This is a genomic window from Curtobacterium sp. PhB137, from assembly GCF_003814955.1.
Taxonomy (GTDB): domain Bacteria; phylum Actinomycetota; class Actinomycetes; order Actinomycetales; family Microbacteriaceae; genus Curtobacterium.
Genome location: NZ_RKQO01000007.1, coordinates 221690 through 277562 on the forward strand (window position 1 = coordinate 221690; position 55873 = coordinate 277562).

The 55873-nt window shown below is 70.6% G+C and carries 56 protein-coding genes and 4 tRNA genes (1 of these 60 only partly in view); 43 read left to right on the plus strand and 17 right to left on the minus strand.

Annotated elements, in window-relative coordinates:
* The first annotated feature begins 196 nt into the window (after positions 1-196).
* A complete protein-coding gene (locus EDF28_RS13180) occupies positions 197-421 on the plus strand; it encodes a hypothetical protein (protein ID WP_123938606.1) in 225 nt (74 codons plus the stop codon).
* Here EDF28_RS13180 and EDF28_RS13185 read toward each other — a convergent pair.
* Entirely contained in the window at positions 398-772 is a 375-nt protein-coding gene (locus EDF28_RS13185) for a MerR family transcriptional regulator (protein ID WP_111084475.1), read from the minus strand. The genes EDF28_RS13180 and EDF28_RS13185 overlap by 24 nt on opposite strands.
* A 69-nt stretch (positions 773-841) precedes the next feature.
* On the opposite strand from EDF28_RS13185, the gene EDF28_RS13190 reads away from it, so the two are divergent.
* From EDF28_RS13190 to ccsB, 6 genes are all read left to right on the plus strand, one after another.
* Positions 842-2332, plus strand: a complete 1491-nt coding sequence (locus EDF28_RS13190; RefSeq protein ID WP_123938607.1) for a SulP family inorganic anion transporter — start codon at positions 842-844, stop codon at positions 2330-2332.
* A gap of 68 nt (positions 2333-2400) precedes the next feature.
* Positions 2401-3057 (plus strand): histidine phosphatase family protein, encoded by a 657-nt coding sequence (locus EDF28_RS13195; protein ID WP_123938608.1) that lies wholly within the window; start codon positions 2401-2403, stop codon positions 3055-3057.
* A complete protein-coding gene (locus EDF28_RS13200) occupies positions 3054-3674 on the plus strand; it encodes a TlpA disulfide reductase family protein (RefSeq protein WP_123339052.1) in 621 nt (206 codons plus the stop codon). The genes EDF28_RS13195 and EDF28_RS13200 overlap by 4 nt, the downstream gene beginning before the upstream one ends.
* Before the next feature lie 45 nt (positions 3675-3719).
* Positions 3720-4418 (plus strand): cytochrome c biogenesis CcdA family protein, encoded by a 699-nt coding sequence (locus EDF28_RS13205; protein ID WP_123292336.1) that lies wholly within the window; start codon positions 3720-3722, stop codon positions 4416-4418.
* Positions 4402-6111, plus strand: a complete 1710-nt coding sequence (locus EDF28_RS13210; protein WP_260154964.1) for a cytochrome c biogenesis protein ResB — start codon at positions 4402-4404, stop codon at positions 6109-6111. Before EDF28_RS13205 ends, EDF28_RS13210 begins: the two co-directional genes overlap by 17 nt.
* Before the next feature lie 5 nt (positions 6112-6116).
* A complete protein-coding gene (gene ccsB / locus EDF28_RS13215; RefSeq protein ID WP_123938775.1) occupies positions 6117-7145 on the plus strand; it encodes a c-type cytochrome biogenesis protein CcsB in 1029 nt (342 codons plus the stop codon).
* Positions 7146-7264: 119 nt separating this feature from the next.
* On the opposite strand, the gene EDF28_RS13220 is transcribed toward ccsB, so the two are convergent.
* Entirely contained in the window at positions 7265-8254 is a 990-nt protein-coding gene (locus EDF28_RS13220) for an o-succinylbenzoate synthase (RefSeq protein ID WP_123938609.1), read from the minus strand.
* Positions 8255-8387: 133 nt separating this feature from the next.
* Between EDF28_RS13220 and EDF28_RS13225 the strand changes: the two genes are divergently transcribed.
* From EDF28_RS13225 to EDF28_RS13240, 4 genes are read left to right on the plus strand one after another with little or no spacing between them, the layout of a single operon-like run.
* Positions 8388-8798: a hypothetical protein gene (locus EDF28_RS13225; protein WP_123292094.1), complete on the plus strand. Its 411-nt coding sequence runs from the start codon at positions 8388-8390 to the stop codon at positions 8796-8798.
* A gap of 22 nt (positions 8799-8820) precedes the next feature.
* Positions 8821-9750 (plus strand): 1,4-dihydroxy-2-naphthoyl-CoA synthase, encoded by a 930-nt coding sequence (locus tag EDF28_RS13230; protein WP_111084280.1) that lies wholly within the window; start codon positions 8821-8823, stop codon positions 9748-9750.
* 16 nt (positions 9751-9766) lie between these two features.
* Positions 9767-10897, plus strand: a complete 1131-nt coding sequence (locus EDF28_RS13235) for an AMP-binding protein (RefSeq protein WP_123938610.1) — start codon at positions 9767-9769, stop codon at positions 10895-10897.
* 50 nt (positions 10898-10947) lie between these two features.
* Positions 10948-11949: a 1,4-dihydroxy-2-naphthoate polyprenyltransferase gene (locus EDF28_RS13240; protein WP_123938611.1), complete on the plus strand. Its 1002-nt coding sequence runs from the start codon at positions 10948-10950 to the stop codon at positions 11947-11949.
* Between the two features lie 12 nt (positions 11950-11961).
* Here the strand turns inward: EDF28_RS13240 and EDF28_RS13245 are convergent, their stop codons facing one another.
* Positions 11962-12297 (minus strand): DUF4229 domain-containing protein, encoded by a 336-nt coding sequence (locus tag EDF28_RS13245; protein ID WP_123292098.1) that lies wholly within the window; start codon positions 12295-12297, stop codon positions 11962-11964.
* A 64-nt stretch (positions 12298-12361) separates the two neighbouring features.
* Here EDF28_RS13245 and EDF28_RS13250 point away from each other — a divergent pair, with 64 nt between their 5' ends.
* Entirely contained in the window at positions 12362-12718 is a 357-nt protein-coding gene (locus EDF28_RS13250) for a PLD nuclease N-terminal domain-containing protein (protein WP_131921755.1), read from the plus strand.
* Between the two features lie 49 nt (positions 12719-12767).
* A complete protein-coding gene (menD, locus tag EDF28_RS13255) occupies positions 12768-14456 on the plus strand; it encodes a 2-succinyl-5-enolpyruvyl-6-hydroxy-3-cyclohexene-1-carboxylic-acid synthase (protein WP_311394741.1) in 1689 nt (562 codons plus the stop codon).
* A gap of 19 nt (positions 14457-14475) precedes the next feature.
* Here the strand turns inward: menD and EDF28_RS13260 are convergent, their stop codons facing one another.
* Entirely contained in the window at positions 14476-15735 is a 1260-nt protein-coding gene (locus tag EDF28_RS13260) for an isochorismate synthase MenF (RefSeq protein WP_123938612.1), read from the minus strand.
* Positions 15736-15843: 108 nt separating this feature from the next.
* On the opposite strand from EDF28_RS13260, the gene EDF28_RS13265 reads away from it, so the two are divergent.
* The 4 genes from EDF28_RS13265 to EDF28_RS13280 all read left to right on the plus strand — a co-directional run bounded on the left by EDF28_RS13265 (position 15844) and on the right by EDF28_RS13280 (position 20325).
* Positions 15844-16635 (plus strand): demethylmenaquinone methyltransferase, encoded by a 792-nt coding sequence (locus EDF28_RS13265; protein WP_111084274.1) that lies wholly within the window; start codon positions 15844-15846, stop codon positions 16633-16635.
* Positions 16636-16667: 32 nt separating this feature from the next.
* Positions 16668-17744 carry a polyprenyl synthetase family protein gene (locus EDF28_RS13270; protein WP_123938613.1) on the plus strand — a complete coding sequence of 359 codons (1077 nt, stop codon included), beginning with the start codon at positions 16668-16670 and terminating at the stop codon, positions 17742-17744.
* A gap of 86 nt (positions 17745-17830) precedes the next feature.
* Positions 17831-19204, plus strand: a complete 1374-nt coding sequence (locus EDF28_RS13275) for an FAD-dependent oxidoreductase (RefSeq protein ID WP_123938614.1) — start codon at positions 17831-17833, stop codon at positions 19202-19204.
* Positions 19205-19209: 5 nt separating this feature from the next.
* The gene (locus EDF28_RS13280; RefSeq protein WP_123938615.1) at positions 19210-20325 is read left to right on the plus strand and encodes a heparan-alpha-glucosaminide N-acetyltransferase domain-containing protein; all 1116 of its coding nucleotides are present in this window, start codon (positions 19210-19212) and stop codon (positions 20323-20325) included.
* A gap of 40 nt (positions 20326-20365) precedes the next feature.
* On the opposite strand, the gene cls is transcribed toward EDF28_RS13280, so the two are convergent.
* Both cls and EDF28_RS13290 read right to left on the minus strand, forming a co-directional pair.
* A complete protein-coding gene (cls, locus tag EDF28_RS13285; protein ID WP_123338849.1) occupies positions 20366-21826 on the minus strand; it encodes a cardiolipin synthase in 1461 nt (486 codons plus the stop codon).
* 5 nt (positions 21827-21831) lie between these two features.
* Positions 21832-22320 (minus strand): YajQ family cyclic di-GMP-binding protein, encoded by a 489-nt coding sequence (locus EDF28_RS13290; protein ID WP_111084269.1) that lies wholly within the window; start codon positions 22318-22320, stop codon positions 21832-21834.
* Positions 22321-22456: 136 nt separating this feature from the next.
* Between EDF28_RS13290 and EDF28_RS13295 the strand changes: the two genes are divergently transcribed.
* The 5 genes from EDF28_RS13295 (at position 22457) to EDF28_RS13315 (ending at position 25064) form a co-directional block, all read left to right on the plus strand.
* Positions 22457-22541, plus strand: a tRNA-Tyr gene (locus EDF28_RS13295).
* 58 nt (positions 22542-22599) lie between these two features.
* Positions 22600-23421 (plus strand): inositol monophosphatase family protein, encoded by an 822-nt coding sequence (locus EDF28_RS13300; protein ID WP_123938616.1) that lies wholly within the window; start codon positions 22600-22602, stop codon positions 23419-23421.
* Positions 23422-23569: 148 nt separating this feature from the next.
* The gene (locus EDF28_RS13305; RefSeq protein WP_123938617.1) at positions 23570-24793 is read left to right on the plus strand and encodes a M23 family metallopeptidase; all 1224 of its coding nucleotides are present in this window, start codon (positions 23570-23572) and stop codon (positions 24791-24793) included.
* Positions 24794-24886: 93 nt separating this feature from the next.
* A tRNA-Thr gene (locus tag EDF28_RS13310) sits at positions 24887-24958 on the plus strand.
* Positions 24959-24990: 32 nt separating this feature from the next.
* Positions 24991-25064: transfer RNA gene (locus EDF28_RS13315), tRNA-Met, on the plus strand.
* A 186-nt stretch (positions 25065-25250) separates the two neighbouring features.
* On the opposite strand, the gene EDF28_RS13320 is transcribed toward EDF28_RS13315, so the two are convergent.
* Positions 25251-25649, minus strand: a complete 399-nt coding sequence (locus EDF28_RS13320) for a hypothetical protein (RefSeq protein ID WP_123938618.1) — start codon at positions 25647-25649, stop codon at positions 25251-25253.
* A gap of 129 nt (positions 25650-25778) precedes the next feature.
* On the opposite strand from EDF28_RS13320, the gene EDF28_RS13325 reads away from it, so the two are divergent.
* Genes EDF28_RS13325 through EDF28_RS13335 form a run of 3 tightly spaced genes read left to right on the plus strand, consistent with a single transcriptional unit; the run spans position 25779 to position 27681 of the window.
* Positions 25779-26228 (plus strand): MaoC family dehydratase N-terminal domain-containing protein, encoded by a 450-nt coding sequence (locus tag EDF28_RS13325; protein ID WP_123292106.1) that lies wholly within the window; start codon positions 25779-25781, stop codon positions 26226-26228.
* Positions 26225-26650: a MaoC/PaaZ C-terminal domain-containing protein gene (locus tag EDF28_RS13330; RefSeq protein WP_123938619.1), complete on the plus strand. Its 426-nt coding sequence runs from the start codon at positions 26225-26227 to the stop codon at positions 26648-26650. Before EDF28_RS13325 ends, EDF28_RS13330 begins: the two co-directional genes overlap by 4 nt.
* Positions 26651-26664: 14 nt before the next feature.
* Entirely contained in the window at positions 26665-27681 is a 1017-nt protein-coding gene (locus tag EDF28_RS13335) for a UDP-N-acetylmuramate dehydrogenase (RefSeq protein WP_260154970.1), read from the plus strand.
* An 85-nt stretch (positions 27682-27766) separates the two neighbouring features.
* Here the strand turns inward: EDF28_RS13335 and EDF28_RS13340 are convergent, their stop codons facing one another.
* Positions 27767-28948 (minus strand): pyridoxal phosphate-dependent aminotransferase, encoded by a 1182-nt coding sequence (locus tag EDF28_RS13340; protein WP_123938777.1) that lies wholly within the window; start codon positions 28946-28948, stop codon positions 27767-27769.
* 180 nt (positions 28949-29128) lie between these two features.
* Between EDF28_RS13340 and EDF28_RS13345 the strand changes: the two genes are divergently transcribed.
* The 6 genes from EDF28_RS13345 (at position 29129) to EDF28_RS13370 (ending at position 32685) form a co-directional block, all read left to right on the plus strand.
* Positions 29129-29201 (plus strand) — tRNA-Trp (locus tag EDF28_RS13345).
* Positions 29202-29236: 35 nt separating this feature from the next.
* On the plus strand, positions 29237-29500 hold the full coding sequence (secE, locus tag EDF28_RS13350; RefSeq protein WP_228504884.1) for a preprotein translocase subunit SecE: 264 nt from the start codon (positions 29237-29239) through the stop codon (positions 29498-29500).
* A gap of 119 nt (positions 29501-29619) precedes the next feature.
* On the plus strand, positions 29620-30633 hold the full coding sequence (gene nusG / locus EDF28_RS13355; RefSeq protein WP_123938621.1) for a transcription termination/antitermination protein NusG: 1014 nt from the start codon (positions 29620-29622) through the stop codon (positions 30631-30633).
* A gap of 144 nt (positions 30634-30777) precedes the next feature.
* Positions 30778-31209 carry a 50S ribosomal protein L11 gene (gene rplK, locus EDF28_RS13360; RefSeq protein WP_022906459.1) on the plus strand — a complete coding sequence of 144 codons (432 nt, stop codon included), beginning with the start codon at positions 30778-30780 and terminating at the stop codon, positions 31207-31209.
* Between the two features lie 90 nt (positions 31210-31299).
* Complete coding sequence (gene rplA / locus EDF28_RS13365; RefSeq protein ID WP_123292110.1) at positions 31300-31989, plus strand: 50S ribosomal protein L1; 690 nt, start codon at positions 31300-31302, stop codon at positions 31987-31989.
* An 87-nt stretch (positions 31990-32076) separates the two neighbouring features.
* Positions 32077-32685 (plus strand): Pr6Pr family membrane protein, encoded by a 609-nt coding sequence (locus tag EDF28_RS13370; RefSeq protein WP_123938622.1) that lies wholly within the window; start codon positions 32077-32079, stop codon positions 32683-32685.
* Here the strand turns inward: EDF28_RS13370 and EDF28_RS13375 are convergent.
* A complete protein-coding gene (locus tag EDF28_RS13375; RefSeq protein ID WP_123938623.1) occupies positions 32682-33365 on the minus strand; it encodes a YqaJ viral recombinase family protein in 684 nt (227 codons plus the stop codon). The two genes, EDF28_RS13370 and EDF28_RS13375, sit on opposite strands and share 4 nt — an antisense overlap.
* Before the next feature lie 67 nt (positions 33366-33432).
* Entirely contained in the window at positions 33433-34644 is a 1212-nt protein-coding gene (locus EDF28_RS13380; RefSeq protein ID WP_185002799.1) for an ROK family protein, read from the minus strand.
* A 144-nt stretch (positions 34645-34788) separates the two neighbouring features.
* Here EDF28_RS13380 and EDF28_RS13385 point away from each other — a divergent pair, with 144 nt between their 5' ends.
* The 6 genes from EDF28_RS13385 to EDF28_RS13410 all read left to right on the plus strand — a co-directional run bounded on the left by EDF28_RS13385 (position 34789) and on the right by EDF28_RS13410 (position 41199).
* A complete protein-coding gene (locus EDF28_RS13385; protein WP_111084257.1) occupies positions 34789-35535 on the plus strand; it encodes a sugar phosphate isomerase/epimerase in 747 nt (248 codons plus the stop codon).
* A complete protein-coding gene (locus EDF28_RS13390) occupies positions 35532-36677 on the plus strand; it encodes a Gfo/Idh/MocA family protein (RefSeq protein ID WP_123938624.1) in 1146 nt (381 codons plus the stop codon). The genes EDF28_RS13385 and EDF28_RS13390 overlap by 4 nt, the downstream gene beginning before the upstream one ends.
* Positions 36678-36781: 104 nt before the next feature.
* Positions 36782-38083: an ABC transporter substrate-binding protein gene (locus EDF28_RS13395; protein WP_123938625.1), complete on the plus strand. Its 1302-nt coding sequence runs from the start codon at positions 36782-36784 to the stop codon at positions 38081-38083.
* Between the two features lie 225 nt (positions 38084-38308).
* Positions 38309-39304 carry a carbohydrate ABC transporter permease gene (locus EDF28_RS13400; protein WP_111084254.1) on the plus strand — a complete coding sequence of 332 codons (996 nt, stop codon included), beginning with the start codon at positions 38309-38311 and terminating at the stop codon, positions 39302-39304.
* Entirely contained in the window at positions 39297-40136 is an 840-nt protein-coding gene (locus EDF28_RS13405; protein WP_111084253.1) for a carbohydrate ABC transporter permease, read from the plus strand. The genes EDF28_RS13400 and EDF28_RS13405 overlap by 8 nt, the downstream gene beginning before the upstream one ends.
* Positions 40137-40257: 121 nt before the next feature.
* Positions 40258-41199 (plus strand): biopolymer transporter Tol, encoded by a 942-nt coding sequence (locus EDF28_RS13410; RefSeq protein ID WP_123938626.1) that lies wholly within the window; start codon positions 40258-40260, stop codon positions 41197-41199.
* A gap of 60 nt (positions 41200-41259) precedes the next feature.
* Here EDF28_RS13410 and EDF28_RS13415 read toward each other — a convergent pair whose 3' ends face one another.
* The 5 genes from EDF28_RS13415 to EDF28_RS13435 all read right to left on the minus strand — a co-directional run bounded on the left by EDF28_RS13415 (position 41260) and on the right by EDF28_RS13435 (position 46842).
* Positions 41260-41937 (minus strand): ABC transporter ATP-binding protein, encoded by a 678-nt coding sequence (locus tag EDF28_RS13415; protein WP_111084468.1) that lies wholly within the window; start codon positions 41935-41937, stop codon positions 41260-41262.
* Positions 41938-42071: 134 nt separating this feature from the next.
* Complete coding sequence (locus tag EDF28_RS13420; protein WP_123938627.1) at positions 42072-43616, minus strand: ABC transporter permease; 1545 nt, start codon at positions 43614-43616, stop codon at positions 42072-42074.
* Positions 43617-43745: 129 nt separating this feature from the next.
* Entirely contained in the window at positions 43746-44456 is a 711-nt protein-coding gene (locus EDF28_RS13425; RefSeq protein ID WP_185094242.1) for a glycosyltransferase family 2 protein, read from the minus strand.
* Complete coding sequence (locus EDF28_RS13430; protein ID WP_123938629.1) at positions 44453-45811, minus strand: bifunctional PIG-L family deacetylase/class I SAM-dependent methyltransferase; 1359 nt, start codon at positions 45809-45811, stop codon at positions 44453-44455. Before EDF28_RS13430 ends, EDF28_RS13425 begins: the two co-directional genes overlap by 4 nt.
* A complete protein-coding gene (locus EDF28_RS13435; protein WP_123938630.1) occupies positions 45805-46842 on the minus strand; it encodes an acyl-CoA/acyl-ACP dehydrogenase in 1038 nt (345 codons plus the stop codon). The genes EDF28_RS13430 and EDF28_RS13435 overlap by 7 nt, the downstream gene beginning before the upstream one ends.
* A gap of 104 nt (positions 46843-46946) precedes the next feature.
* Between EDF28_RS13435 and EDF28_RS13440 the strand changes: the two genes are divergently transcribed.
* The 4 genes from EDF28_RS13440 (at position 46947) to rplL (ending at position 50408) form a co-directional block, all read left to right on the plus strand.
* Entirely contained in the window at positions 46947-47687 is a 741-nt protein-coding gene (locus EDF28_RS13440; RefSeq protein WP_017888661.1) for a response regulator transcription factor, read from the plus strand.
* Positions 47684-49195, plus strand: a complete 1512-nt coding sequence (locus EDF28_RS13445) for a HAMP domain-containing sensor histidine kinase (protein WP_123938631.1) — start codon at positions 47684-47686, stop codon at positions 49193-49195. The genes EDF28_RS13440 and EDF28_RS13445 overlap by 4 nt, the downstream gene beginning before the upstream one ends.
* Before the next feature lie 265 nt (positions 49196-49460).
* Positions 49461-49976: a 50S ribosomal protein L10 gene (gene rplJ / locus EDF28_RS13450; protein WP_123292121.1), complete on the plus strand. Its 516-nt coding sequence runs from the start codon at positions 49461-49463 to the stop codon at positions 49974-49976.
* Between the two features lie 51 nt (positions 49977-50027).
* Positions 50028-50408 (plus strand): 50S ribosomal protein L7/L12, encoded by a 381-nt coding sequence (gene rplL, locus EDF28_RS13455; RefSeq protein ID WP_123938632.1) that lies wholly within the window; start codon positions 50028-50030, stop codon positions 50406-50408.
* 135 nt (positions 50409-50543) lie between these two features.
* Here rplL and EDF28_RS13460 read toward each other — a convergent pair whose 3' ends face one another.
* Positions 50544-51470 (minus strand): hypothetical protein, encoded by a 927-nt coding sequence (locus EDF28_RS13460; RefSeq protein ID WP_123938633.1) that lies wholly within the window; start codon positions 51468-51470, stop codon positions 50544-50546.
* A gap of 186 nt (positions 51471-51656) precedes the next feature.
* Positions 51657-53081, minus strand: a complete 1425-nt coding sequence (locus EDF28_RS13465) for an amino acid permease (RefSeq protein ID WP_123338869.1) — start codon at positions 53079-53081, stop codon at positions 51657-51659.
* A gap of 159 nt (positions 53082-53240) precedes the next feature.
* Between EDF28_RS13465 and EDF28_RS13470 the strand changes: the two genes are divergently transcribed.
* The gene (locus tag EDF28_RS13470; protein ID WP_123938778.1) at positions 53241-55115 is read left to right on the plus strand and encodes an ABC transporter ATP-binding protein; all 1875 of its coding nucleotides are present in this window, start codon (positions 53241-53243) and stop codon (positions 55113-55115) included.
* Positions 55116-55431: 316 nt separating this feature from the next.
* Positions 55432-55873, plus strand: partial view of an adenylate/guanylate cyclase domain-containing protein gene (locus EDF28_RS13475; protein WP_123938634.1) — the 5' end (the start) only. It continues 1799 nt past the right edge of the window; 442 of the gene's 2241 nt are visible here — the first part of the coding sequence; its start codon is at positions 55432-55434; its stop codon lies off the right edge, out of view.

A 55873-nucleotide genomic window follows, 5' to 3' on the forward strand; every position in this document is an offset into this window, starting at 1 on the left:
GAGCACCGTGCGATCGAGCGAGCGTACGTCTGGCAACAGGTTGTCTGGGCAGCGGAGATGGTGTCGTCCGACGACGTCGGCAAGGCCGAGATCGGACGGATGGTCGCGGGCGCGATGTACGACATGCAGATTCATGGACGGGTCGACGATCCAGGTGTGAGTGTCCTGGTACGAACACTCGGAGAAGAGGAACGCGATGCAACGCATGTTCATGCACATGACCGGTGAGGAACGCCGGCGTGCGCAGGTCCGGCTCAACCAGGTCATCCTCGACGCGTACCCGAAGCGGAAGGCGCGGAAGATGATCGCCATGTTCGAGCGGGTGGAGGCACGTCTGGAGTACTCCCCGGAAGAAGCAGCCGAGGCTGAGCGGCGATGGCTCGCGCGGTACGAGCGCTCAGGGGAGCGAAGCGCGGAGTGACCCCAGGGTGCCGATGAACTCCTCGGCCATGCCGGCGCGCTCGACGAGCTTGGCGTGCCGGGCCCGGGCATCGTCGAGGTACTCGTCGAGGCGTGCAGCCAGCGCGGGCTCGTCGTCGGGGTCCTTCGCCGCCAGCGCATCGACGACCCGCAGCAGGTCCGCCATCTCGTCGAGCGTGAACCCGAGTGGCTTCATGCGGCGGATCACGAGCAGCCGGTCCAGGTCCTGCGCGGTGTAGACCCGGAACCCGCCCGTGGTGCGGCCGCTCGGCACGAGCAGCCCGACCTCGTCGTAGTGGCGGATCGTCCGCAGGGACATGCCGGCACGGTCCGCCAGCTCGCCGATGTGCATCGTGTCCGGGGTGTCGGTGGTGCTCACGGTGCACAACTCTACCCTCACGTGAGGGTAGAGTTCCGATCGATGTCCGTGATCACACACGCGCCGGCGGCCCCGAGCGTCCTCACCGCCCTCCGCTCACCCCGCATGCTCACCCGCGAGGTCCTCGCCGGTGTCGTCACCGCGCTCGCGCTCATCCCCGAGGCGATCTCGTTCTCCGTCGTCGCCGGGGTCGACCCCGCGGTGGGCCTGTTCTCGAGCGTCATCATCGCGGTCGTCATCTCGATCGTCGGCGGCCGTCCGGCGATGGTGTCCGCCGCGGCCGGTTCGGTGGCCCTGGTCATCGCGCCGCTCGTCCGCGAACACGGCATCGAGTACCTCGTGCCCGCGATCGTCCTCGGCGGCGTGTTCCAGCTCGTGCTCGGGTTCCTCGGGGTCGCGCGCCTGATGCGCTTCATCCCGCGCAGCGTCAACGTGGCGTTCGTCAACGCGTTGGCCATCCTCATCTTCACCGCGCAGCTGCCCAACCTGCTCGGCCCCGACGTCCCGTTCGTCGTCTGGCCGCTCACCGCCCTCGGCATCGCGATCATCGTCGGCTTCCCGTTCCTGACCAAGGCGGTCCCCGCGCCGCTCATCGCGGTCGTCGTGATCACCGGCATCACCATGCTCTTCAGCGTCGTCGTCCCCACGGTCGGCGACGAGGGCGAACTGCCCACCGCACTGCCCGGGTTCAACGGCATCGTCACCCCCTTCTCCTTCGAGACGCTGCAGATCGTCGCGCCGTACGCGTTCGGCGTCGCGATCGTCGGCCTCATCGAGACCCTGTTGACCGCGCAGCTCGTCGACTCCATCACCGAGACCGGCTCGAGCAAGTGGCGGGAGTCCTGGGGGCAGGGCGTCGCCAACATCGCGTCGGCGTTCTTCGGCGGGACGGGTGGTTGCGCGATGATCGGCCAGACGGTCATCAACGTGAAGACCGCGGGCGCACGGACCCGGATCTCGACCTTCGTCGCCGGTGCTTCCGTACTCGTCCTGACGATCGTGCTGCACGACCTCGTGGCCGAGATCCCGATGGCCGCGCTGACCGCCGTGATGCTCATGGTGTGCGTGGCGACCTTCGACTGGCACAGCATCCGTCCGCGCACCCTGCGGCGGATGCCCCTCGGGGAGACCGCCGTCATGCTCATCACCGTCGTGGTGGTCGTCGTGACCGAGAACCTCGCGACCGGCGTGCTCGTCGGGGTCGTCGTCGCAGCACTGGTCTTCGCTCGCCGGGCGGCCCACGTCGTCACCGTCGTCCGCGAGCCGGTCGACGAGCACACCGTGCGGTACCGGGTGCGCGGCGCCCTGTTCTTCGCGTCGTCGAACGACCTCGTCACGCGGTTCTCCTACGCCGAGGACCCGGAGCACGTGGTCATCGACATGTCCGACGCGCACGTCTTCGACGCCTCGACGGTCGCGGCACTGGACGGCGTCGAGCAGCGGTTCGCCAAGCACGGGTCCACGGTCGAGGTCGTGGGCCTCAACACCGGGTCGGTGGCCATCCACGGGCGGTTGTCGGGCGAGCTCGGCTGAGCGCTTCCGCATCCGGTGAATCGGCTGTGGGGCCGGTGAGCACCGGTGGGCGACCTACACTGGAACCCATGCCCGCCACCCGAATCCACCTCGTCCGGCACGGTGAGGTGCACAACCCCGACCGCGTCCTGTACGGGCGGCTCCCGGGCTTCGGACTGAGCGACCTCGGCAAGCAGATGGCCCTCGCCTCGGCGACCGCGTGGAAGGACGCCGGTGTCGACGTGCGCCGGATCGTCGCCTCGCCGCTGCAGCGCACGCAGGAGTCCGCGGCGCCGTGGTCGGCCGCGTACGGGCTCGACGTCACGCTGGACGAGCGCCTGATCGAGCCGACGAACCGGTACGAGGGGCAGCCCCCGGGCTTCACGAAGCGTTCGCTCGGCCGTCCGGCGGAGTGGCCCTGGATCGCGAACCCGTTCCGGCCGAGCTGGGGCGAGGCGTACGAGTCGATCGCGAACCGCATGCTCGCCGCGATGACCACGGCGTGGGAGAGCGTGGGCGGCGGCGACGTCGTCCTGGTCAGCCACCAGCTGCCGATCTGGACGGTCCACCGGAAGCTCGCGGGGGAGTCGCTCTGGCACGACCCACGCAAGCGCCGCTGCGACCTGTCGAGCATCACGACCGTCGAACGGGTGCCCGCCACGTCGACCGGTCGGTTCACCGAGGTCGGGTACACGGATCCCGCGCAGGAGCTGCGCGCGACCGCCATCGACGAAGGAGCAGTGTGAGCGTCATCAGCAAGCGGTTCGCGGTCCTCGCAGCGACGGCGGTCGCCGCGGCGCTCGTCCTGTCCGGGTGCTCGTCGGACAACGGTGGCCTCGCCAAGCAGTACGGCAACGGCACCACCCAGAACTACATCTCCGGCGACGGCGCGGTGACCGAGGTCACCGCCGACAAGCGGTCCGACGCGGTCGACTTCGAGGCGAAGGACTCCGACGGCGACACCGTCTCGTCGAAGGACCTCAAGGGCAAGGTCGTCGTCCTGAACTTCTGGTACGCGAGCTGCCCGCCGTGCCGCGCCGAGGCGAAGTACCTCAACGAGGTGCACGAGTCCTACGCCGGTGCCGACGACGTCGCGTTCATCGGCGTCAACGTCCGCGACGAGGCAGCGACCGCAGCCGCCTTCGAGCGCACCTTCGGCGTCGACTACCCGACGGTCCTCGACCAGAAGACCGGCACGATGCAGCTCGCTCTGTCCGGTCAGATCGCCCCGAACGCCGTGCCGGCCACGATCGTCCTCGACACCAAGGGCCGCGTGGCTGCCCGGGTGCTCGGCGCCGTCGACGGCACGAGCATCCTGAAGACCCTGATCAGCGACGAAGTCGACGCCGGCAAGGCCTCCTGACCCGTGGCCTCCAACCCCTTCGCCGAGGCGATCCTGAGCGGCCAGATGGCCGTCGCGCTGCCCGTGGCGGCGCTCGCGGGACTCGTCTCGTTCCTGTCGCCGTGCGTGCTCCCGCTCGTGCCCGGCTACCTCGGGTACGTCGGTGGGATCGCCGAGGGCGGGCAGCGCCGCGGGCGGGTCGTGCTCGGCGTGCTCCTGTTCATCCTCGGCTTCACGGCGGTCTTCGTCGCGTACACGACGGTGTTCGGCGCGCTCGGGTTCTGGCTCGTGCGCTGGCGCGACCTCATCACGCAGATCCTGGGCGTCGTCGTCATCGCGATGGGGCTGGTGTTCGTCGGCCGGTTCACGTTCATGCAGCGCACCATCAAGCCGAGCTGGACGCCCGCGACCGGACTCGTCGGTGCCCCGCTGCTCGGCATCGTGTTCGGCCTCGGCTGGACCCCGTGCCTCGGCCCGACCCTCGCCGCCATCAACCTGCTCAGCGTGCAGTCGGGCAGTGCCTGGCAGGGCATGTGGCTCGGCGTCGCGTACTGCCTGGGCCTCGGCATCCCGTTCGTCCTCGTCGCCCTCGGGGCCGGCTGGGCGACCGGTGCGATCCGCGCCGTGAAGCGGCACATGCGCACCGTCAACATCATCGGAGGAGCGATCCTGATCGTCATCGGTCTGCTCATGGTCACCGGAATCTGGTCGGCCGTCATGTCGAGCGTCGGGGCGGTGATCCAGAGCTTTGTCCCCGCGGTCTGATCCCGAAACCGAAGCGACGGGCGCCGACACCGCGTCGGACCCGCAGCGACCGTCCGACCACGTCGACGGCTCCGGACCCGGCGACGCCGGCATCAACCAGCCGAAGCTCGGCTTCGTCGGCACGCTCCGGTTCTTCTGGCGACAGCTCACGAGCATGCGCACCGCGCTGTTCCTGCTCATGCTGCTCGCCCTCGCGGCGATCCCGGGCTCGCTCGTGCCGCAGCGTACCGCCGACCCGAACGGTGTCGTCCAGTACAAGGCCGACCACGCCACGCTCTACCCGATCCTCGACAAGCTGCAGGTCTTCGACACCTATACGTCGGTGTGGTTCTCGGCGATCTACCTGCTGCTGTTCGTCTCCCTGATCGGCTGCATCGTGCCGCGCACGAAGCACCACTGGCAGGCGCTCCGGACCCGTCCGCCCCGGACCCCCGTCCGCCTGACGCGACTGGCGGGCTTCCGCACCGTGGCGGTGCAGCCCGACGCGATGATCGACGGCACCACCGGGATCGACGTGACCACGGGCCTCCCGTCCAGCGAGCACGCGGTCACGCGCGCGATGGCGATCCTGAAGCGCGCCGGGTACCGCGTCGAGCGCTTCGGCGACTCGGTGAGCGCGGAGCGCGGCTACCTGCGCGAGACCGGCAACCTGGTGTTCCACGCGGCGCTCGTCGGTGTCCTGCTGGCCGTCGGTGTCGGCGGCGGGTTCGGGTTCACCGGCCAGCGGCTGCTGGTCGAGGGGCAGACGTTCTCGAACGTCCTCGGCTCCTACGACTCGTTCAACCCGGGTCGCTGGTTCCAGCAGACCGACCTCAAGGGCTACAACCTGACGCTCGACAAGTTCGTCACGAAGTACGAGGAGCGCAACCTCGACGCCCTCGGCCAGGCGCTCGACTACTCGGCGACCGTGACGAGCAAGGAGAAGGGCGGCGAGTCGACGACCAGCCGCCTGGGCGTGAACGACCCGCTGCACGTGGGCGGCACCAACGTCTACCTGCTCGGCAACGGCTACGCGATGAACGTCACGGTGCGCGACGGCGAGGGCAACGTGGCGTTCCAGGACGTCGTGCCGTTCCTGCCCGAGGACGCCAACTACACGTCCACCGGCGTCATCAAGGTGCCGGACGCGCTGCCGGACCAGCTCGGCATGGTCGGGTTCTTCTACCCGACGGCGTCGAAGCTCGCCTCGGGTGCGTACACGAGCGCCTACCCGGACACGCAGAACCCGCTGCTGACGCTGCAGGTCTACACCGGCGACCTCGGCCTCGACAGCGGCGTGCCGCAGAGCGTCTACACGCTCGACACCAAGGGCCTCACGCAGATCGCCGGCCGTCAGTCCGACACGGCGAGCATCGCGCTCGAGCCCGGGCAGACCAAGAAGCTGCCGAACGGTGCCGGGTCGATCACCTTCGACGGCGTCAAGCGCTACGTGTCGCTCGACGTGCACCACGACCCGTCGCAGGCGTGGGTCGCCGCCTTCGCGCTGCTCTCGACGCTCGGGCTGCTCACGTCGCTCTTCGTCCCGCGCCGACGCGTGTGGGTGAAGGTCGTCCCCCGCAAGGGCGCAGAGCACGGCGAGTACGACTTGGAGTACGCGGGCCTCGCCCGCGGTGAGGACCCCAACCTCGAACGGGCCGTCGCGGACATCGCACAGCGCCACACGTCGGACCTCGGAGTTAGGATGCCCCAGTGAACGACATGACCACGAACCTCGCGACCTACTCGGTCGTGCTGACGTACTCCGCGATGGCGGTCTACGTCATCGCGTTCATCTCGTTCGCGCTGGACATGGCGAAACGCTCCGGCGAGGTCACGGCAGCGGCGAAGAACGCTGGTGCCGACTCGGACGACGCTGCGGCGACCGCCTCGGTGGGCGCGGCCCGCTCGGCGAAGACCGTCGCCACCGTCCGGGGCGGCACCGTCGTGCTCGAACCGGTCGCGGCACCCCCGGCGAACGCCGGCGGCTCGGCCGCGCGCGGCACGAAGTTCGAGCGCGTCGGCATGGCCATGACGATCCTCGCGCTGGTGCTGCACGTCGCATCGGTGGTCCTGCGCGGCATCGCGGCCGACCGTGTGCCGTGGGGCAACATGTTCGAGTTCTCGCTCACCGGCACGGCGCTCATCACGCTCATCTTCCTGCTCGTGCAGTTCTGGCAGAACCTGAAGTTCCTCGGCGTCTTCATCACCGGGCTGACGATCATCCTGCTCGGCATCGCGACGGTGAACTACTGGGTGCCCGTCGTTCCGCTGCAGCCGGCGCTGCAGTCGTACTGGCTCGTCATCCACGTCTTCGTGGCGATCGCCGGCACCGGGTTCTTCGCGCTCGGTGCGGGGCTCGCGGTGGCGCAGCTCGTGCAGACGTACCGCCAGGGCCGGACCGCCTCGGGCAAGCTCCGCTTCATGGCGACCCTGCCGGACGCCGACCGCCTCGAGGTCCTGACCTACCGCGTCCTGCTCGTCGGCTTCGTCCTCTGGACCTTCACCCTGATCGCCGGTGCGGTCTGGGCGGAGCGTGCCTGGGGCCGGTACTGGGGCTGGGACACCAAGGAGGTCTGGACCTTCATCATCTGGGTCGTCTACGCCGGGTACATCCACGCCCGTGCGACCCGCGGCTGGCGCGGTGCGCGGTCGTCGTGGCTGGCGCTCATCGGCTTCGCCGCCGTGATGTTCAACTTCTCGGTCGTGAACGTCTTCTTCAAGGGCCTGCACAGCTACTCGGGCCTGTGAGCGACGCGCGTCACTGACGCGGCTCTGGTCGCGACCAGGACCGGACGGGAGGCACGGTGCCAGCTGGCACCGTGCCTCCCGTCCGTCGTCCGGTCGCGTGCAGGGCCGGGAAGACGGGTCTACGCGGCGGCCAGTACGGCGTGCACCCGCGCCACCCGCGCGAACCACCACGCCGTGCGCTCCGGCGACGCGGCGTTCCGGTCGAGCAGGTCCGCCGACACCGCGACCCGTCGCACCGGCACGCGGCCCCCGACCGGCAGCAGCGGGTCCACGGTGACGTCGGACGCGAACATCGCGGCGGTCCCGAGCCCGGCTGCGTACCCCGGGGACATCGCAGCCGCGGCGAGGAACGCGCCCATACCGAGCCCCACCGAGGTGTCGAGCGCGCTGGAGACCACGCACGGCAACCCGGCCTCGGCGATGACCGTCCGCGCCGCGGTGACGCCCCCGAGCGGTTGTGCCTTGACGACCAGGACATCAGCCGCTCCGGCTCGTGCGACGGCGAGGGGGTCGGCGGCCTTGCGAACGCTCTCGTCCGCGGCGATCCGCACCCCGAGGCCGTCGATCCGTGCCCGCAGCGCGGCGAGCTCCGGCACGGTCCGACAGGGCTGCTCGGCGTACTGCAGGTCGAAGGGGGCAAGGCGTTCGAGCGCCTCGGTGGCCTGGTCGACGCTCCACAGTCCGTTGGCGTCCACCCGGACGGCGGCCGCGGGGCCCATCACCCGTCGGACCTCGGCGACCCGGGCGACGTCCTCGTCGACGGTGGTGCCGGGCTCGGCGACCTTGACCTTGGCGGTGGTGCACCCGGGGTAGCGCGCGAGCAGTGCGGCGACCTGGTCCGGGGCGATCGCCGGCACGGTGGCGTTCACCGGCACCGAGTCGGCGGCGGCCTCGTGCTCGGTCCAGCCGAAGTCGATCGCGCCCCGGAGCCACGCGGCGGCCTCGGCGTCGGCGTACTCGACGAAGGGTGAGAACTCGGTCCAGCCCGAGGGGCCGCGGAGGACGAGCGCCTCGCGCGTGGTGATGCCGCGGAACCGCACCCGCATGGGCAGGGCGACCACGTGCGCGTCGGCGGTGAGTTCGGCGAGGTCGGGGAGCACGTCGGCCATCCTCCCACCGCACCCAGGGCACCTGCCGGTTCCTCGGAGGGGACCGCCAGGGCAGGGCATTAGCATGCATCGGTCGGCCTCGGTCGGCACTGGTCACGACCCGGATCGAACCGTCCGGAACGAGGGAGGCGCGGTGGCGCGGGAACCGCAGCAGCGTGCGCAGCGCCCCGGTCGCGACACCGACGAGTTCGCGCGGCTCATGCAGCAGAACACCGTCGACGTCCGCCAGACGGCAGGTCGGAAGCGCCGCAGCCCGATCGTCGGCAAGATCGCCCTCGGCCTCGCGGTGGTGTCCGCCGCGGTGGACGCCAGCGCCTTCGCGGTCTTCATGGGCGGTGACACCGAGTTCGCGTTCGGGATCTGCTTCGTCGTGGTCTTCCTGACCCTCATCGCGGCGGTGCTCGGCTTCGTCGCGGCCGTCGGTGGCCTCGGCCGGTGGTACGGGGCGATCGGTGTCGTGGTGGCCTTCTTCGCCAACCCGGTGATCCTCATCGTGATCCTCGTGTTCGTCGCACCCGAGGTCCTGACCGGCATGGGCGCCTGACCGGCGGCGGTACGTTGGGGGCATGGCTGCTCCCGTCTCCGACCTGTTCGACCCCGACGTCTGGACCGCGGCTCCGATCGCGGAGCAGTTCACGGACATCACGTACCACAAGCACGTCTCGAAGGGGATCGTCCGGGTCGCGTTCGACCGGCCCGAGGTGCGGAACGCCTTCCGTCCGCGCACCGTCGACGAGCTCTACCGGGCGCTCGACGACGCCCGCCAGGACCCCCGCGTCGGCGTCGTCCTGCTGACCGGCAACGGTCCGAGCCCGAAGGACGGCGGCTGGGCGTTCTGCTCCGGCGGCGACCAGCGCATCCGGGGGCGCAGCGGCTACCAGTACGTCGGCGACGAGGGTGCGCCGCCCGAAGGAGTCGACCCCGCCGCCGCGCAGGCGTCGATGGGACGACTGCACATCCTCGAGGTGCAGCGCCTGATCCGCATGATGCCCAAGGTCGTCATCGCCGTGGTCCCCGGCTGGGCAGCCGGCGGCGGGCACTCGCTGCACGCGATCTGCGACCTGACCATCGCGAGCGCCGAGCACGGCAGGTTCAAGCAGACCGACGCCGACGTCGGGTCGTTCGACGGCGGGTACGGCAGCGCCTACTACGCCAAGCAGATCGGCCAGAAGTTCGCGCGCGAGGTCTTCTTCCTCGCGCAGGAGTACTCGGCGCAACGTGCGTACGAGATGGGTGCGGTGAACGCGGTCGTCCCGCACGAGGACCTCGAGCGCGAGGCGATCCGCTGGGGCGAGATCGTCCTCGGCAAGTCCCCGACGGCGATCCGGATGCTCAAGTACGCGTTCAACGCCGTCGACGACGGCATGGTCGGGCAGCAGGTCTTCGCGGGCGAGGCGACGCGGCTCGCCTACGGCACCGACGAGGCCGTCGAGGGCCGCGACTCGTTCCTCGAGAAGCGCGCCCCCGAGTGGACGTCGTTCCCGTGGCACTACTGAGCCCGGCGGTGCCGGCATGAGCCGTCCGCTGGTCGCGCTGGGCACGTCGGATCCGCTGGCGGTGCTCCGCGGCCTGGAGGCAGCGCTCGCCGGCGGCCCCGCGCTGCTCCCCGTCGCCGAAGGGGCACCGGCGCTGCCGACCCTGCCACCGGCCGAGGTCCGGCAGCGGGTCGCCCTGGTGGTCGAGACGAGCGGGTCCACCGGCACCGGCAAGCGCGTGGCCCTCTCGTCCGAGGCGCTCCTCGCCGGTGCCGCAGCGGCGGACGCAGCGCTCGGCGGACCGGGCAGCTGGGTGCTGGCGCTGCCCACGCACTACATCGCGGGCCTCAACGTCCTGACCCGCTCGATCGCCGCGGGGACGACGCCGGTCGTCGTGGCACCGGGGCACTTCGACGCCACGGCGTTCGCGGACGCCGCGGACCAGCTCGTCACCGGCCCTGCGGCGCCCCGTCGCTACACGTCGCTCGTCCCCGTGCAGCTCGCCCGCGTGCTCGACGACGACCGCGCGACGGCTGCGTTGGGCAGGTTCGACGCGGTCCTCGTCGGCGGGCAGGCGACCCCGGCGGCGCTCCGCGAGCGAGCGGTCGCCGCAGGCGTGCGCATCGTGACGACCTACGGCGCCAGCGAGACGAGCGGCGGCTGCGTGTACGACGGCGTGCCGTTCGGGACCGTCCGCACCGCGGTGGTGGACGACGAGCTCCAGTTGGCGGGTCCGATGCTCGCCGAGGGGTACCTCGGCGACGAGGACCGCACGGCCGCGACGTTCGGCGAGCGCGACGGCCTGCGCTGGTACCGCACGGGGGACGCCGCCACGGTGTCGGACGGGGTGGTCCGGGTGCTCGGACGCCTCGACGACGTGGTGATCTCCGGCGGCGAGAAGGTCCGGCTCGGCGCGGTGGAGCGGCTCGTGCGCGACCTGCCCGACCAGCACGGCGCAGTCGTCACCCGACGGGCCTCGGGGGAGTGGGGCGAGGTGCCGGTCGTGGTCACCGAGCGACCGCTCGACCTCGACACCGTCCGGTCCCACGTGGGCGACGCCCTCGGCCGAGCCGCACGTCCGGCCGCGGTGGTGGTGGTCGACCGGCTGCCGATGCTCGCGTCCGGCAAACCCGACCGGCGGGCGATCCAGGACCTGGCGTCCTCGTAGGCCCGCGCGTCGGCACCGCGGTGCAGTGCGACGCGGCGCGGATAGGATCGGTGGTCGTGGCACGAACGAAGAACACGACGCACAAGCAGGGCCGCTCGGGCAACCCGGCGAAGGCTGCGACCCCGGTCCGCTCGAAGCGCCGGGCGACCGCGCGGGACTGGATCGGCGGGGCACGACTCCGCACGCTGACGCTCGGCGTCGTCCCCGTGGTGCTCGGCACCACCGTGGGCTTCGTCGACAGCGGCACCACGGGCGACTTCGGTGCGTTCCTGGCGCAGGACGGGCACCTCGCCATCGCGCTGCTCGCCCTCGCGGTGGCACTGTTCCTGCAGATCGGCGTGAACTACAGCAACGACTACTCCGACGGGGTCCGCGGCACCGACGAGTACCGCGTCGGCCCCGCTCGACTGACGGGGGCCAGCCTCGCGAAGCCCGGCACGGTGCTGACCGTCGCGCTGACGTTCTTCGGGCTGGCTGCCGTCGCCGGGATCGTCATCGTGGTGCTCACCCAGCTGTGGTGGCTGCTGCTCGTCGGCGCCGCGGCCATCGTCGCCGCGTGGTTCTACACCGGCGGCAAGAAGCCCTACGGGTACAACGCGCTCGGCGAGGTCTTCGTCTTCGTGTTCTTCGGACTCGTCGCCGTGCTCGGCACCCAGTACGTGCTCATCGGCCAGGCCACCACGAGCGGGTGGGCCGCCGCGGTCGCCGCCGGGTTCTTCGCCTGCGCGGTCCTGATGGTGAACAACATCCGCGACATCGACGAGGACCGTCTCGCCGGCAAGCGCACCCTGGCCGTCGTCGTCGGACGACCGGTGGCACGGGTGCTGTACGGCCTGTTCCTGCTGCTGCCGTACGTCGTGCTGCTCTGGTTCGTCCTGCTCTACTTCCGCACGGGCTTCACGTACTTCTCGCTGCTGCTGGCCCTGCCGGCGCTCGCGATCGGGGTGTCGTCCCGCAAGCCCCGTGAACTCATCACGGCACTGCAGCTGTCGTCGTTCGCCTCGCTGGTCTTCGGCGTCGTGCTCGGCATCACGCTCGCCGTCCAGCCGTAGGACTCCGCCGGACTACTCCGCGTCGGTGTCCCGGCGCGCGGCGTGCCGGTCGGCGTCCGACACCGGGCGCACGGTCGGCGTGTCCGCGGCGTCGGTGTCCGCCGCGTCGACGAAGTCGTCCTCGAAGTCGGTGTCCGCATCGCGCTCCGGGCCACCGCGGCGGTTCGCCAGGCTCAGGGCGACCTTGGTGCGGAGTCCGGCGAGCGCGATGTAGGACACCAGCAGCCCGACGAGGGCGGCGATGATCGTCGCCCAGTACCAGGGCATCGGGGTCAGGAGCCGGAGGAGCACGAGCGCCGCCGCGAAGATGCCGAGCCGGGCCAGGGTGTACAGGAGCCACGCTTTCACCCTGCGAGTCTACGGACGGCCGACCGGCAGGGTCGTCACAGGCTCGCGACCTAGACTCCTGGGCATGGTCCGCTTGTGGTTGATCGTCGTCGTCGCCGCTGTCGCCTTCACGGTGTACGCGGCCATCGACTGCGCGACGATGCCCCGCGAACGTGTCCGATCCCTCAGGCGGGGTGTCTGGATCCTCCTCGTGATCGTCCTCCCCGTCCTCGGTGGGGTGCTCTGGTTCCTGCTCGGCCGCTCGCCGGCGTCCCCGGGCACGACAGCCCGGTACCGTGGACCCGAAGACGACCCGGACTTCCTCGGCACCACGCCCGTTCCGGGGGACACCCTCACGGACAAGGACCAGGACGACGCGACCCTCCGAGACCTCGAAGACCAGTTCCACGACCGAGACGACGACGGCCGCACCGATCGCTGACGGTCCCGCCGGATCGGGCAGTCCGGCGACGGACGCTGCCCTGACGCTGCTGCAGGAACTCGTCCGCGCCGGCGTCACCGATGTCGTCGTCAGTCCGGGCTCGCGATCCCAGGCCCTGGCGCTCGCGGCCGTCGCCCTCGAGCGAGCCGGCGGCCTGACCGTCCACGTCCGGCTCGACGAGCGCACCGCCGGGTTCTTCGCCCTCGGGCTCGCGGTGGAGTCCGGTCGACCGGCCGCCGTCGTGACGACCTCGGGCACCGCCGTCGCCAACCTGCACCCTGCCGTCCTCGAAGCGCACCACTCCGGTGTGCCGATGATCGTGCTGAGCGCCGACCGGCCGGACGAGCTCCGCGGCATCGGCAGCAACCAGACCACCGTCCAGCCGGGGATGTTCGGCGACGCGGTCGCCTTCGTCCGCGACGTCGAGGCGCCCTCTGCGCACGGAGCCGACGCCTCGGTGCGTGCGGCGCTCCGCGACCTCGCCCGCCAGGCAGTCGCCGCGGCCGCCGGACACACCGGACAACCGGGGCCAGCGCAGCTCAACGTCGCGTTCCGTGAACCCCTGTCCGCCGGCCTCGACGCCGAGCGCGTGCAGGGCGTCTCCGACGACGAGGTCGACACCGCGTTCGCCACCCGTCGTGCGCACGGCGGACTCCCGGTGGCCGAGCTGTCGCCGGACGACGAACCGGGCACGGTCGTCATCGCCGGGCACGACGCCGGCGAGGACGCCGAGCGCATCGCGTGGGAGCTCGGCGCGCCCCTGCTCGCCGAGGTCTCCAGCGGCGCACGGTTCGGCCGGAACCTCGTCGTCACCTACCGCGAACTCCTGCGCGACCAGGACTTCGGCGGCGTGGTCCGTCGTGCCGTCGTGCTCGGTCACCCCACCCTGAGCCGTGAGGTCCCGGCGCTCCTGCAGCGGCAGGGGGTCGAGACGTTCGTGGTCCGCGGACACGCGGCCGACCCCTTCGACCCGGCCCGCGCCTCCCGGCCCTCCGACACCACCTTCGTGTCCGACGTCCGCGTGACGGGCCGGACCCGGCCGGAGCACCGTGCATGGGTCGGGCGCTGGGTCGGTGCGAGCCGTCAGCTGTTGGGCGACGGTGACGCCGGACCCGACCTCGGCGCCAAGCGGTCAACGGACCGCGCCGAACGCAACAAGTTCCTGCGCGACGAGGTCGCCCTCCGTCGACGACCCGTCGACCGCGCGATGCTCGCCGACGCCGTGTGGGGCGTGACGTGGCCGCACGACCGGCTCGTGTTCGGCGCCTCGCAGATCATCCGCGTCGCCGACGGGCGCGTGCTCGGCAAGAAGATCCGGGTGCACGCGAACCGCGGGCTCGCCGGAATCGACGGCACCGTGTCGACGGCGCTCGGGATCGCCGCGGCCCTCGAACAGTCGTCGGCGTCGGTCGGCACCACGCGCGTGCTGCTCGGCGACCTGACCCTGCTGCACGACCTCGGGGCGTTCGTCACCGGCACCGAGGAGCGCACGCACCGGGTCCAGGTCGTCGTCGGCAACGACCACGGCGGCGCGATCTTCCGCGGGCTCGAGGTGGCACGCACCACTCCACCGGAGGACATGCGGCGGATGATGTCGACGCCGCAGCACGTCGATGTCGAACGTGTCGTGACCGGCCTCGGCTGGGAGTACCGCCGCGCGGAGACGTGGGGCGACCTCGAGCGGGTGCTCACCGATCCGGCCGAGCGGGTCGTCATCGAGGTCCCGCTGGCCGACTGACGCGTGGCCGCCGCGCCGCTCAGGCCAGCGCGTCGGTGACCGGTCGGAACTTCAGGGCGGTCTCGGCGACCTCGCGCGCCGGTTCCGAACCCGCGACGACGCCCGCGCCCGCCCAGGCCCGGACGGTGCCGTCGTCGTCGATCCGGGCGCTGCGGAGCGCCAGCATCCACTCGCCGTCGCCGGTGGCGCTCATCCAGCCCACCGGGCCGGCGTAGCGACCGCGGTCGACGCCCTCGAGGTCGGCGACGAGCCGGACGGCCACGTCGGTGGGGGTGCCCGCGACGGCGGCCGTCGGGTGCAGGGCGTCGGCGACGTCGAGCGAGGTGGTGTCCGGCGGCAGGGTCGCCTGCACGTCGGTCGCCAGGTGCCACAGGTTCGGCAGCTGCAGCCGGAACGGCTCGGGGTCGGCGCGCAACTCGGTCACGAGCGGGCGGAGCGAAGCGAGCAGGCTGTCGATCGCGAACGCGTGCTCCTCGACGTCCTTCGCGCTGGCGGCAAGGGCTTCGGCAGCGGCACGGTCCGACACCTCGTCTTCGCCGCGTGCGGCGCTGCCGGCCAGCACCCGCGCCGTCAACCGGGTGCCGTCGGTGCGGGCGAGCGTCTCGGGGGTCGCACCGACCAGGCCGTCGACCGCGAAGGTGACGCACTGCGGGTAGGCGGCGGCGAGGTCGAGCAGCAGGGCGCGGTGGTCGGCGTCCGCTGGCATCTCGCCGACGAGGTCGCGGGCGAGGACGACCTTCTGCGCGCTCCCGGCGGCGATGCGTCGCACGGCCTCGGCGACGTTCGCGGCGTAGGCGGCCTCGTCGATCCGGCCGGGGTGCAGCGCGACGGAGACGTGTGGTCCGACGTGGGGGACCGGCACCGAGGTCCGCGTGAACGTGAGCGGCTCGGCGCCGACGGTCGTGTCGATCGCCGTGAGCCAGGCCTTGCCGCGCCGACGGCCGATGACCACGCGCGGGACGATCAGGACGCTCTCGTCGGCGGAGTCGTCGGCGAAGGCGAAGGAGCCGAACGCGACCAGGCCGGAGCCGCGCAGCTGCACCGGGTCGTCGACGACGGCCGACTCCACGACGGTGCGCCAGACCGCGGCGGCGTCGCGCATCCGGTCGGGGCCGGTGAACGTGAACCGCAGCGCCTCCCCGATGCCGACGATGCCGTCACCGTTCCGGACGAAGGCCAGGGGACGGTCGCGCAGGGCGTGGCGGAGGACGGTGCCCGGGTCGTCGAGGATCCGGGTGGAGACCGTCAGCGGGGGCGCCGCCGTGGTGGTTCGGGTCACGGCTCCGATGCTACGCGCGGTCGGTGGACCACCTGGCCGCGCGCTCGACGAGTGGGCCGTTGCTGCGAGTCCGGTGAACGTACGGTCGGGACCTCTAGGATTGGTCGGGTGAGCAGAGCGGACCTGAACAAGCGGCCGGACGAGGTGGCGGCGATGTTCGACGACGTCGCGGCCAAGTACGACCTCACGAACGACATCCTGTCGGCGGGCAACGCACCGCTGTGGCGTGTCGCCACGGTGCGGGCGGTCGACCCCCAGCCCGGCGAGAAGGTCCTCGACATCGCCGCGGGCACCGGGACGAGTGCCGCGGCCTTCGCGAAGAAGGGGGCCGAGGTCAGCGCGCTCGACCTCTCCGCCGGCATGATCGCGGTCGGTCGCGAGCGGCACCCCGAGATCACCTTCGTCGAGGGCGATGCCGAGCACCTGCCCTTCGACGACGACACGTTCGACGCCGTCACGATCTCGTTCGGGCTGCGCAACGTGAACGACCCGAAGCAGGCGCTCGCCGAGATGCTGCGGGTCCTCAAGCCCGGCGGCCGAGTGGTCATCTGCGAGTTCTCGACCCCGCCGCGTGCGCTGCTGCGCCTCGGCTACGGCACCTACCTGAAGCGCGTGCTCCCGGGCATCGCGAAGCTCTCGAGCAGCAACCCCGCCGCCTACCGCTACCTCGCCGAGTCGATCGACGCGTGGCCGGACCAGCAGGTCCTCACCCAGTGGCTGCGCGGCGTCGGCTTCTCCGTGGTCGCCTACCGGAACCTCACGGCCGGTATCGTCGCACTGCACCGTGGCCGCAAGCCCGTCGCCGACACGGTGCGCGAGTCCGCGGCCCGTCGTGCGAAGGCACGCCGCGACCACCAGACCACCGGCGAGCAGCCGCGCGTCGACCCGGCCGACGACTGACCGGTCACCATCCCCCGAAGACGGAGCAGCACTTGAATCCGAGCGTCCCGGTCGCACGTCGCGCGCCGAGCCTCCGCGCCTCGCTGGGCATCGGCGAGCGGTTGTTCGCCACGCCCGCCGACCGCCGCTTCATCGCCGCCGTCGACGACGGTCTCGAGCTCGTCGAGCAGGGGCTCGAGGACGCCATGCGTTCCACGGACACCCTCGCCGACACCACGAGCCGCTACCTGCTGTCCGCGGGCGGCAAGCGGATCCGTCCGACGCTGACGCTGCTCATCGCGCAGCTCGGCGACGGGGTGACCGACGCCGTGGTCAAGGCCGCCGTCAGCATCGAGACGACCCACCTGGCGTCGCTCTACCACGACGACGTCATGGACGAAGCGCCCGTCCGCCGCGGGGTCCCCGCAGCGCAGATCACGTACGGCAACAACGTCGCGATCCTGACCGGCGACCTGCTCTTCGCCCGCGCCAGCCTCATCACCGCCGACCTGGGTACCGAGGGCATCCGGATGCAGGCCGAGACCTTCCAGCGCCTCTGCATGGGGCAGCTGCACGAGACCACCGGCCCGCAGCCCGACGACGACCCGGTCGAGCACTACATCCAGGTGCTCAGCGACAAGACCGGTTCGCTCATCGCGACCGCCGCCCGCGCCGGTGTCATGTTCTCCGGCGCCGACCGTGCCTACCTCGACGCCGTCGGGACCTTCGGCGAGAAGGTGGGCGTCGCCTTCCAGCTCGTCGACGACGTCATCGACCTGGCACCGGCGACGGACAAGACCGGCAAGATCGCCGGCAACGACCTCCGTGCCGGCGTCGACACCCTGCCGATGCTGCACCTGCGTCGGCACGCGGCGACCGACCCGGCGGCGCAGGACCTCGTCCTGCGCATCGAGCGCGACGTGAACGGCGCCCCGGACGACGCGGTCGGCTCCGCGCCGTACCAGTCGGCCGTCGCCGCACTGCGTGACCACGAGGCGACCGCGTCGACGCGCACGGTCGCGGTCCGCTGGGCCCGCGAAGCCGTGGACGCCCTCGCCCCGCTGCCCGACGGCACCGTCAAGCGGGCACTCACGCGCTTCGCCGACTCCGTCGTCGACCGCAGCCGCTGAACACCACCCGCGACCGGACGACCCCACGGTCGCCGCGCGGGACGCACCACCGGGAGCACCCCACCCGAACGAACTGGAGACGATCAGTGCCCACCCTCCGAATCGCCATCGTCGGCGCCGGACCCGCCGGCATCTACGCCGCGGACATCCTGCTGCGCGAGGCCCACGGACACGACGTGTCGATCGACCTGTTCGAGCAGCTCCCCGCGCCGTACGGACTCGTCCGCTACGGCGTCGCCCCCGACCACCCGCGGATCAAGGGCATCGTCAACGCCCTGCGCGACGTACTCGACCGCGGTGTCGTCCGGCTGTTCGGCAACGTCCGCTTCGGCGAGGACATCACCCTCGAGGACCTCAAGAAGCACTACAACGCGGTCGTCTTCTCGACGGGCGCGATCAAGGACGCCGACCTCGACGTCCCCGGCGTCGACCTCCGGGGCTCCTACGGTGCCGCCGACTTCGTCAGCTGGTTCGACGGCCACCCCGACGTCCCGCGCACCTGGCCGCTGACCGCGGAGAGCGTCGCGGTGATCGGGGTCGGCAACGTCGCGCTCGACGTCTCCCGCATCCTCGCGAAGCACGCCGACGACCTGCTGCCGACCGAGATCCCGGCGAACGTGTACGAGGGCCTCAAGGCGTCGCCCGTCACGGACGTCCACGTCTTCGGCCGCCGTGGTCCCGCCCAGGTCAAGTTCACGCCGCTCGAGCTCCGCGAGCTCGGCGAGGTCCGTGACGTCGACATGGTCGTCTACGACGAGGACTTCGACCACGACGAGGCGTCGAAGACCGCGATCGCCACGAACAAGCAGGTCACGGTCATCAACCGGGTGCTCGAGCAGTGGCGCACCCGCGAGACCGGCCAGGCGAGCCGGCGGCTGCACCTGCACTTCTACGCGAAGCCGACCGAGTTCGTCGGCGACGAGCAGGGCAACCTCACCGCGATCCGGTACGAGCGCACCCGGCCGAACGGCGAGGGCGGTGTCGAGGGCACGGGCGAGATCCGTGAGATCCCGATCCAGGCGGCCTACCGTGCCGTCGGCTACTTCGGTTCCCCGCTGCCCGGGCTGCCGTTCGACGAGCGCCACGGCGTCATCCCGAACCACGAGGGCCAGGTCCTCGACGACGACAACCAGCAGATCCCGGGCGTCTACGCCACCGGCTGGATCAAGCGCGGCCCGGTCGGGCTCATCGGGCACACGAAGTCCGACGCCATGGAGACCGTGCAGCACATCGTCAACGACCAGGCGAGCTGGTGGACGCCGGAGGACCCCTCCGAGGGTGCGATCCCGGCCCTGCTCCGCGAGCGTGGCGTCGAGTACACCGACCTCGAGGGCTGGCACCACCTGGACACCCACGAGCTCGCGCTCGGTGCTGCCGAGGGCCGTGAGCGCATCAAGGTCGTGCCCCGCGACGAGATGATCGACGCGTCCCTCGGTCGCGTCGACGTGCCCACGAACTGACACCGATGACCGACACGCGCCCCGTCCCGCCCACCGCGGTGCGGGGCGCGTCCGTGTCCGGCGTGCGACTGCAGGGCGTCGACGTCGCGCGGGCCGTCGCGTTGCTCGGCATGATGGCCGCGCACATCGGCGGCATCGCGGACCAGCTCGACTGGTCCGATCCGTCGACGTGGTCCGCCGTGGCGCACGGGCGCCCGTCCACGCTGTTCGCCGTCCTCGCCGGCGTCTCGATCGGCCTGACGAGCGGTCGCACGACTCCGCCAGGGCCCCCGACGATCGGGCGGGTCCGGGCGCGCCTGGCGATCCGCGCCGCGGCCGTCGTCGCAATCGGGTTCGTGCTCATCGGCCTGGACACCCCGGTCTACGTCATCCTGCCGACGTACGGAGTGCTGTTCCTGCTGGTGATCCCGGTGCTCCGGGTCCGCCCGGCGTGGCTGCTCGCCATCGCGGGCGCCTGCGCCGTGTTGTCGCCGATCGTCGCTGTCTCGACCGCACCGGCCTACGCCGACGCGGGCATGGTCGGACAGCAGCTCGGCTTGGTCTACCCCGTGGTCACCTTCCTGGCGTACGTCCTGGTCGGTCTCGCCGTCGCCCGGGCCGGGCTGGAGATGCGGGGCACGCAGGTCGTGCTCCTCGCGTCCGGCGCACTGGTCGCCGCCACCGCGTACGTCGTCGGCACGGTCCTCGCGCCGCTTCCGTCCGGGGCCGCGTTCGCGTTCCCGGGGGTCCCGTACGCCGCCGAGGGCAGCACGCCGGCCGAGGCCCTCGCCCAGCTCTTCCTGTCACCGCGCGACCACTCGTCGACGACGGTCGACGTGGTCGGCACCGCTGGGGTGGCGGTGGCGGTCATCGCGCTCTGCACCCTGGTGTTCGACGGGCGCGGGCGGGTCGCCGAGCGGATCGCGTTCCCGCTCGCCGCCGTCGGGTCGATGCCCCTGACGATCTACTCGGGACACCTCGTGGTGATCGCGATGCTGCCCGAGTACCCGGAGTCGGCCGAGGCGTGGGGCTGGTTCGCGCTGGGCTCGGTCGTGTTCGCGATGGTCTGGCGCCGGTTCCTCGGCCGGGGCCCGCTCGAGCGGGCCGTCGCGGCTCTGGCGTCCACCGTCCCGATGCGCTGAGCGCCCCTGCCGGGGCCGAGCCGCGCCTCCCGGTCGTCCGCTACTGCAGCGCTGCCGTGAGCCGCGCGACGTTGTCGAGCACCTTGGACCGGCGCGGACGGTCGACCCACTCGTCGAGCGTCAGCTCGAAGCTGTGCTCCTTGTAGGCGTCCTGCACCTCGCGCAGGGCATCGACGAAGCGGTGGCCCCGGACCATCACGGAGACCTCGAGGTTCAGGCTGAACGAGCGCATGTCCATGTTGCTCGACCCGATCACCGACACCTCGTCGTCGATGGTGAAGTGCTTGGCGTGCAGGATCGTCGGTGCCCGGTAGAGCCAGATCCGCACGCCGGCGCGGAGCAGTCCCTCGTAGTACGAGCGCTGCGCGTGCCACGTCATGGCGTGGTCGCCCATCTCGCCGACGAAGAGCTCGACCTCGACGCCGCGCTGGGCGGTCGTCGTGATGGCGTAGAGCATCGAGTCGTCCGGCACGAAGTACGGCGAGGTGATCGACACCTTCTTCTGCGCCGAGTAGAGCAGTGCGTTGAACAGGCGCAGGTTGTTCTCGCCGTCGAACCCGGGCCCGGACGGCACGACCTGGCAGTCGAGGGCGTCGCCGCGGTCGGCCCGCTGGACGGGGTCGCTCTCACGGAGCAGCAGTTCGTCGGTCTCGCTGTACCAGTCGGTGACGAACAGGGCGTTCAACCCCGCGACGACCGGTCCCTCGAACCGGGCGAACAGGTCCTTGTAGACCATGCCCTTCTCGATGTGCGACTTGATGTCGTACGAGGGGTCGATCAGGTTCTGCGACCCGGTGAACGCGACCGAGCCGTCGATGACCATGATCTTCCGGTGGTTGCGCAGGTCGGGGCGCTGGAACTTCCCCTGCAGCGGCAGCAGCGGGAGCATGAGGTGCCACTCGATGCCGGCGCGGTCCATGAACGCCAGCGTGTCCTTGTACCCGGGGTAACCGCGGCTGGCCCAGTGGTCGAGCAGGAACCGGACGGTGACGCCGCGGGCCTGTGCACGGGCGAGCGCGTCGAAGAACGGTCGCGTGGTGTCGTCGAGCGTCGCGATGTAGAACTCGACGTGCACGAACCGGCGCGACTGGTCGATCGCCCGGGTCATCTCCGCGATCGACTCCTCGGAGTCGGGGTAGAGCTCCGCCGAGTTGCCGCCGACCAGCGGCATCGCGCCGAGTTCGCGGTTCAGTGTGGTGATGCTCTCGAGCCACAGCGGCCACGGGTGGTCACGGCGCACGCGTTCGATGCCCTCGGTCTGTTCGAGGATGTACGCGTTGATCTCGGTCTGCTTCTCACGCCGGGCACGCGGCAGCTTCGTCGACCCGATGACGAGGAAGACGATGAAACCGATGTAGGGGATGAGGAAGATCGCGAGCAACCAGGCGGTCGCCGTCTGCGGCTTCCGGTTGATCGGGACGTAGATGATCGAGAAGACGCGGATCGCCAGGTCCAGCAGGACGGCCAGGACCGTGATCGCGACGGTGAGCCAGTGCTCCACGGACGTCAGCGGAAGTTGATGTACTGCAACGGGACGTCGAACTCTTCACCCTTGAGGAGCTGGATCGTGTTCTGGAGGTCGTCGCGGCTCTTCGAGGAGACCCGCAGTTCGTCGCCCTGGATCTGGCTCTTCACGGTCTTCGGTGCGTTGGCGCGCAGGAACGCGCCGATCTTCTTCGCGACGTCCTGCTCGATGCCGTTCTTGAACTTCACCTCGATGCGGTACTCCTTGCCCGAGGGGTAGGGGTCGCCGGCGTCGAGGCTCTTCAGGCTGATGTTGCGCTTGATCGCCTTGCTCTGCAGGACGTCGAGGACGGCCTTCGCGCGCTCTTCCGAGTTCGCCTTGATGAGGACGTCCTCGCCGCTGAAGGCGACCGACGCGTCCGCGCCCTTGAAGTCGTACCGCTGCTCGATCTCCTTGGCCGCCTGGTTGAGGGCGTTCTCCGCCTCCATCTTGTCGACCTTGCTGACCACGTCGAAGGAACTGTCTGCCATGCCGGACAGCCTAACGGCGGACGGGAGGCCCGGTTCGGCTCCGGCGGTCGGCTCGCGGTGGTCACGACCACCGTTCCGGATCCGCTATGCTTTTGTGCGCGCCTTCGGTTGGTGATCACACCGGCTGGGTGCGCATGGCAAGTTACCCAAGCGGCCAAAGGGATCTGACTGTAAATCAGCCGGCGTAGCCTTCGGGGGTTCGAATCCCTCACTTGCCACCATCGCGAAAGCCCCGTCCGGGTCGGACGGGGCTTTCGTCGTCCCTGGCAGGATCGGTGCATGGCATCCGACCTCGCTCCGTCCCAGTTCGCCGACCTCGCCGAGACGATCGCGCGCGAAGCGGCCACGCTCGCCGCACGACGACGGGCCGAGGGCGTCGAGGTCGCCGACCGGAAGTCGAGCATCGTCGACGTGGTCACGGCGGCGGACCGCGAGGTCGAGGCGCTCATCCGCGCCCGGATCGCCGAGGCCCGGCCGGACGACGCGTTCCACGGCGAGGAGTCCGGCTCGGCGTCGGGGGAGTCGGGCATCACCTGGGTCGTCGACCCGATCGACGGCACGGTGAACTACCTGTACGGCAGCGCCGAGTACGGCGTGAGCATCGGCGTCGTGCGGGGTTCCGCCGACCCGACGACGTGGGAGCCGATCGCCGGCGTCGTGGTGGCCCCCGCGACCGGGGTGGTGTTCCGTGCCGCCGCCGGACAGGGCGCCACCCGCGACGGCGTCCCCCTGTCCGTCAGCGCTCCGGCCTCGCTCGCCGAGACGCTCGTGGCGACGGGCTTCGGGTACACGGCCGACCGGCGCCGCGAGCAGGTGTCCGTGCTCGCCGGGCTGATCGGCGAGGTGCGGGACATCCGGCGCGGGGGAGCGGCGTCGCTCGACTGCTGCGCGGTGGGTGCCGGGGTCGTCGACGCCTACTACGAGCGCGGGATCAACCCGTGGGACATGGCCGGCGGCTCCGTCGTCGCGCGCGAGGCCGGAGCGTCGGTCCGCATCTGGGAGGCCGGCGGCACCCGTTCCTTCCTGTTCGCGAGCCCCGCGGTGGCCGACGACCTCGAGGCGCTGCTGCGCGGGCTGGAAGCGGAGGCGCTCGGCATCTGAGGTCCGTCGGTCCCTCGGTCTGGGGGTGCCCGGTGGACATGACCACGACTGGCGACGTGCGACGACGTTTGCTACCGTGCTCAGGTCCCGTTATCTGCTCGTTACCAACGAGCGCGCCCCTTCCCCGATCAGGATCGCCACCGCACGCATGCCCCACTCCCCACTGACGTCCGTCCCCACCGGTCCCGTCGACGCCGCCACCCCGGTCGTCCACCTGACCCGACGAGCACGGATCGAGGCGGAGCGAGCGGCTGCGAAGGGTGCTCCCGTCACGCAGGACCACGCGCAGGACGTCGCAGCCGACCGTGCCGCGGGCCCGTCGTTCGACGAGGTCGTCGGGCTGACCACACCGTCGTCGGCCGCGGCTCCCGTGTCGCCGATCGACCTCGCACCGGTGTCGCCCGCGCTGCCCGAGTCGGCGGTCCGTCCGGCCTCGCGCATCACGACGCCGCCGGCTCCCACGTCGCCGGACGTCCGCGCCACGGCGCCGCGCACCGCGACGGCTGCAGCGGAGTCCGTCGCGCCCCAGCCTCGCCGTGTCATCGGCCAGGTCCCGGCGTCCCGTCGGCGGACCGGCCGTGCCGCACCGGCCGTGCAGGTCGACCGCGCCACCCGGCACATCGCGGCCAGCCGCACCGCCGCCGTGCCCGCCCCGGCTCCGGCCGCCCGGAAGCAGGGTGCCTCGTTCCGCCGTGCGGCCTCGCGCGTGACGGCCGTCGGTGCGCTCCTCTTCGTCGCCGGTCTCGTCGTCTCGACGTCGCTGCCCGCCCAGGCGCTCTACGTGCCGGAGACCGGCTCGACCGCGGCCCGGTCGACGGCGAGCGGTGCGACCCAGTCGATGAGCGTCAGCGCCGCAGCCGACGGGTCGACGAGCCGCGACCAGTACACGGTGTCGGACGCCACGCAGTACAAGAACGTCGACGCCTCGAGCTTCACCAACGACCCGACCGGCACGATCCAGTGGCCGTTCCTCACCGGCGTCCCGATCACCTCCGGCTTCGGCGGTCGTCAGGTCGCGGGCTGCTCGTTCTGCTCGACGAACCACATGGGCGTCGACTTCGCTCCCGGCGAGGGCACCCCGATCCGGGTGATCGCCGCCGGCACTGTCATCAAGGTCCAGGCGAACGACGGCGGCTTCGGCAACGACGTCTGGGTGGAGCACGACGTCGACGGCAAGCAGTTCGTCAGCGTGTACGGCCACATGGAGGACAACTCCTTCAAGGTGGTCACCGGTCAGCAGATCGAGGTCGGCGACGAGCTCGGTCTCGTGGGCAGCACGGGCAACTCCACGGGCCCGCACCTGCACCTCGAAGTGCACGTCGACGGGGTCCCCGTGGACCCGCTGGCGTGGCTCCAGACCAACGCGAACTAGCGGTCGCCGACGCGGCACGCCCGGGCGTCTCGCCCGGTTCCGGAGCAGCGTCGGAGGTCTGCTATCCTCGTGTGGTGCCGTTCGCGGCACATCGCCCCGATAGCTCAGTGGTAGAGCACCTCCATGGTAAGGAGGGGGTCGTCAGTTCAATCCTGACTCGGGGCTCCGACCCGGTGCGCGTGTCGCTCCGGATCTCTGGCGGGGTAGCTCAGTTGGTTAGAGCACACGACTCATAATCGTGGGGTCGCGGGTTCAAGTCCCGCCCTCGCTACAGCAAGCCCGGCGATCTGTTCGCCGGGCTTTCGTTGTTCCCGGGCTGCGTCGTTCCCGGGCTGCGTCGTTCCCGGGCTGCGTGCACAGCGGTGCGGACGCACTTCGGCTGTGCACTGGACCAGGTGTGTGCCAGGAGGCGCGTGGCGGACGCACACCGGGCCTCCCGTCCGCCCTGGGGTCGGACCTACAGCGCGGAAAGCGACCCGGTGTCGGTCCGCGTCTGCAGCACGCCGGCCGCGCGCAGCGCGCGCTCGATCGCCGCGTTCACCTCGTGCCACGCGGCCCGTCGACGGCTCGCGCCGATGCTGCCACCGGAGACGGCCGTGCCGTGTCCGCGGTGCCGCAGCGTGATCGTGGTGGAGGCCCCGGTGACGGTCGTCGACAACTCGTAGCGGCGGAACTCGCGGGACGGGTGTACGAGCGCGCCCAGGAGGATCGTCAGCAGTCGGTTGCCGGTCGTCGCGGTGAGGGTCCCACCGGTCGACTCGACGTGGTGTCCCACCGTGCGGAGTGCCGCGCCGGCGACCTCCATCGCGGTGCACCGGTCGCCCGTGTGCACGGCGAACTCGGTCCTGGTGTCCATGGTTGCTCCCCCGTCCCCTGATCCGGTGTCGCGACCGGACCGCCGATTCCCCCGAACCGGCGCAGCAAGCCTAGCCGATGCATCCTCAGCATCGACAGGCCCCCGGACGGGCGTCGGTAGACTGCCGACGTGTCAGTGAACCCCGAGCTCGTCGGCAGGACGTTCCCGCCGGCCCAGCCCTACCTGGTCGGTCGCGAGAAGGTGCGCGAGTTCTCGCGCGCGGTGTTCGCGACCAACCCCGTCCACCACGAACCCGACGCGGCCCGCGCCGCCGGGTACGCCGACGTCGTCGCCCCGCCGACCTTCGCGGTCGTCGTGCAGGAAGCGACCCTCGCCCAGCTCCTGGCCGAGCCGGACGCCGGCATCGACTTCTCCCGTGTCGTCCACGGCGAGCAGTCCTTCACCTACGACCGGCCCATCGTGGCCGGTGACGAACTCACCGCGACCCTGACCGTCACGAGCGTCAAGACGCTCGGCGGCAACGCGATGGTCACGGCCCAGAGCACGATGAACGACGCCTCGGGGGAGCACGTCGTCACGGCGACGTCCACCCTCGTGGTCCGAGGAGACGACGCATGACCGCCGCACCCGCCACCGCGATCGAGGTCGGCACGGTGGTCGCCGAGCGCGAGGTGCACGTCACCCGCGACTCGCTCGTCCGCTACGCCGGCGCCTCCGGTGACTTCAACCCGATCCACTACCGCGACGACGTCGCCGCCTCGGTCGGTCTGCCCGGCGTCCTCGCGCACGGCATGCTCACGATGGGCATCGCCGTGCAGCCGGTCTCCGAGTGGCTCGGCGACAGCGGCTGGGTCGCGGGCTACGGTGTCCGCTTCACCCGCCCCGTCGTCGTGGACCCGGAGCAGGGCGCGACCATCGGCATCGTCGCCAAGGTCGGCACCGTCGACGACGACGGCCGACCGAAGCGCATCGACCTCACCGTGACCGCCGGCGGGCAGACCGTGCTCGGCAAGGCGCAGGTCACGGTGGCGTTCCGCTGACCGTGCACGAGCCGGTGCTCGCCGACCTCACGACGCTCGGCGTCGGTGGGGCGGCCGCGCGGCTGCTCACGGCCACGACGACCGACGAGCTCGTCGCCCACACCCAGACCGCGTGGGACGACCACGAGTGGCTGGTCCTCGGCGGCGGCAGCAACGTGCTGGTCGCCGACTCCGGATTCGACGGCACCGTCGTCCTGGTCCGCACCACGGGGGTGGACGCCGACACGGACGCCGACGGTGTCACCGTCCGCGTCGCCGCCGGCGAACCCTGGGACGCGTTCGTCGCCACCACCGTCGCGAACGGCTGGACCGGCCTGGAGGCCCTCAGCGGCATCCCGGGCACCGTCGGCGCCGCCCCCGTGCAGAACATCGGCGCCTACGGGGTCGAGCTCTCCGACGTGCTCACCCGGGTCGAGTTCCTCGAAGCGGCAACGGGGGAGCGCACGTGGGTGCCCGCGGCCGAGCTGGCGCTCGGCTACCGCACGTCGACCCTCAAGCAGGGACGCCGCGGTGTCGTGCTGACGGTCGAGTTCCGGCTCGGCACGGCGGGGGAGCACGGCGTGCCGGTGCGGTACGCCCAGCTCGCCGGTTCGCTCGGGGTCGACCTCGGTGCCCTCGTGGAACCCACGACGGTTCGCGACGAGGTCCTGCGCCTCCGCGCCTCGAAGGGCATGGTGCTCGACGCCGACGACCGGGACACCTGGAGCGCCGGGTCGTTCTTCACGAACCCGATCGTGTCCGCGGCCTTCGCCGAGACCCTCCCCGCCGACGCGCCACGGTGGCCGGCCGGCGACGACGTCAAGCTCAGCGCCGCCTGGCTCATCGAGCACGCGGGGGTGCACCGGGGCTACGCCGTGCCGGGGTCGCGCGCGGCGATCTCGTCGAAGCACACCCTGGCCCTGACCAACCGTGGCGGCGCGACGGCGGCCCAGGTGGCCGAGCTCGCGCGCTACGTGCAGGTGACGGTCCTGAACCGCTTCGGGGTGTCGCTCGTGCCGGAACCCGTGGTGGTCGGCGACCTGCTCGACTGAACGAACCGGCACGACCCGGCCACGGGCCTCCCGGAACGGCGAACGGGCCACCTCGACGAGGCGGCCCGTTCTGTGATCGGGGGGACTACGCGAAGAACTCCGCCAGGCGGGCCACACCCTCGGCGATGTCGTCGTCGCCGAGCGCGTACGACAGGCGCAGGTAGCCGGACGGACCGAAGGCCTCGCCCGGGACGACCGCGACCTCGGCGTGCTCGAGGATCAGGTCGGCCAGCTCGAGGGTCGTCGTCGGGGTCGCGCCCGCCCACTCGCGACCGAGCAGTGCGGTGACGTCGGGGTAGACGTAGAAGGCGCCCTGTGGGGTCGGCGTGACGAAGCCCGGGATCGCGTTGAGCCCGGCGACGATGGCCTGGCGACGGCGGTCGAAGGCCTCGCGCATGGCCGCCACCGGCTCCTGCGGCCCGGTGAGCGCGGCGATCGCGGCGCGCTGGGACACGTTCGACACGTTCGACGACAGGTGCGACTGCAGGTTCGACGCGGCCTTGACCGCGTCGGCGGGACCGATGAACCAGCCGACGCGCCAGCCGGTCATCGCGTAGGTCTTCGCGACGCCGTTGACCAGGATCGTGGTGTCGGCGAGGGCCGGCACGGCGTCGAGGATGCCGGTGAAGCGGAGTCCGTCGTACACGAGGTCCTGGTAGATCTCGTCGCTGATCACCCAGATGCCGTGCTCGAGTGCCCACTCGCCGATGGCCGTGGTCTGCTCGGCGGTGTAGACGGCGCCGGTCGGGTTCGACGGCGAGCAGAACAGCAGCGCCTTCGTCTTCGGGGTGCGCGCGGCCTCGAGCTGCTCGACGGTGACGAGGTAGCCCTGGTCGCTGCCGGCGAAGACCTCGACCGGCTCGCCACCGGCCAGGCGGATGGCCTCGGGGTAGGTGGTCCAGTACGGGGCGGGGAGCAGGACCTCGTCGCCGGCGTCGACGATCGTCTGGAACGCCTGGTAGACGGCCTGCTTGCCGCCGTTGGTGACGATCACCCGCGACGGGTCGACGGTGATGCCCGACTCGCGTGCGGTCTTCTCGGCGATGGCCTGCTTCAGCTCCGGCAGACCGGTCGCCGGCGTGTACCGGTGGTTCTTCGGGTCCTGTGCGGCCTCGACCGCGGCGACGACCACGTGGTCGGGCGTGGCGAAGTCGGGCTCGCCGGCGGCGAAGGAGATGACGGGTCGGCCCGCGGCCTTCAGGGCCTTGGCCTTCGCGTCGACCTTGAGTGTCGCGGACTCGGCGATCGCCGCGATGCGGGACGCGATGCGCGGCCGATCGGTCGGCGCGGCGGCGGGGGTTGCGGTGGACTCGGGGCCGGGGGCTGCGGTGCTCACGGGTGCCAGCCTATCGGCGCGGCACGCCGTGGAGGGGGCCAAGTGGACACCGTGTGACGGACTCCCGTACACTCGACCACCGGAACACGATCGGTGACGGACGTGCTCTGAAGGGCGGTGGCTCAATTGGTAGAGCAGCGGTCTCCAAAACCGCAGGTTGCAGGTTCGAGTCCTGTCCGCCCTGCAACTCTGGAAGGGTAGAAGTTGGCGAGCAAAGACATGGAGACGACGGCGGACGACGTCGTCGCCAAGGCGAAGCAGGACCGGGCCGAGCGCCGGGGTCCGATCGCTGCCATCGTGCTCTTCATCCGTCAGGTGATCGGCGAACTGCGCAAGGTCGTGACGCCGACCCGCAAGGAGCTCTTCAGCTACACGCTGGTCGTGCTCGTCTTCGTCGTCGTGATGATGATCCTGGTGTCGATCCTCGACTTCGTGTTCGGTCTCGGCGTCGGGTACGTCTTCGGCAACGGGCCCACGGCCTGACCCGGACGTCGACTGCCGAGTGCGGCAGTCCACTGGAGTACGGTCGCCCGAGACGGTGCCGATCGTGACCAGGACCGTCCGCCATCCCGACCCGCACCACCGAACGGAAAGAATCGACTGTGTCTGACTACTCCCGCGACGACATCGACCTCGCGACGGCTGCCGAGCAGTCCTCCGAGGTCGAGGAGAACCAGGAAGGCGACGTCGAGACCGGCGAGGAGCGCTCCGCCGAGTCCGCCGAGGAGCGCGCGATCTCCGTCGAGTCCGAGGACGACGAGTCCCTCGGCATCGACGAGGAGCTGACGGCACTGCAGGAGTCCAAGGACCCCGAGGCCGACGCCGTCGTCGAGGACGCCCTCGCGATCGACTCCGCTGACGAGGCCGAGGCCGCCGTCGAGGCGGTCGAGGACGAGGAAGAGATCGAACTCGAGTCCGAGACCGCCGAAGAGGCAAACGAGACCCTCGCCGCCGACGAAGCCATCGACGCCGAGGACGACGACGCCGAAGAGGCCGAGGTCGACCCGTACGAGGCCTTCAAGGTCGAGCTGCGGATGAAGCCGGGCAAGTGGTACGTCATCCACTCCTACGCGGGCTTCGAGCGCCGCGTGAAGTCGAACATCGAGAACCGCATGGTGTCGATGTCGATGGAGGAGTCGATCTACCAGGTCGAGGTCCCGATGGAGGACGTCGTCGAGATCAAGAACGGGCAGCGCAAGCTGGTCACCCGCGTCCGGATCCCCTCGTACGTGCTCGTCCGCATGGACCTCAACGAGGACTCGTGGTCCGTCGTCCGGCACACGCCCGGTGTCACCGGCTTCGTCGGCAACGCCCACAACCCGACGCCGCTCCGTTTCGACGAGGCGTTCGGCATGCTCAAGTCCCTCGTGCAGGTCGCCGAGGCCGCCCCGACCAAGGGTGGCTCGAAGTCCGGCGGTTCCCTGCAGGCGCAGCCCGCGGCCGAGGTCGACTTCGAGGTCGGCGAGACGATCACCATCAAGGAAGGCTCGTTCGCGGGCCTGCCGGGTTCGATCTCCGAGATCAAGCCGGAGAGCGGCAAGCTCACCGTCCTCGTCTCGCTGTTCGAGCGCGAGACCCCGGTCGAGCTCAGCTTCGACCAGGTCACGAAGCTCTAGTCCAGGTCTCCCCGTTCGGGTAGACTCATCGAGTTTGGGCCCGCACGCCTCGTGCGTGTGGGCCTTCACCGCGGTCCGGAACGGCCGGACCAGCGGGAGAGTGCACGGATCCCCGTGCGTTCGATTCCAGGAGGAAGACAAGTCATGGCACCGAAGAAGAAGGTCACGGGCCTGATCAAGCTGCAGATCAACGCGGGAGCCGCCAACCCGGCCCCGCCGATCGGTCCGGCACTCGGTCAGCACGGCGTCAACATCATGGAGTTCTGCAAGGCGTACAACGCGGCGACCGAGTCGCAGCGTGGCAACGTCGTGCCGGTCGAGATCACCGTCTACGAGGACCGTTCGTTCACGTTCGTCCTCAAGACCCCGCCGGCCGCTGAGCTCATCAAGAAGGCTGCTGGTGTGCAGAAGGGGTCCGCGACCCCGCACACGGTCAAGGTCGCGAAGATCTCGATGGACCAGGTCCGTCAGATCGCCGAGACCAAGCAGGCCGACCTGAACGCCAACGACATCGAGCAGGCCGCGAAGATCATCGCCGGCACCGCACGCTCGATGGGCATCACGGTCGAGGCCTAAGCACCGATCGGGCTCCGGCCCACACCCAGACACCTTTCCGTGGGAGAGCCGCGCCGGCTCGTCAACCACGTATCTCGCAAGGAGACCACCATGGCGAAGAAGTCCAAGGCCTACGAAGCCGCGGCCGCGAAGATCGAGGCCGACAAGTTCTACACCCCGACCGAGGCAGTCGCCCTGGCCAAGGAGACCGGCTCTGCGAAGACCGACTCCACGGTCGAGGTCGCACTGAAGCTCGGCGTCGACCCGCGCAAGGCGGACCAGATGGTCCGTGGCACGGTCATCCTGCCGCACGGCACGGGCAAGACCGCCCGCGTCATCGTGTTCGCGACGGGTGCAGCGGCCGAGGCCGCGATCGCAGCCGGCGCCGACGAGGTCGGTGGCGACGAGCTCATCGCGAAGGTCGCCGAGGGCTACACGTCCTTCGACTCCGCCGTCGCGACGCCCGAGCTCATGGGCAAGGTCGGTCGTCTCGGCAAGGTGCTCGGCCCGCGTGGCCTCATGCCGAACCCGAAGACCGGCACCGTGACCCCGAACGTGGCGCAGGCCGTCAACGACATCAAGGGCGGCAAGATCGAGTTCCGCGTCGACAAGCACGCCAACGTGCACTTCGTCGTCGGCAAGGCCTCGTTCACCCCGGAGCAGCTCGACGAGAACATCTCGACCGCGCTCGAGGAGATCAACCGCCTCAAGCCGAGCTCCTCGAAGGGCCGTTACGTCATGAAGGGCGCCGTCTCGACGACCTTCGGCCCCGGCATCCCGCTGGACGTCAACAGCATCTGATCTCCTGATCAGTCTCGAAGAGGCCCGCACCGGTTCCGGTGCGGGCCTCTTCGCATGTCGGGCCCGGCGTCCCGGTAGCGTGGTCCCGTGCGCACCCTCGTGAACTCGCTCCGGCTCATCGCCGTCATCGCCGTCGTCGTCGCGATCGTCGCCCAGTGGCTCGTCAGCTCGAAGACGGACGTCTACAACCCGTGGAACTTCTTCGGCTACTTCACGATCCAGTCGAACGTCATCATCGCCGTGGCCCTGGCGGTGACCCTCGTCGCCTCGGCCCGCCGCAAGCGTGGGGATCTGCGGGTGAGCCTGCTCCGGGGCGCCGGCACGGTCTACATCGCCACGACCGGGATCGTCTACAACACCCTGCTGACGAACGTCGACGTGTCGGCGAGCGTGCAGTGGTCGAACGACGTCCTGCACAAGGTCATCCCCGCGTACGCCGTGCTCGACTGGCTGCTGTTCTCGGACCGGTCGAAGCTGCTCCTCCGCCACGTCTGGTGGTTCCTGATCTACCCGGCGGTGTGGACGATAGTCATCCTGATCCGGGGCGCGACCGACGGCTGGGTGCCGTACCCGTTCCTCGACCCCGCGCAGGGGTACGGGGTCGTGGCGATCTACTGCGTCGGCGTGGGTGTCTCGATCGGGTTGCTCGGCGTCCTCGTCGTGGGGATGAGCCGACTGAGACTCGTCAAGGTCTAGGAACGGAAGTCGCGCAGCTTGTCGAGCACCAGGTCGGCGAGCTGCACGAGTCCGCGGATCTGGTCGTCGTCACGGTCGACCCAGCGGCACTCGGGCTCGTCGGCGACGGGGACGAAGCCGTCGTGGCGCTCCCAGACGAACAGGGTGCGATCGGCGCCGAGCACGTACTGCTGCCACCAGATCTGCCGCAGGTAGTGCCGGGGGATGCTCCGCCAGCCCTTCGCGGTGGTCTTGATCTCGGCGAGCACCACCCGCGAGCCCTGGACACCGACGCCGTCGGGGGTCGCGAGGTGCGCCCGGTTCGCGGCGGCGTGGAACAGGTGCGCCGAGGGCTGGATGCCGTGCGTGGCCGCGACCCAGGCGGCGATGTGGGGCTCGCGGTCCTTGCCGTGCTCGGTGAACGCGTTGCCGGAGAACCGTGAGCCGTAGCGCTTCTCGGTGACGACGGCCTCGACCGCGTGCAGCGAGGCGAGCCGAGCGACGTCGGTCGCGGTGATGCCCGCGGCGCGGGCGCGGAGCCAGGCGAAGCGGTCCGAGGAGTGCGCGACGATCCGCTCGGTGTGGCCGCGCAGGGCGGTGAACGCGTCGCGCCCCGGGACCGCAGCCGGCGTGGCGGAGGCAGACAGCTCCTCCAGTCCGGGGTCCAGGTCGCCCCACAGGGTGGGCTGCACGATCGTCACCCGTCGATTCTCCCCCCGACCACCGGCAAGACCGAATCCGACGCGCTCACGAGGCGCAGCGCACACGTCAGGAGACCAGCTCACGCCCCTCGGCGTAGGCGACCAGCTCGTCGACCCCGGCGGGGGAGAGCGCGTAGCCGATCGCGAGCGCCGCTGCGCCCTGCAGCGCGGCGAGCGACCCCGCACGCGACTGGGCGATGACGAGGTGCTCGGTGGCGAGCGGCATCGACCGCGAGTAGACGACCTCGCGGACGCCGGCGAGCAGGTGCTCACCAGCCTGCGTGATCGAGCCGCCCAGGACGATCACCGACGGGTTCATGAGCGAGACGCACGTCGCGAGCACCTCGCCGATGTCGCGGCCCGCCTGTCGGACGGCGTAGATCGCGTCGAGGTCGGAGCGGTTCACCAGGTCCAGCACGTCGGCGCCGGTGTGGGCGTCGTGCCCCTTCGCACGCAGGGCACGGGCGATCGCCGGACCGGACGCAACCGCCTCGAGGCACCCGGTGTTGCCGCAGTGGCAGGGGACGTCGCCGGCGCGGGACACCCGCACGTGGCCGATGTCACCGGCGGTGCCCTGGGCGCCGCGTTGCAGTTCGCCGTCCGACACGATGCCGGACCCGATGCCGGTGGCGACCTTGACGAACAACAGGTGGTCGACGTCGGGCCAGCCGTGCTCCCGCTCGCCGAGGGCCGCGATGTTCACGTCGTTGTCGAGCAGGACGTGCGCCGCGATGTGCTGGCGGAGCCACGACGGCACGTCGAAGCCGTCCCACCCGGGCATGATCGGCGGGTTCGCAGGGCGTCCGGTCGAGAACTCCACCGGACCGGGCACGCCGATGCCGATGGCGATGACGTCCTGTCGGGCGCGGCCGACCTCGTCGAGCAGCTCGTCGATGGTGGCGACCAGCCACGACAGGGTCTCCACCGGGCCGGCGGCGATGTCGATGCGCGCTTCGCGGGTGGCGAGCGGGGCAGCGACCAGGTCCGTGACGGCGACACGGCCGTGCGAGGCGCCGAGGTCGGCGGCGATCACGAGCCGAGCGCGGGGCTTCAGCGCCACCTGGGCCGGCGGCCGTCCTCCGGTGGAGACGGCGGTGTCGACGGGGCCGACGAGACCGACCTCGATGAGGGAGTCCAGGCGCACGCCGATGGTGGAGCGTGCGAGTCCTGTCAGTGCGGCGAGCTCGGCCCGGGTCCGCGGCACGCCGTCGCGGAGGATCTGGAAGAGCTCGCTCGTCCCGACCGGAGGCGACGCTGCCGTCCGAGTCAAGTCGACCATGGGGGGAGTGAAGCACACATCGAACGCGCCACGCAACGAAGTTCGTCGACCTTCCACGAACTTCTGCTTGACCGCCGACAGAAGTGGTCATAGTGTGACGCTCGGTCAGTGACGACCGCACCATCTCGACGAGGAGAACCCCTGGTGACCCAACCGATCTCGGTTCAGCTCTACACCGTCCGCGACGCCCTCTCGGCCGACCTGCCCGGCACGCTCCAGCGCATCGCCGACATCGGCTACACGAACGTCGAGGCCTTCGGCTTCGTCGACAACGCCGACGAACTCGCCGCCGCGCTCCGCGACGCCGGCCTCGCCGCCCCGAGCGGACACGCACGACTGCTGGACGCCGGCGAGCAGGACCTCGAGCGGATCTTCCACGCGAGCGTCACCGTCGGACTCGGCACCCTGATCGACCCGCACATCGACGAGGCCCGCTGGACCACCCGCGAGGACGTCGAGGCCATCGCCCGCGAACTGAGCGCCCTCGCACCCCGCGCGGCCGACCACGGCCTGGTCCTCGGCTACCACAACCACGCGTTCGAGTTCTCGAACCGCATCGACGGCGTCAGCGCCTACGAGGTCTTCGCCGACGCGCTGTCCGACGACGTCGTGCTCGAGCTCGACACCTACTGGGTCAAGGTCGGCGGTGACGACCCGGTGGCGATCATCGGCAAGTACGGCGACAAGATCGAGTTCCTGCACGTCAAGGACGGCGACGGCTCGCACGACGACGACAAGCAGGTCGCCGTCGGCAACGGCATCATGCCGATCCGCGAGATCCTCGCCGCCGCACCCGACGCACTCCACGTCGTCGAGCTCGACGGTCACGAGGGCGACGTCTTCCAGGCGGTCGCCGACTCCTACACGTTCCTCGAGGGGGCCCGCGCATGACCGACACCACGGCGTCCACCGCCCTCGACAGCAGCACCCGGACCGGCCGCGTCGGCGTCGGCGTCATCGGCGCCGGGGTCATCTCCGACCAGTACCTGTCGAACCTCACCGTCTTCCCCGACGTCGAGGTCCGCTTCATCGCCGACATCGACCTGCCGCGCGCAGCCGCCCAGGCCGAGAAGTGGGGCGTCGCCGGGTCGGGCACCGTCGAGGAGCTCCTGGCCGACGACGACATCGAGATCGTCGTCAACCTCACGATCCCGGCCGCCCACGTCGAGGTCGCCCTGCAGGTCCTCGCCGCCGGCAAGCACGTGTGGGGCGAGAAGCCCTACGCCCTCGACCGCGAGAGCGCGACCGAACTCCGTGACGCCGCACGTGCCGCGGGCAAGACCGTCAGCGTCGCACCCGACACCTTCCTCGGTGCCGGCCTGCAGACCGCGCTCCGCACCATCCGCGACGGCCGCATCGGCAAGCCGCTCAACGGCCTGACGCTCTTCCAGAGCCCCGGCCCGGAGTCCTGGCACCCGAGCCCCGAGTTCCTCTTCGCGTACGGTGCGGGCCCGCTGTTCGACATCGGCCCGTACTACATCACCACCCTGGTGCAGACGTTCGGTCCGGTGAAGAAGGTCACGGCGACGGCGTCGAAGTCCCGCGCCACGCGCACGATCGGCTCCGGCCCGAAGGCGGGCACCGAGTTCCCCGTCGACGTCCCGACGAACCACTCCGCACTGATCGAGTTCGAGGACGGCGGGAGCGCGCAGAGCGTCTTCTCGTTCGAGTCCGACCGCGGTCGCACGGGCGTCGTCGAGATCGCGGGCGAGACCGGCACCGTCGTGTTCCCGGACCCGAACAACTTCGACGGCGACACCGAGCTGTACGCGCTCGGCGCCGAGGAGCCCGAGACGATCCCCGCGGTCGGCTCCACCTACTCGCGCGGCACCGGCGTGGTCGACCTCGCCCGCTCGCTCCGCGCAGGCGACGAGAACCGGGTCCCCGGCGCCCTCGCCTTCCACGTCCTCGACGTGATGGTCTCCATCGCCGAGGCGGCAGAACGTGGCGAGGCGGTGCTCGTCGAGAGCACCGTGTCGCCCTCCCAGACCCTCCCAGAGGGTTGGGACCCCGCGGAGCAGACCCTGGCCTGACCGGCCCGGATCCGCCCCGCACACCACAGCAGCACCCGAAGATCCATCCCGCACCACCCCTGCACCATCCCTGCACCATCTCAACGACGAGAAAGTAGAGAGTCATGCGCACTGCCATCCGCGCACTGGCCATCACCGCGGCCGCCGCACTCACCGTGACCGGCCTCGCAGCCTGCTCCTCCGGATCGTCCGGTTCCTCCGGCGACTCCAAGACGCTCACCTACTGGGCGTCCAACCAGGGCACGTCGCTCCAGAACGACAAGGAGGTGCTGACCCCAGTCCTCAAGAAGTTCACGAAGGAGACCGGGATCAAGGTCGACCTCCAGGTCATCGGCTGGAACGACCTGCAGACGAAGATCCAGACCGCCGTCACCTCGGGCCAGGGCCCGGACGTCGTCAACATCGGCAACACCTGGGCCACCTCGCTCCAGGCAACCGGTGCGTTCCAGGAGTACGGCGACTCCGAGATGAAGGCGATCGGCGGTGCCGACAAGTTCGGCAAGGTCGCGCTCTCCACCGGTGGCGCCCCCGGCAAGACCGTCACGAGCGTCCCGCTCTACGGCCTCGCGTACGGCCTGTACTACAACAAGTCCATGTTCAAGGACGCCGGCCTCGAGGCACCGACCACGTGGGAAGACCTCACGGCGGACGCCAAGAAGCTCACGACCGGCGGCAAGTACGGCTTCACCATCGCCGGTGGTTCGTACACCGAGAACTCGCACTTCGCGTTCATCACCTCGGCGCAGAACGGTGGCGAGTGGTTCGACAAGGACGGCAAGCCGACCTTCACGGACAAGGCGAACGTCGACGGCATCAAGCGCTACCTCGACCTGATGCAGTCCGACAAGGTCGTCAACACCTCGAACGCGCAGTACGACAACGGCACGCAGGCCGTCTCGGACTTCGCGAACGGCAAGGCCGCGATGATGCTGACGCAGAACAACGCGAACGCGACGATCACCTCGCAGGGCATGAAGACGGACGAGTTCGGCGTCGTGCCGTTCCCGACCACCGCTGACGGCGCGGACATCGCGTCGTTCCCGGCCGGCATCAACCTGTCGATCTTCAAGAACACGAAGAACAAGGACGGCGCGCTCAAGTTCGTCAAGTACATGACGAGCGCGGACACGCAGACCACGCTCGACAAGCCGTACTCGGCCCTCCCGGTGCTCGCCGCCGCGGCTGACTCGGTCACCGACGAGCAGACGAAGACGTTCCTCGACATCTACAACAACAAGGCCAAGCCCCTCCCGCTGGTCCCCGCCGAGGACCAGTTCGAGTCCACCGTCGGCAAGGCGATGAACGACATGTTCGCCAAGATCGCCACCGGCGGCTCCGTGTCCGACAGTGACATCAAGACCGCGCTGCAGACCGCCCAGGACCAGGTGTCCCAGGCGAACGGCTGATCCAGCCAGGAGGCCCGGGGCGCGTCCGCAAGGACGCCCCCGGGCCTCCACCCCTCGCGTCCACAGCCGGACGCGCCGGGGCAGGTCGTCACCGGCCCCACAGCCCCAGAGCCGGCCATCCGCCGGCAGTGAGCGTCCCGTCTCACGCACGCCGTGCCTCCCGTCCGCTGCCACGGACCGGAGTGCGAAGCACCCGAACCCCCTCCTGCCGAAAGGCCCCCGCCCATGTCCACGACGGTCCTGCCCGATGCGGAGCGCATCGACCTGACGCACACGAAGGGCTCGACGCTGTCGGGCCGTCCGCCAGGTCGCAAGCGCAAGACCAACTGGCTGCCCTACGCGCTCGTCGCGCCGGCCATCCTGTTCGAGCTGCTCATCCACATCGTCCCGATGCTCACCGGCATCTGGATCTCGTTCATCCAGCTCACCAAGTACTTCATCGCGAACTGGGGCGCTGCACCCTTCGCGGGACTGCACAACTACTCGGTCGTCGTCGACTTCGACCAGGCGATCGGCAAGGGCGTCCTGCACTCCTTCCTGATCACCTGCGGCTTCACGGTGCTCGTCGTCGGCCTCTCCTGGACCTTCGGCATGGCCGCCGCGGTCGCACTGCAGAAGCCGTTCAGGGGCCGCGGGCTGTTCCGCACCCTGTTCCTGGTGCCGTACGCGCTGCCGATGTACGCCGGCATCATCACCTGGAAGTTCATGTTCCAGCGTGACTCCGGCGCCGTGAACCACGTCCTGGTCGACCAGTTGCACCTGTTCAACGGCACCGGCCCGTTCTGGCTGATCGGCTCGAACGCCTTCGTCTCCGTCGTCGTCGTGGCGATCTGGAAGACCTGGCCCTTCGCGTTCCTGATGCTGATGGCCGGCCTGCAGTCCGTGCCGAACGACGTGTACGAGGCCGCCTCGGTCGACGGCGCGAAGCCGTTCCGGCAGTGGCGCTCGATCACGCTGCCGATGGTCCGCCCGGTCAACGTGACGCTCGTGCTCGTGATGTTCCTCTGGACGTTCAACGACTTCAACACGCCGTTCGTGCTGTTCGGCTCGACCGCGCAGCCCCCGGCCGCGGACCTGCTGAGCTTCCACATCTACAACGCGTCCTTCATCACCTGGAACTTCGGCTCCGGTGCCGCGATGAGCGTCCTGCTCCTCATCTTCCTGCTCATCGTCACCGGCATCTACCTCGCCGTGACCAACCGGAGGTCCGTCCGTGCGTGAGACATTCGGCGCCAAGTCCTTCAAGGTCGTGACCCTGGTCATCCTGACCCTGTTCACGGTCGTGCCCCTCTACGTGATGATCACCACGGCCATCAAGCCGCTCGGTGACGTGCAGAACGACTTCACGTGGATCCCGACCAACATCACCATCCAGCCGTTCATCGACATGTGGTCGACGGTGCCGCTCGGCAAGTACTTCGTGAACTCGCTCGTGGTCTGCACGGTCGCCACGGTGTTCTCGCTGATCATCGCGACGTTCGCCGCCTACGGTGTCTCGCGCTGGAACTTCAAGGGCAAGAGCACCTTCACCACCGCGGTGCTCTCCACCCAGATGTTCCCCGGCGTGCTGTTCCTGCTCCCGCTGTTCCTCATCTTCACGAACCTCGGGAACTCGCTCGGCATCCAGCTCGTCGGTAGCTGGACCGGCCTGATCATCACGTACCTGACCTTCACGCTCCCGTTCTCGATCTGGATGCTCGCCGGCTACTTCGAGACGATCCCGCGTGAGCTCGACGAGGCCGCGATGGTCGACGGTTCCGGCCCGATGGGTGCCCTGTTCCGGGTCATCCTGCCCTCGGCCCGCCCGGGTCTGGTGGCGGTCGGCATCTACTCGTTCATGACGGCCTGGGGCGAGGTGCTCTTCGCCTCGGTCATGACCAACGGCGACGGGCAGACCCTGGCGGTCGGTCTGCAGCAGTACTCCACGCAGACGAACGTGTACTGGAACCAGATCATGGCCGCGTCCCTGGTCGTGTCCATCCCCGTGGTGATCGCGTTCCTCATCGTGCAGCGCCAGTTCGTGGCCGGCTTGACCGCCGGTGCCGTGAAGTAGGCAGCTGGCTCGACCCCAGCTCCAGCTCCAGCTCCGCGAAAGCGACAGATTCCCGGCGAACATCGCCGGGAATCTGTCGCTTTCGCGTACCGGTCCGTGCCGTCCGGGCAGGATGGGGCGCATGAGTGGAGCGCGCGGGCGGCAGCTGCTGCCGGGACAGAGCAGCCGGGTGCACGTGTACGACGTGGCGTCCCGGACGAGTCGGCTGGTGTTCGAGTCGAGGACGGTGCTCGTCGAGGCGCCGAACGTGCTCGACGACGGCACCCTCGTGCTGAACGGGAACGGCGACCTGTGGCTGCTGCCGCGCCCCGACGGCGGGCAGGTGCTCGACGAGACCGCGCTCGTCCCGGTGCCGATGCCCGGCGTCCCCGAGATCAACAACGACCACGTGCTCGACCCCTCGGGCAACTCGGTCGTGGTGAGCGGCCGCGACGGGGACCTGTACCGGGTGCCCGTGCCGGCCGGGGGAGCGGCCGCGACCCTCACCGACGTCACCACCGCGCTGCCGGTCGTCCGGAAGTTCTACCTGCACGGCATCGCCCCGGACGGGGAGACCCTCGCGGCGATCGTCGGGGAGCGCACCGAGGCGGGCGTCTGGACCACCGACGTCGCACTCGTCGACCCCGCCACCGGCGAACCGACGTTCCTGACCCGCGACGAGCACCCCGACGACGGCGTCTCGTTCGCGGGCGAGATGCTCGTGTGGAACTCGGAGCGGTTCACGCCGGGTACCGCGCAGCTCGTCGCGCTCTGGCCAGGGGCGACCGACCCGGTCCGGATCACGAACGACGACCGGGTGAACTGGTTCCCGCACGTCTCGCCGGACGGGGAGCACCTGCTCTACCTGTCGTACGAGCCGGGCGTGCAGGGCCACCCGGCCGACCACCGCGTGGAACTGCGGCGGCTGCCCGGGGTGCTCGTCCGCGGCGCCCGGATCATGCCGGTGCCGGAGACCCTCGTCGTGCTCGACGGCGGCCAGGGCACGGTCAACGTCCCGCCGTGGTCCCCGGACTCCCGCTGGTTCGCCTACTGCGACTACCCCGTGGGTCGAGACTCGGTCTGAGCGACAGTCCTCGGGCTCGTGGCCACGAGGACTGTCGCCCGCCGCGAGACTCGGGTCACCTCAGACCTCGCGCACCTGCCCCTGCTTGAGGTGCAGGCGACGCTCGGCCCGCTTCGCCACCCACGAGTCGTGCGTGACGATGACGACCGTCAGCCCGCGTTCCTTCCACTGCTTCTCGATGAGCCCCATGATCTCGTCGCGGGTGCCCTCGTCGAGCGCGCCGGTCGGCTCGTCCGCCAGCAGCACGCTCGGGTTCTTCACCAGGGCACGGGCGATCGCGACGCGCTGCTGCTGCCCGCCGGAGAGCTCGGCCGGCAGGTGCTCCATCCGCTCGCCGAGCCCGACCTCGCGGAGCGCCGCCGTGGCCCGCTCGCGGATCTCCGAGCGTGCTCGGTTCGCGAGCGACCCCGCGAACGCCGTCTCGACGTTCTCGAGCGCCGTCAGCGTCGGGATGAGGTTGAAGCTCTGGAACACGAAGCCGATCTCCGTCGCCCGCAGGTCGGTCAGCGCACGGTCGCCGAGCTTCGCCACGTCGCGGTCGCCGCCGAGGTGGATCGAGCCGGCCGTCGGCCGGTCGAGCGCTCCGAGCATCTGCAGCAGCGTCGACTTTCCGCCGCCGGTCGGCCCCTGGATCGCCACGAGCTGTCCCTGCGGGATCGTCAGGTCCACGTTCGTCAGGGCGGTGACGGTGCGGTTCTTCTGCTTGTACGTCTTGCTGACGTTGGTCAGCCGGTACATCGGACTGGAGGCGCGGCTCGCCTCCGCCTTGCCGGGTGCGGTGTCGGTGCTGGTCACGGTCACTCCTTCTGGTCGCGTGCTCGGGGTCGGTGCGGGTCCGGCGGTCGGCACCGCGCCCGTGGCGGGGCCGGGCATCAGGCCACGCTCCGCAGGGCCTCGGCCGGACGGAGCTTGCTCGCGCGCCAGCCGCCGAGAGCGCCGGCGATGAGGCCACCGAGGATCGCGAGGCCGATCGCCAGCAGGATCACCTCGACGGTCACCGGGGCGTGCAGCACCACGTCGGTCGTCGACGCGGTGCTCGCGCCGCCGCCGAAGCCGCCGGCCGGGGCGCCGCCCGTCGTGCCGCTGCCCGCGGCCGCGGTCGCCGCGCCACCGGGCATGCCACCGCCGCCACCTGCGCCGCCGCCACCGGTCGTGCTCGAGGCGCTCGCCGAGATGGTCGGGCTGATGATGTTCACCACGAGGATGCCGATCAGACCGGCTGCTGCGCCGAGGACACCGCCGATGAGGCCCTGCACGAGGGACTCGCCGGCGACCTGCCGGGTGATGCGGCCGTTCGACCATCCGATGGCCTTGAGGGTGCCGAACTCGCGGGTGCGCCTCGTGACGCCGGAGATCGTGAAGAGGATCGCGATGAGGAACGCCGCCGCCAGCACCACGATCGACAGCCAGGTGCCGAGGTTCGAGACGAGGCTCGACGCGGTGCTCAGCGAACCGGAGACGCTCGACGCCAGGTCGGACTCGGTGGAGACCGTGGCGGTGGTGAGCTTCTGCTGCAGGGCGGTCTTGATCGCGCTGACGTCCGACGAGGACTCGGCGGACACGTAGATCGAGGTGACCTTGCCGTCGAGGTCCGCCAGCGCCTGCGCGGTGTCGAGGGGGATGTAGGTGTTCGAGCCGGTCGTCGACGACGAGCCGGTCGAGGTGACGATGCCGATCACCTCGAAGTCGGTGCCGCCGATGTCGACGGTGTCGCCGACCGCCTTCGACTCGCTCTTCGCGTAGGACGCGTCCAGCACGACGACGTCCTTGCCCGCGTCCTTCGCGGTGAACGTGCGGCCCTTGGTGAGCTCGGTGCTGGTCAGGGGGCCGACGGCGTCGCCGGAGACCGGGATGCCGGTCACGGTGAACGAGTCGACGTTGAACGAGCCGCCGCCGAAGCCGCCGCCCTGGCCGGAGTCGCCGCTCGGCGGGCCCTGCTGGGTGGAGCTGTCCGTGCTGCTGCTGTCCGTGCTGCTGCCGTCGGTCGACTGCTGGACCTGCCCCGAGAACGTGCTGTTCTCGAGGGTCAGGACACCGGTCGCCGCCTTGACGCCGTCGGTGCCCGTCACGGTCGTGAGGTTCGCGGCGCTGAGCGTGCTCGTGCCACGGGCGACGGCGAGCCGTGACTGCGACAGGTCGGTCGAACCGCTGCTGTCGCTGTCGTCACCGCTCTGGCTGCCGAAGTCGAAGCTCGGCCGACCGGAGCCCGACGCGCTCGGGGTCGTCGTCTTCGTGACGGTGATGTCGGTGCCGACGCCGTACACGGACTGCAGGACGCTGGACTGGGCCGCCTTCACGCCGCCCGCGATCGAGGACACGATGACCACGAGGGCGATGGCCAACGCCATGCCGATCGCGATGATGACGGTCTGCTTCTTGCGGTTCGTGAGTTCGCGCCTGAGGTACGTCAGGAACATGGTTCTCCTCGGTGGTGGCCGGCTGGGGTCACCGGCCGCGCAGAGCGCACGGCGGGGCCGACGGAGGAGAACGTAGGCAGCCGGTCAGTGGCCGCCCCATCGGCAGCCTATGAGCTGTCTAAGGGGCCCTCAGCTCGCGTCGCCGTACTCCCGGCGCAGGTGCTCCGCGTAGCCGCCGGGCGTCCGGCCGGCGAACCGACCGCTCGTCACCACGGGCAGGTCGACCGTCGCGTCGACGCGGAACCCCATCGCGTGCGCCCGCTCGACGAGCCGGACGTCCTCGTGCTCGGGGACGGGGTCGAACCCGCCGAGCGCCAGGTACGCCGATGCCAGCACGCCGAGGTTCGCGCCGTGCACGTGCCCGAGCGCGGCACCGGGCGGGTGCGCCTGCGTCCACCGGGCGAGCACGACCGGGTCCAGGTCGTCCGGGTCGGGGACGACGGCGCCGACGAGCACGTGCGCCCCGGAGCGGAGGGCGTCGGCCTGCTGGACGAGCCAGCCCTCCGGCACCCGCGAGTCCGCGTCGGTGTGGGCGAGCCAGCGGGACGCCGGGTCGGCGGGGTGCTGCCGGAGCGCGTGCGTGGCCCCGATGGTGCGCGCCCGACCGACGCCGACGTGGGCGGTCGCGACGACGTCGACGGGGAAGCGCTCGACGACCGTCGCCGTGTCGTCGGTGCAGCCGTCGAGCACGACCGTCACCGAGACCGCCACGTCGGGGTGTTCCCCGGCGAGTCGGGCGCGGGCGGCGAGCAGGGCGTCGAGGCAGGCGGCGATGCGGTCCTCCTCGTCGTGGGCGGGCAGCACGACGTCGATCCGCGTGACGCCGGAGGGCGCGGTCACCGGACGAGTCCCTCGGCCCGTGCGACCGACACGACGCCGGGGCCGGGCAGCACGCTCAGCACGAAGTCCGGTTCGACGTGGCGGACGAGCGCCGGTCGTGGCCACCGTTCCGCGAGCCGGGCGTCCACCGCGTCACCGCTCGACACCGCCTCGTCGTCAGGGTGGCGCCAGTGGCAGGCGACCAGCACGCCGTCGTCGTCGAGCGACCCCAGCACCCGGTCGATCGTCTCGTCGAGATCATCGGGGGACAGGTAGTAGCCCACCTCGGACATCACGACGAGGTCCCACCGACCCGCCGGCCACTCGGCGGGCAACGAGGCCTGCACGAACCGGGCCCCCGGCGCACGGACGGCAGCCCGGGCCAACGGTGCGGCCGAGATGTCGGTGCCGAGCACGGCGTCGGCCCGTTCGGCGAGCGCTGCGGTGAGGACGCCCGTGGCGCAGCCGAGCTCGAGCGCGGACCGGTACCGCTCGCGGGGGAGCGCGGCGAGCGTCACCGCTCGCTTGCGGCGTTCGTACCAGGAGCGCTCGAAGTCCCAGCCCTCCGGCTTCCGCTCGTAGTGCGCGTCGAACGACTCCCGCGAGCGCGACGCCGTCGGCTCCGGCACGAAGAACCACTCGGTCGACCGCAGGTGGTGCGCGGCGTGCCGGTCGTCGATGATCGCCTCGTCCCCGGCGGCACCGGACAGCGGGCGGACCTGCGAGGCGTAGGCGTCGAGGGCGGCGCGTTTCCGCTCCCGGACGGCGTCGGCCAATGGCAGGACCCGGGCTCGGTCCCACGGCTGTGCGGACGCGGACGGGTCGTCCCAGTGCCACGCCCAGATCGGGTACGTCAGCAGCGACACCCCGGCGGCCTCGGCGGTGACCGCTTCGGCGACCTCGCCCGCGATGCGGTGGTCCCGGTGACCGTCCCCGCGCCACGGCGCCACCACGAGCGTCGGCCGCGCGGCGTCGTCGAGCGCTCGCCGCAGGGCGTCGGTGACCTCGTCCCGGTGCTCCCGCGTCCCGCCGTCGGAGATCCCGACCGACGACGCCGTCACCCCGGGGTGCAGCGTGGCGAGGGCCCGGGTGAACTCGTCGTCGCGCACGGTGGCCAGCTCCGACGCCGTCGTGGTGGGGGAGTCCGGGTGCGAGCGCTCGCCGCGGGTGAGGAGCACGACGTGGGTGGGGAGTCCCGCGTCGGCTGCGGTCGCGATGAGCCCGCCGGCACCGAGGGTCTCGTCGTCGGGGTGCGGCGCGAGGACCACCACGGAGCCGATGCCGCCCAGGTCGACGGGTGCGGCCGACCGTGTGTCGAGGAACGGCGTCCACACCGCGGGGTCGGTGCCCGGCTCGCGGTGGTCGAAGCTCACCACGCGACACCGCCGCGCTCCGTCACGATGCGGCCGATCCGGGCGAGGTCACGGGCCCCGTGGTCCTGCAGCACGTAGAGCTCGAGGTCGGCGACCCGCGCCGCGACCGCGGGGTCCGAGGTCAGGGGAGCCGGGCCGACGGTGGCGACGACCCGCTCGCGCACGGCGTCCACCGCTCGGCGCACCCGGGAGCGCACCGTCTGGGCGAGCAGCGGCCAGTCGACCTCGGCGGCGTCGGGCTCCTCGGACCGGTCGATCCGGGCGGCGGCGTCGGCGAGGGCGTCCTCGGCGTCCGCGAGGTCGAGCACGGTCGCACCGAGCGCGGCCTGCAGCAGTTCGGACTCCGGGTGGGCCGCGGCCAGCGCGCGCAGGACCCGGCCGAGGCCCACCGCACCGCCCCACCAGCACGCGGCGACGCCGATGCCGCCCCACGCGAAGCCCGGTCGCTGCAGGTACCAACCGGGAGCGCCGACGAGCCGTGCCGCGACGCCGTCGAAGTCCACCGGGCCGCTCGGCACGTCGGGCATGCCCCGGGCGACCCAGGCCTCGTCGTGCGCGGTGACACCGTCCTGCCGCAGGTCCACGGCGACGAGGACACGGTCGTCGCCGGCGTGCGCGGTCACCAGCGCGTGCGACAGCGTCGACGCGAGGGAGCACCACGGCTTCGTGCCGGTGAGGATCGCCGTGCCGTCGTCCTGCAGGGCAGCCTCGAGGCGGAGTCCCGGGCCCTCGGCAGCGAAGACGCCCCAGGTCGAATCAGCGGGGACCGGCACGTCGGCCTGCTGCAGGATGCCGAGCGCGTCGAGGTGGGGTTCGACGGTGCGGGCGGTCGCGACGTCGCCCGCGGCGACGGCGGCGAGTGTGGCGAGGAAGCCGCCGGCGGTCCCCGCGGACAGGAGCGGGGTGGTGGCGGCGAGTGTGCGCGCGGCCGTCAGACGGTCTGCCGGGCTCGAGCCGGGCCTCCCGGCCGTCTCCTCGATCCCCGCGGTGTCGACGTGCCTGGCGGACGGTGGCCAAGCGGAGGATCGCAGCATCCCCCCAACCTACGAAGGAGCGGCCGAGTGCCCTCGGAGCGATCCACAGAGCGCGGAGGGGCGGCCCACAGACAGCTCATAGGAATTCCTCGATACTCGAAGACGTGACCATCTCCCAGCCTGCAGCAGCCCCGCGCCTCACGCGTGCCGACGGAACCCCGTTGCGCATCCTGGTCGTCGACGACGAAGCCAGCCTCACCGACCTGTTGTCCATGGCGCTCCGCTACGAGGGCTGGGACGTGAAGAGCGCGAACGGCGGGCAGGACGCCCTGACGACGGCGCGGGAGTTCAAGCCCGACGCGATGGTGCTCGACGTGATGATGCCGGACCTCGACGGCCTGCAGGTGCTCAGCCGGCTGCGGCAGAACAACGACGACACCCCGGTGCTGTTCCTCACCGCGAAGGACTCGGTCGAGGACCGCGTGACCGGGCTCACCGCCGGCGGCGACGACTACGTCACCAAGCCGTTCTCCCTCGAGGAGGTCGTGGCGCGACTGCGGGGCCTCATCCGCCGCTCGCAGATCTCGATCTCCGAGGCCGGCGACTCCCGCATCGTCGTCGGCGACCTGGTGCTCGACGAGGAGTCGTACGAGGTGCACCGTGCCGGCCGGCCGATCGAGCTGACCGCCACCGAGTTCGAGCTCCTCCGCTTCCTGATGCGCAACCCCCGTCGCGTGCTGTCGAAGGCGCAGATCCTGGACCGCGTGTGGTCGTACGACTTCGGCGGCAAGTCCTCGGTCGTCGAGATCTACATCTCCTACCTGCGCAAGAAGATCGACGCCGGTGAGACCCCGATGATCCACACGGTGCGCGGCGTCGGGTACGTCATCAAGCCCACCTCGTGACCCTCCGGCGCCGGCTCGTCCTGAGCATCGTCGCCCTCGTCGTCGCCGTCAGCGCGGTGATCGGGGCGGTGAGCATCATCGCGCTCTCCTCGATCCAGACCGGTGCGATCGACAAGCAGATCACCAGCGCCACCCACCGTGCGCAGCGCTACCTCGAGCAGAACCAGAGCGGGCAGCCGAGCATCGACCTGTCCCGTCCGTCGGGGCAGGCCGCGGGGACCCTGACCGCCTACTTCGTGGACGGGCAGGTCGTCATCGCGAACGTCCTCGACGACTACGGGCGACCGAGCTCCATCACGCAGTCGAGTGCCTCGGCCCTCGGCCAGGTGCGCGTGGGCGGCGACCCGGAGACCGTCGACCTCGGCTCGGACATCGGGCGCTACCGGCTCACCGCCGTCACCGTCGGTCCCGCCGTCCTGGTCGTCGGACTGCCGATGGCCCCGGTCTACGCCAGCGTCTGGTCGCTGTTCTGGGTGGTCGTCATCGTCGTCGGCACCGCGCTGCTCGCCGCGTCGATCGTCGCCGCCGTCGTGGTCCGGCGTTCGCTCCGCCCGCTCGAGCGCGTCGCCGAGACCGCCTCGACCGTGGCCCGGATGCCCCTCGACCGCAGTGACGCCCTGGACGGCGTCCGCGTGCCCGACACCGACCCCCGCACCGAGGTGGGCCGGGTCGGCAGCGCCTTCAACCGGATGCTCGGGCACATCGGCAGCGCGATGCAGGCCCGGGAACGCTCGGAGCAGAAGGTCCGGCAGTTCGTCGCGGACGCCTCGCACGAGCTCCGCACCCCACTCGCCTCCGTGCGTGGGTACGCCGAGCTCACCCGTCGGATGGGTGGTGACCTGCCGAAGGACGTCGTCTACGCCATGAGCCGCATCGAGTCCGAGTCGATCCGGATGACGTCGATGGTCGAGGACCTGCTGCTCCTCGCCCGCCTCGACGAGGGGCGCGAGATCCAGTTCGACGAGGTCGACCTGACCGGCCTCGTGCTCGACGCCGTCAACGACGCCCACGCAGCATCGCCGGAGCACGTCATCGAGATCGACGTGCCGTCCTCACCCGTCGTGGTCGTGGGGGACGCCGCACGCCTGCACCAGGTGATCGTGAACCTCGTCACCAACGCCAGGACCCACACACCAGAGGGCACCCGCATCACCGTGGGTCTCGCGCCGTCGCCGTCCGGCCCCGGCGTGGACCTGACCGTGCGGGACACCGGCCAGGGCATCGACCCGGAGTTCCTGCCGAAGCTGTTCGAGCGGTTCGCCCGTGCCGACAGCTCCCGGTCGCGCACCGTGGGGTCGACCGGGCTCGGGCTCGCGATCGTGGACGCGGTCGTGCAGGCGCACGGCGGCAGCGTCGAGGTGGCGAGCGTGCCGGGCGACACCGTGTTCACGGTGCACCTGCCGGTGGATCCGTCGGCCGCGTCGGAGTCGGAGTCGGCCGCGTCGGCCGCTGCTGCGGTGTCCGCTGATTGGTCGGGGACGCCCGCTGCGGTGGACGCGACCCACTGACGCTGGGGAGGCGCGGGGCGGGCCCGCACCGCGCCTCCCGTCCCGTGTTTGGTGACGCCCACGGCGTCTGGTACAGTTCTCGAAGCCAAAGACCGCCGGATGTCGTGCTGCTCGCAGCGTGATCGAAGGTCCTCACTCGTGAGGCATCCCGCGCAGGTGTTCCGAACCACTCCCACCATCTGGTGAGAGCAGCTCCGAGCCTCTGCGCCGGAGCTTTTTTCGTTCGTGGACCTGGGGCTACCGGCAAGAAACCCCAAGGAGAACCATGGCGAACAAGGAAGCTGCGGTCGCCGAGCTCACGGAGTCCTTCCGTAGCTCGAACGCCGTTCTGCTCACCGAGTACCGCGGTCTCACGGTCGCGCAGCTCAAGGAGCTCCGCAACTCGATCCGTGAGCACGCCACGTACGCCGTGGTGAAGAACACGCTGACCAAGATCGCGGCGAACAACGCCGGCATCTCCTCGTTCGACGAGGAACTCGCCGGTCCGTCCGCTCTCGCCTTCGTCCACGGTGACACCGTCGCCGTCGCGAAGTCGCTGCGTGCATTCGCCAAGGCGAACCCCGAGCTCGTGGTGAAGGGCGGTTACTTCGACGGTAACCCGCTCACCGCGACCGAGGTGGACAAGCTCGCCGACCTCGAGTCCCGTGAAGTTCTGCTCGGCAAGCTCGCCGGCGCCTTCAAGGCCTCGCTGTTCGGTGCTGCGTACCTGTTCCAGGCCCCCCTCTCGCAGGCCGTCCGCACCGTGGACGCCCTTCGCGAGAAGCAGGAGTCCGCGGCCTGATCAGGCTCGCGTTCCACAACCACACGTATTACTGAGTAGTAGGAGAAAATCATGGCGAAGCTTTCGCAGGACGAGCTCATCGAGGCCTTCAAGGAGCTCACGCTCATCGAGCTCTCGGACTTCGTGAAGAAGTTCGAAGAGGTCTTCGAGGTCACCGCTGCTGCCCCGGCCGCTGCTGCCGCTCCGGCCGCCGCTGCCCCGGCCGAGGCCGCTGAGGAGAAGACCGAGTTCGACGTCATCCTCAAGTCCGCTGGTGACAAGAAGATCCAGGTCATCAAGGAGGTCCGTGGCCTGACGTCGCTCGGCCTCGGTGAGGCCAAGGCGCTCGTCGAGACCGCCGACGCCAAGATCCTCGAGGGTGCGAACAAGGAGACCGCCGAGAAGGCGAAGGCGACCCTCGAGGCCGCTGGCGCCACGATCGAGCTCGCGTAGTCTCGACCGTTCGGTTCACGAAGGCCGCTGCCCCTCGGGGTGGCGGCCTTCGTCGTGCGCGACCTTTCGCGCTGAGCGACAGTTCGCGGGTCGCCGGTGGCGTGAGGTGTCGCACAGCGCGTGAGATCGCACTGCTCAGAAAGATATGCCGTGCGAGCGGAAGAGCGCGCGGAGGCGATCGGGCTCGACCAGGTGCCACCAGGTGACGCGGATGACGGCGCGGACGATGGGGAGCGCACGGAGCCGGTCTTCACGTCGTTTCTCGGCCCAGAGCACGTCCGCAGGATCGCGCCCCCGCAGCATGGACGGGTCGACGTACTTCTGTCGCCCGTCGAACTCGACGGTCACGCCCAACGTCGGGAACCAGAAGTCGACGCGGTCGACGGTGCCGTCTCGGTGTCGGAACTCGGCCTGTGGCTCGCACGGCGGGAGTCCGAGCTGGACGAACCGGATCGCGGCGAACGACTCGCCGACCGACTCGTGTCGAGCGTCCAACGCAGCGAGCACGGTCTCCGCACGCACGGATCCGCGCGCTGGACGGATCGGGACAGACCGGCGGAGGTCGTCGCGAGCGATCGCTCCCTGCCGGACTGCCGCATCGACGGCGACCGCTGCGGTGTGGGGTGCACTCGAGGTGATGAGCGCGAGCGCGGTGTCGAGTGCGGCGGTGACCGGCACACCGTCGAAGGCGACCGAGTCGTTCAGGGGCGGCCCTGGCCAGGGGTGCCGGACGAGACCTGCTCGGTGCTGGATCGACGGGACCGCCGGGTCGATGACGTGGACGCGATCTGGAGCGGTCCCGACCAGCGGCCACCCGTGCATCAATGCGGCGGTGACGTGCGAGAACACCGACCCGACTCGGAGCCGTGGAGCGATCGCCCGTGCGCGAGCGAGGTGCTGGCCGACAGGGCTGAGGGCCTCCCATTCGTCCGCTGGGATGTACACGCCAGCGAGCAGGCGGACGAGTGTGCCCGACGCATGCTTGCGTTGCAGGAGTCTTGCGTTCGCCGGATCCAGTGCTGTCGCCCGGAGCAGGCGTGGCCGGTGGGTGCTCTCGTTCATGCCGTGATGATCGTCGAGGCGGTCCGTGCCGTGTCTGCCCGTCGGACACCTGTGGACCTGGAGCCCCGGCGCCGTCCCTGTGGAGGAATGAGTCAGCATCGAGTTCACGGGCTCAGCGACGTCTCACGGGCAGTGGGACGCGTGAACTGTCGCTGGGCCCGCGAAGTCGCCGGCGGGCGGCGCGGGTCAGCGCAAGGTGCTGTGGCGGCGGCCGTAGGCCAGGTAGAGCACGGCGCCGACGACCATCCAGATGCCGAAGGCGATCCACGTCGTTGCGCCGAGGAACACCGCCAGGAGCACGCAGCTCAGGGCGCCGAGGATCGGCACGACGGGGAACAGCGGCACGCGGTACGAGCGCTCGAGGTCGGGCTGCGAGCGACGGAGCACGATGACCGACACGTTGACGAGCGCGAACGCGACGAGGGTCCCGATGCTGGTGGCGTCGGCGAGCTCGCCCAGGGGGACCAGGGCGGCGACGATCGTGACCGCGATGCCGATGATCAACGTGTTCGCGATGGGGGTGCCGGTGCGCCGGGAGACCCGACCGAAGACCTTCGGGACCAGGCCGTCGCGGGCCATGGTGAGCAGGATCCGGGTCTGACCGTAGAGCACGGTCAGCACGACGCTCGCGATCGCGATCACCGCGCCGATCGAGAAGACCAGCGCGACGAGGGGCTGACCCGTGACGTCGACCACGATGCGGACGAGCGAGGCCTCGGACGACGAGAAGTCCGTCCACGAACGGGCACCGATCGCGGCGATGGCGACGAGGATGTAGAGCGCCGTGATGAGCGCGATCGAACCGATGATCGCCCGGGGGAGGTCGCGGCGGGGGTTCTTCGCCTCTTCGCCGGCGGTGGAGGCGGCGTCGAAACCGATGTACGAGAAGAAGAGCCTGGACGCGGCGGCGGTCACCCCGGCGGCACCCATCGGCGCGAGCGGCTCGAAGTTCTGCGCCTGGAAGGCCGTGAAGGCGACGACCACGAAGAACACGAGCAGTGCGATCTTCACGACGACCATGACGGTGTTCACCCAGGCGCTCTCCCGGGCACCGGGGATCAGGACGACGGTGGCGAGCAGGACCAGGACGGCCGCCGGCAGGTTCACGACGCCGCCGTCGCCCGGAGGCGCGGACAGTGCTGTCGGCAGGTGCAACCCGAACACGCGCAGGGTCTCGTCCACGTACTCGCTCGCGCCGACCGCGACCGCGGCCACCGAGACGGCGTACTCGAGGACGAGGCACCACCCGCAGACCCACGCGATGCCCTCGCCCATCGTGGCGTAGGTGTACGAGTAGCTCGACCCCGAGGTCGGGACGGCTCCGGCCATCTCGGCGTAGGACAGTGCCGAGAGCAGGGCCGCGATCCCGGCGACGACGAAGGAGATCCACACGGCGGGACCCGCGAGCGGCACGGCCGTGCCGAGCACCACGAGGATGCCGGTCCCGAGGGTCGCGCCGACGCTGATCATCGTCAGGTGCCAGACACCGAGCGACCGGCGGAGCGGTTCGCCGTTCACGCCGACGGCCGCCTCGGACTGCAGTTGCTCGATCGGCTTGCGGCGGGCGAGCTGCTGGCGGAGGGACGTGGGACGGGACGGCGCGGACGTCATGGGACCTCGGTGGTGCGGGGGCGGGGACGGCACATGCTCGCACGCCCCCTGAACGCGGTCAAATACGGCCGTCGGACTGCACTGCGGAACGTCGGTCGTCGAGCGCGCGCCGATGTCCGACCGCGGGGATACGGTTGCTGCATGAGCATGGGCGGCGGGATGCGCGGGGGCGGCGGTGGCGGTGGTCCGCGCGGCGGCGGCCGGATCTCCAGCGGTGACTTCCGTGCGCAGAAGGCCGCCAACGCCGAAGCGCCGAAGATCCCGCACCTGGTGAAGCGGATCGCCGGGCTGTTCGTCCCGCACCGGCGGTCGATCATCCTGACGGTCGTCCTCGTCCTGATCGGCGCGGCGATCTCGGTGATCCCGCCGCTGTTGACGCAGCAGGCGTTCGACCGGGGCCTGTTCCCACCCTCCGGCAGCCCCGACGTCCCGGTGCTGGTCGAGCTCGTGTCGGCGATGGTGTTCCTCTGGATCGCGAGCGCCGGGGTGGGCGTCTGGCAGACCTACCTGACGGCGACGGTCGGCAACAAGGTCATGGGCGCCATGCGGATGCGCCTGTTCGGGCACCTGCAGCGCATGGAACTCGCGTTCTTCACCCGCACGAAGACCGGTGTCATCCAGTCCCGCCTGCAGAACGACGTCGGCGGCGTCGCGAGCGTGCTGAACAACACGATCTCGTCGGTGCTCGGCAACACCGTCACGGTCATCGCCGCCATCGTCGCCATGCTGTTGCTGAGCTGGCAGATGACCCTGGTCGCGGTCGTGCTGCTGCCGTTGCTCGTCATCGCGCAGCGTCGGGTCGGGCAGGTCCGTGCCCGCATCGCCGGGCAGACGCAGGAGTCGCTGTCCGACATGACGGCGATCACGCAAGAGGCACTGAGCGTCTCCGGCATCCTGCTGGCCAAGAGCTTCAACCAGCAGCGCAGTGAGACCCGCCGCTACGGGGACGAGAACCGCAACCAGATCCAGTTGCAGGTCCGCCAGCAGATGTCCGGGCAGTGGTTCTTCGCGATCGTGCAGATCTTCCTGTCGATCATCCCGGCGATCATCTACCTCGTCGCAGCCTGGCTGATCATCGGCGACGTCCCGATCACCGCCGGCACCATCGTCGCGTTCACGACGGTGCAGTCGCGCTTGCTGTTCCCGACGGTCGGACTGCTCCGGGTGGTGCTCGACCTGCAGACCTCCGGAGCGCTGTTCGCTCGGATCTTCGAGTACTTCGACCTGAAGCCCGCGATCACCGACTCGCCCACGGCGAAGCCCGTCGACGACACCATGGTCGGTCACGTCGCGTTCGACGATGTGACGTTCACGTACCCGGACGGCGAGGCCGACAAGCCGACGCTCCGCGGGGTCTCGTTCGACCTCCGACCCGGGCAGTTCGCCGCCTTCGTCGGTCCGTCTGGTGCGGGCAAGACCACCGTGTCGTACCTGGTGCCGCGCTTGTACGAGGCGACCGAGGGTTCCGTGCGGTTCGCCGGACAGGACGTCCGCGACCTCGTGCACGAGGACCTCATGCGCCACGTGGGGATCGTCAGCCAGGAGACGTACCTGTTCCACGCGACGATCGGCGACAACCTGCGCTACGCCAAGCCGGACGCGACCGACGACGAGGTCGAACGGGCGGCACGCGCGGCGAACATCCACGACACGATCGCCTCGTTCCCGGACGGCTACGACACGGTCGTGGGGGAACGTGGGTACCGACTGTCCGGCGGCGAGAAGCAGCGGATCGCGATCGCGCGGGTGCTCCTGAAGGACCCTCCCGTGCTCGTGCTCGACGAGGCCACGAGCGCGCTCGACTCGATCTCGGAGCGCGTGGTGCAGACTGCGCTCGACACCGCCGCCGCGGGGCGCACCACCATCTCGATCGCGCACCGGCTGTCGACGATCCGGGACGCCGACGTCATCTTCGTGCTCGACCACGGGCGGATCGTCGAGCAGGGCACGCACGACGAGCTCCTCGCGCTCGACGGCACCTACGCGCTCCTGCACCGGCAGCAGAACACCCCGGCAGACACCGTCGAGCGCTGAGCCGGCCGGCCGGCGCCGGTGCGCACAGACCGACCGGTGCCAGCGTGCGCGGCGCGTGCGCGGAACGGACAGGTGACCCGACGGCGGACGGGAGGCCCGTGACCGGGCCGCAGCGCGCCTCCCGTCCGACCACCCGCGTCTCCAGCCCGCGTCTCCAGCCCGTCGTCTCCGGCCCGCCCCGCGACAGGTGTCGCGAACGCGACCACCGAGGTCACGAAGCCGCAACGAACGTCGGATACCTGACACGAGTGTTGCTCGCGTGGTACCTGTGGTTGACGCGCACGCGTGCACCCTGCCCTCCTGAGCGGAGTTCGAAGTGACTGCAGTCCCACCGACGTCCGACACCAGCAGCCCCGGTCCCGACCCGATCCCCCCGGCGACGGACGCGCAGACGGGCGGTCCTCGCGTCGTCGAGGACGCACCGCGCGGGAAGGGCAAGCTCCGGGCGTTCCTGACGAGCGGCTCACTCGACATCCAGTCGAAGCTCCTGGTGATGCTGCTCGCCGTGAGCATCATCGCGGCGCTGGTGGTCGGCGTCGTCGGGTACCTGAACGGTCGTGCCTCGCTCGAGAACGCGGCGCTCAACCAGGTGACGTCGCTGCGCGAGGCGCGGATCACCGAGCTGAAGCGGTCGTTCGACCAGTTCACGCAGACGGTCGTCGCGCAGACCCGCAACGAGAGCGTGATCGGCGCGACCAAGGCGTTCTCGGCCGGGTGGGACGACCTGCGCGACCGTCCGGTGTCCGACGCCGACCACA

Bases quoted from the DNA above. Each gene is read 5' to 3' on its own strand.
- EDF28_RS13390 (WP_123938624.1), top strand. From the start codon at position 35,532: ATGACCGACACCACGGCGTCCACCGCCCTCGACAGCAGCACCCGGACC.
- EDF28_RS13330 (WP_123938619.1), top strand. From the start codon at position 26,225: ATGACCGCCGCACCCGCCACCGCGATCGAGGTCGGCACGGTGGTCGCC.
- rplA (WP_123292110.1), top strand. From the start codon at position 31,300: ATGGCGAAGAAGTCCAAGGCCTACGAAGCCGCGGCCGCGAAGATCGAG.
- EDF28_RS13185 (WP_111084475.1), bottom strand. From the start codon at position 772: ATGCACATCGGCGAGCTGGCGGACCGTGCCGGCATGTCCCTGCGGACG.
- EDF28_RS13250 (WP_131921755.1), top strand. From the start codon at position 12,362: ATGGTCCGCTTGTGGTTGATCGTCGTCGTCGCCGCTGTCGCCTTCACG.
- EDF28_RS13290 (WP_111084269.1), bottom strand. From the start codon at position 22,320: ATGGCAGACAGTTCCTTCGACGTGGTCAGCAAGGTCGACAAGATGGAG.
- EDF28_RS13435 (WP_123938630.1), bottom strand. From the start codon at position 46,842: ATGCTGCGATCCTCCGCTTGGCCACCGTCCGCCAGGCACGTCGACACC.
- EDF28_RS13320 (WP_123938618.1), bottom strand. From the start codon at position 25,649: ATGGACACCAGGACCGAGTTCGCCGTGCACACGGGCGACCGGTGCACC.
- EDF28_RS13235 (WP_123938610.1), top strand. From the start codon at position 9,767: ATGAGCCGTCCGCTGGTCGCGCTGGGCACGTCGGATCCGCTGGCGGTG.
- EDF28_RS13190 (WP_123938607.1), top strand. From the start codon at position 842: ATGTCCGTGATCACACACGCGCCGGCGGCCCCGAGCGTCCTCACCGCC.
- EDF28_RS13230 (WP_111084280.1), top strand. From the start codon at position 8,821: ATGGCTGCTCCCGTCTCCGACCTGTTCGACCCCGACGTCTGGACCGCG.
- EDF28_RS13470 (WP_123938778.1), top strand. From the start codon at position 53,241: ATGCGCGGGGGCGGCGGTGGCGGTGGTCCGCGCGGCGGCGGCCGGATC.
- EDF28_RS13305 (WP_123938617.1), top strand. From the start codon at position 23,570: ATGCCCCACTCCCCACTGACGTCCGTCCCCACCGGTCCCGTCGACGCC.
- EDF28_RS13395 (WP_123938625.1), top strand. From the start codon at position 36,782: ATGCGCACTGCCATCCGCGCACTGGCCATCACCGCGGCCGCCGCACTC.
- EDF28_RS13280 (WP_123938615.1), top strand. From the start codon at position 19,210: ATGACCGACACGCGCCCCGTCCCGCCCACCGCGGTGCGGGGCGCGTCC.
- rplJ (WP_123292121.1), top strand. From the start codon at position 49,461: ATGGCGAACAAGGAAGCTGCGGTCGCCGAGCTCACGGAGTCCTTCCGT.
- EDF28_RS13195 (WP_123938608.1), top strand. From the start codon at position 2,401: ATGCCCGCCACCCGAATCCACCTCGTCCGGCACGGTGAGGTGCACAAC.
- EDF28_RS13300 (WP_123938616.1), top strand. From the start codon at position 22,600: ATGGCATCCGACCTCGCTCCGTCCCAGTTCGCCGACCTCGCCGAGACG.
- EDF28_RS13220 (WP_123938609.1), bottom strand. From the start codon at position 8,254: ATGGCCGACGTGCTCCCCGACCTCGCCGAACTCACCGCCGACGCGCAC.
- EDF28_RS13460 (WP_123938633.1), bottom strand. From the start codon at position 51,470: ATGAACGAGAGCACCCACCGGCCACGCCTGCTCCGGGCGACAGCACTG.
- EDF28_RS13410 (WP_123938626.1), top strand. From the start codon at position 40,258: ATGAGTGGAGCGCGCGGGCGGCAGCTGCTGCCGGGACAGAGCAGCCGG.
- EDF28_RS13180 (WP_123938606.1), top strand. From the start codon at position 197: ATGCAACGCATGTTCATGCACATGACCGGTGAGGAACGCCGGCGTGCG.
- EDF28_RS13380 (WP_185002799.1), bottom strand. From the start codon at position 34,644: ATGGTCGACTTGACTCGGACGGCAGCGTCGCCTCCGGTCGGGACGAGC.
- ccsB (WP_123938775.1), top strand. From the start codon at position 6,117: ATGACCACGAACCTCGCGACCTACTCGGTCGTGCTGACGTACTCCGCG.
- EDF28_RS13415 (WP_111084468.1), bottom strand. From the start codon at position 41,937: ATGTACCGGCTGACCAACGTCAGCAAGACGTACAAGCAGAAGAACCGC.
- EDF28_RS13465 (WP_123338869.1), bottom strand. From the start codon at position 53,081: ATGACGTCCGCGCCGTCCCGTCCCACGTCCCTCCGCCAGCAGCTCGCC.
- secE (WP_228504884.1), top strand. From the start codon at position 29,237: ATGGAGACGACGGCGGACGACGTCGTCGCCAAGGCGAAGCAGGACCGG.
- EDF28_RS13400 (WP_111084254.1), top strand. From the start codon at position 38,309: ATGTCCACGACGGTCCTGCCCGATGCGGAGCGCATCGACCTGACGCAC.
- rplL (WP_123938632.1), top strand. From the start codon at position 50,028: ATGGCGAAGCTTTCGCAGGACGAGCTCATCGAGGCCTTCAAGGAGCTC.
- EDF28_RS13420 (WP_123938627.1), bottom strand. From the start codon at position 43,616: ATGTTCCTGACGTACCTCAGGCGCGAACTCACGAACCGCAAGAAGCAG.
- rplK (WP_022906459.1), top strand. From the start codon at position 30,778: ATGGCACCGAAGAAGAAGGTCACGGGCCTGATCAAGCTGCAGATCAAC.
- EDF28_RS13205 (WP_123292336.1), top strand. From the start codon at position 3,720: ATGGCCGTCGCGCTGCCCGTGGCGGCGCTCGCGGGACTCGTCTCGTTC.